The organism is Variovorax ginsengisoli (genome assembly GCF_030486595.1).
In the GTDB taxonomy this organism is placed as follows: domain Bacteria; phylum Pseudomonadota; class Gammaproteobacteria; order Burkholderiales; family Burkholderiaceae_C; genus Variovorax; species Variovorax ginsengisoli_B.
Genome location: NZ_JAUJZH010000046.1, coordinates 1 through 44,843, shown reverse-complemented (window position 1 = coordinate 44,843; position 44,843 = coordinate 1). Strand labels below are relative to the sequence as shown.

Here is a 44,843-nt window from a genome sequence, read left to right as displayed (position 1 = left end):
CTTGTGTTGCTGACGACGAAAGTCACAGCATGTAGCTCTACACGCCTCGGCGTGCAACCTACGATGTTGGAGACCGGCCGCCTACCCTGGGACGGCGACCATCATGTCTAGGGACGAGTGTGGTGCCTGCTCCAGCCGCAAGGCCTGGGCCCCGCTGGCGATCGAAGAAGCTCCTGCGCCAAGGCAGGATCTGGACCGATCCGAACAAGTCGCTTTTCCGAAGGGCGTGCAGCGTTCCAGGAAAAGCGAAAGCCTTGTTCGTCGGCAGTTGATCGACGACTGCCGACAGTCGGTGAGGTGGCGTGCGTCGCAGAACAAACCCGCAAGCCTGGGTGGCGACATCACCTGGACCGCGACCGACGAGGGCTGGCTGTCATTCTTCATACCCTCCTTCTCGTTGATGGCGCACTGCTAAAACGACCGCTGTAGTTCCATCAAACCGGTACTTCGCCACATAGCCACTGGCACCGAAGTCGATCAGCCATTCCCGGTACTCGGGCTCCATGTCCACGATGGGTCGCCCAATGCCCGGCTGCTGTTCCACGGCCTTCATGCCAGCGCGGATGGCTTTGACTGCGCGCCGGGCGGCATCTGGGCTTTTCTCGGAAAGAAAACGGTAAAGGCGCTGTATGTCGCGCAATGCCGGCGGCGACCAGATCAGTCGTGGCATTCAGGCGGCTCCACGTCCTGCCCGGCTTCGAGCTTGGCCATCCAAGCGTCTGCCTCCGCCGCAGTGACATGCAGGCCGGTGAGTCGGTATTCGTCCCATGCCTTGATCGCATCCTGACGGAATGCCTCGCGCTTTTCTTCGCGATCAACGAATTGAAGAATGGCTTCATGCATCACCCAATGCGGCGTGCGATGACGGGCCTTGGCCAGACGCTGCACGCGAAGTTTAATGGCGGGCTCGATCTTGACCGTGACGGGACGCAGGGCGGATGTACTCATAGGTAATACCTTATCACACTAAAGCTCGGCCCACGCATTTTGGCGAAAAATCTAGCGCGCCGGACTGATGCGTGGTCAACGACCGTCGAAGTGCTGCGGGCGCTGGTACGTGATCGCAGCGCCGACGCGCCCGTCTTGAGGCCGAACCGGCGAGGCGATGACGCGCTTCGGCGTGCACCGCATCGTCAAGGCAGCTGCGGCCGCGGCCGCCTTGACGGGCAACACCCCACACCCTCAGCGGATGAGCCCACACCCTACGGCACTCCACGGCCGTCCATCTATTACGTGCTGGGGTGATCGCATTTTCGGTGATCGGTGCGCTTTGTTCGAAATTGATACTCAATATCAAGGACTTGCGTGAGGCAGGTGGCGATGAGATTCGCTCGCATGCAAGTTGTTGATTTCTCTATGGATTTTTACCGCCACCGAATGAAAGGGGCTTCCCCCTCCGATTAAGCCGCTGCGTATTGCGGCTGCCGGCAACTGAGTGCCACGATGGGGTTGCGAAGCTCCATCAACTCACTCGCAAGGCTTCGCCGAAGGCGGCGAAGATCGCGTGCGCCAACAGGCTGTTGCCGACGCGCATCTCCGGGTGCCACTGCACCGCGAGCGTGAAGCCGGGGGCGTCGGCGACCGTGAAGGCCTCGACCAGGCCGTCCGGCGCCACTGCCTCGACGCGCAGGCCCGGTGCCAGCCGGTCGACGCCCTGGTGATGCAGCGAGTTCACCGTCGCGTGCGTCGCGCCGGCCAGCTTCGCCAGCAGGCCGCCGGACGTGAGCGCGACCTCGTGCGCATCGTCGTACCAGCGTTCGACCGGACGGGCGTGGTCGCCTTCGCGATGGTCCAGCCGGCCTGCTTGCGCATGCACCGCGCGCAGCGTGCCGCCGAACGCGACGTTGAATTCCTGGAAGCCGCGGCACACCGCAAGCACCGGCACGCCGGCGGCCACCAGCGCCGGCAAGAGCGGCAGCACGGTGTCGTCGCGGTCGGGGTCGGTCAGCGTGGTCGGCGGCAGCGGTTCGGCGCCGTAGCGCTGGGCCTGCACGTTGGTCGGCCCGCCGGTCAGCACCACGCCGTCGACTGCGCCGATCAGCGAGGCGGCGTCGATCGCCGCGCCGGCGGCCGGCAGCAGCAGCGGCAGGGCGCCGGCGGCCTGGTGCACCGCGCGCAGGTAGCTGTCGACCGCCTGGTGGATCGCGTGGCCGTGGAATTCACCCCGGTCGGAAGTGATCGCGACGACGGGGCGGACGGCGGTGGGTACGTGCAAGTTCATCGAGCGGCCTTGTTGGGGTCAGGCACCTCCGTCCCGATGCCGCCAATGTAGGGAGCGGGGTTAAATGCGTAAAGTGCATTTAAGTTGTCTATATCCTGCAGTTACTGCATGATTTCGGACCCTTCAACCTCAAGCCCACGCGATGAACACCCGCCAGTTGCGCCATCTGCTCGCAGTCATCGAGACGGGCTCGGTGAGCGCGGCCGCGGACCGGGTCCACCTGAGCCAGCCGGCGCTGTCGCGCAGCCTGCGGGCATTGGAGGACGAGTTGCGCGCGCCGCTGTTCGACCGCCTCGATCGCCGCCTGGTGCCTACGCCGTTCGCGCAGGCCTACCTCGCCCGCGCGCGCCGCATCGTGTTCGAGGAGGCCGAAGGCGCGCGCGAACTGTCACTGATGCACTCCGGCCGCGCCGGTTCGCTGGCGCTGGGCATGGGCTCGGCGCTTGCGCGGGGCCTGCTCGGGCGGCTGCTGGTCGAGCTGATGGCGGGTGCGCCGGGGCTGAGGCTGCGCACGCTGATCGAGACCACCGACCGCCTGCTCGACGCGCTGCGCAACGAGACGCTGGACTTCTTCGTCGGCGACGTGCGTGCCGCCGACACCGACAGCGACCTGCAGGTCGAGCCGCTGTACACCTGCCGCTTCGGCTGGTTCGCACGCCAGGGCCATCCGCTGGAGGGACGGCGCGCACTGACGATCGCCGACGTGCTGCGCCATTCGCTGATCGCACCCGGCTTTATCGGGCCGGAGGACGAGCGCCGCTTCCTGCGCCGCTACGGCCTGACCGGCTCGATGCTGGACCGATTCACGCTGCAATGCGCCGACGGCGGCACGGTGAGCCAGGTCATGTTGGCGACCGACGCCGTGATGCCGGCGATCGAGCTGACGATGCTGGAGGAACTGCGCGCCGGCAGCGTGATTGCACTGGATGTGCAGCCGGTGCTGGATGCCGAACTGGTGCTGGGCATCGTGCAGCGCGCCGGCCGCACGCTGGCTCCGGCGGCGGCGCGGGCCTTCGATTTCGTGCGGCAGTATCTGGTCGGGCTGGAGGCCGAGGCGGCGTCGGCTGGCGGGGCTGCCCGCTGAACAAGCGTGGCGCCGCGCGCGGTCCGAAGTTCATTCCGGCCTCTATTGGATAGCTGCCATTCGAATGTTCCGGCTCGCGCAAGAGGAGATCGCGATGTACAGTGTTTCGTTCGGTGCAGAGGCGCTCTTGTGCTCCCATGAGGCGGCCGCTCGGGAATACCTTCCTCTGGTCGAACCAAGTCCGCGGGGCCCGGCATGTCTACTGAGCGCATCGAAACTATCGTGATTGGCGGCGGTCAGGCGGGATTGGCCATGAGCTACCACCTGGGGCGCCTGGGCGGTGAGCACGTCGTGCTCGAGCGTGGAGAACTTGCAGAGCGTTGGCGCAGCGAGCGCTGGGATTCATTGCACTTCCAGTCTCCCAACTGGAACATGAATCTTCCGGGTTGGCCCCGGATGACAGCCGATCCACAAGCCGATCCTGATGCCTTTTCGCCTCTGTGCGAGGTAACAGGCTACATCGAACGCTATGCGGCCAACATTCGCGCGCCCGTGCGGACCCGGTGCGCGGCGCTCTCGCTCACACGCAGGCCAGAGTCGAGCGAGCTGCAAGTGCAGACCGACGGCACCCTCTATGTGGCGCGCAATGTCATCGTGGCTACGGGCCCCTATCAGGTGCCGCGTGCGACACCTCCGCTTGGCGGGGGCGTGTTCGAGCTTCATTCAACCCAGTACCGCAATCTTATGCAGCTGCCTGCCGGCGCTGTACTCGTGGTCGGCAGCGGGAATTCCGGCGTTCAGATTGCCGAGGAACTGTGCTGCGCCGGACGGCGTGTGTTCCTGTCCGTCAGCTCGCATGAGCGAATCCGGCGTCGCTATCGCGGGAAGGATTGCATATGGTGGCTGATCGCAACGGGCTCCGCCGATGCAACGCTCGGCGAGTGGAAGGGCGCTCGCCTGTCTCGTTTGATGACCGGTGTGAATGGCGGGTATGACATCGACCTGCGCCGGCTCGCGGCCGAAGGGATCGTGCTGATCGGCCGCGTACAGGCCGCCGAGAATGGCAGGATCGCCGTCGCCGACGATCTGGCCTCCAGCATGGCTCACGGCGACGAATCGCTGGCTGCATTTACGCGTCGATGCGACGACGCGGCTCGCGTGCAGCAACTGGATCTGCCTCCGCCGGATCCGTCCCCTGACCCGAAGCCGGAGCCACCGGAGCTTCAGAAGCCCATCCGTACCGTCGATCTCGTCCGCGAGGGCATCAGATCGGTGATCTGGGCCGTTGGCGCGCAGACGGAGTTCAGTTGGATCGACCTTCCCGTCTTCGGCCAGCCACCCGGATCGAAGAGGACACCTGTGCACGAGCGCGGAGTGACCCCCGAAGCCGGTCTGTACTTCCTGGGCCTGCCTTGGCTGCACAAATGGAAGTCGGCCTTCCTTTTCGGTGCGGACGAGGACGCGGCCTACCTGGCAGCGCATATCGTTTCACGAAGGAGGAACTGATCGAGTTGGCATGGAGGCCGACATGATCTTCCCGGTGGCCGAGATCGTTTCCTACCTGAGCCAGTTCATGACCCTGTTGCCGGGCGATGCCGTGATCACAGGAACGCCCGAAGGAGTCGGCCTCGGCATGAAGCCGAAACCGGTCTTCCTGCGCCGCGGCGACGTCATGACCTTGAGCGCGGGTCCGCCTAGGCACGCAGCGCCAGCAGGTTCGCCGAGACCGATCGGCTGCGGCGGGAACGCTGAGGCCTTCCGCGAGGCCGCGGCTAATCTGGGTCCTTCCGGGGTCGACTACCCCGAGTGCCGCTATGGTGTTTGGTCAGCAATCTTGCCCAGGCACTCCCCCAGCAGTGCCGTCGCTGCGCGCAACTGTTTGGCGGACAGTGCGGCGTACCCCAGGAGCAGGCCCTGCGGTGCGGGTTGACGCCGATAGTGTGGTGCGATCGGATGCAGCCCCAAACCGCGCTCCGCTGCGTGTGCGGCCAGCGCTTCGACCTGGCGCGAAGTCCAGCCCGGCAGCCAACCAACCACATGCATGCCGGCGCGTGAGTCGTTGACCACCAGATGCTTGCTGCAATGCTCGCGCAGACCGTCCAGCAACGTCGCGCGGCGGCGGCGCAGTTCCGCTGAAGCATGTCGCAAATGTCGATCGAAGGCGCCGCTTTGAATCAGCTCGGCCAGTGCTGCCTGCTCGATGCTGCCGCAACCCAAGTCGTCGTGCAGCTTGGCGGCGACGAGATCATCGCGCACGCCTCTTGGGCAGACCACATAGCCAAGGCGCAGCCCCGGGAAAAGCACCTTCGAAAAGCTGCCGACGTAGATCACCCGGTCGTGGGCATCGATCGATCGAAGTGCCGGGATGGCGACACCGTCATGGCGGAACTCGCTGTCGTAGTCGTCTTCGACTACCCAGCAGCCGCGTTGAGCAGCGTATTCGAGCAAGGCTGTTCGCCGTGCCAGTGACATCACGGCGCCGGATGGGAATTGGTGCGACGGCGTCACCAGGACCATGCGGACGCTGCTTCCCCGCGGCAGGACCTCAACCCGCAAACCTTCGGCGTCGACCTTTACCGGCAGCAGGCGCGCGCCATGAGCCTGCAACGCGCGCGATGCGAGTTCGTACCCGGGATCCTCGATCGCGACGACCGACCCTTCGTCGATCAACACCCGGGCGAGCAGAGAAACTGCCTGCTGCGTGCCGCTGACAATCACCACGTCGTCGGTGTCGCACACGACGCCGCGCCGCCGTGCGAGATACTCGCTGATGGCCTGACGCAGCACACGCAGGCCAATGCTTGGCGGGTAACCCCAATCCCTTGCGCCCACCGCCTGTGAAAGCTCGCGCCGCCATGCGCTGACCAGTGGCGGGTCGACCAAGGGCTCGCCGTAGTGCAGGTCGTAGCGCAGGCGATGAGCGACGCGGCGAATCGTCAGCGCCGGCAAGCCCCGCAAGCGGGCGGCGTAGCGTGTCTGGGGCGGAACCTGCGCCTTGATCGACGGCCTGTCACCCAAAACCGCCGGAGTCGCCACAAAGGTGCCGGAGCCGACCCTGGCCACCGTCAACTGCTCAGCACACAGCATCTCGTAGGCTGTGAGAACGGTATTGCGCGACAGCCCCAACTCCGCGGCCAGCACGCGCGTCGCCGGCAGTGCTGCACCAGCCTTCAGCTGGCCATGAAGGATTGCACGCTTGAGTGCCCGCGCCAGCTGCGCGTAGAGCACGCCATTGCCATCGAACTGCAAGAACATGGTTCCGAGACGCTTTTCGAACTGGTGCTGCCCAGCATACCGATGTGGCAGGCCAATGGGGCCACTTCAGCGTTAGTTGACCCGGGGCCTTTCGGCCCCATCAATTGGCACCGACGCGTCGGCGTGAATTGGTACTTTATTCATTGGCCTGAATGCGTAGTCTTGGTGCCACTCGAAGGGCCATGTCGGCCCATCCCGGGAGCACACCATGTCCACGACCCTGACCCCCTACTTGAGCTTTGGCGGCAACACCCGCGAGGTCTTCGCCTTCTACGAGAAGGCGCTCGGCGCCAAGATCGAAGCGATGATGAGCTACGACGACATGCCCGCATCACCCGCGGGCGCCGACGGCTGCGGCGACGGCCCGCGCCCCACCGGCACCAGCATCATGCATGCCTGCCTGGCGCTGCCCGGTGGCGCGAAGCTGTTCGCCGGAGACGTGCCGCCCGGCATGCCGTACGACGGCGTGAAGGGCGCAATGCTGGCCCTCCAGTACGACACCGTCGACCAGGCGCACGGTGCCTTCCACGCGCTGTCGCAGGGCGGTCAGGTGACGATGCCACTGGCGCCGGCGTTCTGGGCCAAGACCTTCGGCATGCTCACTGATCGCTTCGGCGTGTGCTGGGGTGTAAATGGGGAGTCCATTGCATTCGGATGAGCACAAGACGTTCGAGGCTTGCATCACCAACATTCGGGCCAAGACCGGCAAGGACCCGAAGGGCTTCTTCGATGAGGCCGTCCGCAGCGGCGTTTTGCATCCTGAGACGAAGAGATGCAGTTCGTCGCGCGAGAGGCGATCTCGGTCAGGCGCAGGCGGCCGTTTTCGGGAAGGCCAATGCCTCGACGCCGCGGAAGCCACAAAGACGCGCTTGCTGGTCGATATAGAATCCACCGCTTCCTGAAATGCCCAGGTGGCGGAATTGGTAGACGCACTAGTTTCAGGTACTAGCGAGTAACATCGTGGGGGTTCGAGTCCCTTCCTGGGCACCAGAGCACTGATGAAGCCGATCAACATCGCGTTGGCCGGCTTTGTTTTTTGCAGCTGGCAGATGAAGAGCGCATGGCTGAGAAGCGGGCGTACGTTCGGGTTCTAATGCGAGCCATGAGTACGACCTACCGCATGCCCGGGGCAGTTTTGACCGAGCGCGAGCACTCGGTTCCGTTGGTTCACGGCGACCCGCTGCGTGGCACGATCAGCGTTTTCACGCGCGAGCTTGCTGCCCCAGACGGTCTTGATCGCCCCTATCTCGTGTTCCTGCAGGGCGGTCCAGGCTTCGAGGCCGCCCGCCCGACGAGCCCGCCCTCCGGGTGGATGGCGCGTGTCCTTGCGGACTTCCGGGTCCTGCTGCTTGACCAGCGGGGCACAGGGCGCTCCACGCCCGTCGGGCCAGTCATTCCAGGGGCGGCGCCTGCCGATCAGGCCGAGTACCTCACGCATTTCCGCGCCGACTCGATCGTGCGCGACCTCGAACTGATCCGTGCTGAACTCAGCGTCGACTGCTGGAGTCTGCTCGGTCAGAGCTTCGGCGGATTCACCTCGCTCGCCTATCTGTCGCTGGCGCCCGAGGGCCTGCGGGAGGTATTGATCACCGGCGGCCTCGCGCCGATCACGAATCGGCCGGTCGACGAGGTCTACGCGGCGACGTGGGCGCGCGTGCGCGAAGCGAACCAGCGCTATCACATTCGGTCGGCCTGGTCGCGGGCCAGCAAGTGCTACGCTAGATGTTCAACGCGCCAGGCACGATCTGCGTGGAGGCGCGACGCACTCGAATGGCCTTGATCGGAAGTTCGCAGCGGCCGCCCGCACATGGGGAGAACATCCAACTCGGATTCTTCCCTCCCTTCGAGCCCGATGAGTTCCTCCAAGGTTGTCTCACTTGGTTACCCAAAAAAATCAACAGCTTGCGAGCGCCGTTTTCAAAGTTGCACCGGTGGGGTTTCAAAGTTCCGTCGGCGCAGGCGCAGGGAGCATCCACCGGCCGCATCCGGGCTCCATTGCCTTCCGCTGTAGGCCCGGTTTGGGCTCGTTGCAGCCAGTCGCCATTGTCAGACCAGTGACAAGTATGGAGGCAAGAGCGATCTTCCGAAGAGCATCCGTGAGCACTGCGGGCGCCGCCGGCCCCGAATATCTGACCCCCAAGTTCCACGATGTACGGTTCAGGGCCGTCGCGTCGTCAGCGCGCGCAGTTCTTCCAGGAGTTTGATCGAAGGACCAGGCAACATGCCGGCCCTTCGACGAAAAGCGGTCAGGGTTCTCTTGTCGCTCGCACCAGGTATCTCCAGGGCGTCGATGAGTCCGGCCTTGCACTCGGCGTCGTACATGGGCTCGGGCATCCAGCCAAGGAAGCCCGAGCGACCAATCAAGCTCTTGAGTGCGGTCACGGAGCGGGTTTCGACCACGACATTGGGCAACGCCAGGTTCTGTCGGGCAAACACCTTCTTCATGTGCTCGAAAGGTCCGGTCCCCTTCGGCAGGATGGCCCAACGCTCTTTCAGTGTGTCGGCGAGTGTGAGCTTTGGCTTCTTGCGCAGCGGATGGCGCCGGCCCGCAACAAGTCGTGACGACGCTCAACCGCGAAATCAACAAGGCACTCGCCACGCCAGCCGTCATCGAGAGGCTGGCTCTGCTCGGAGCGGATCCCCTGCCTGGCAGTCCAGAGCAGTTCAATAGCCTGTTGGTCTCGGAAACTTCGCGTTGGACGGCCGTGATCAAGAGGCTGGGGCTGAAGAGCGAGTGAGAGGGGTGCCAGCTTTCGGGAAGCGGGCATGTCCAAGGAGCGCCTCTCCCTCATTCGCCGGATCGTGCTCGTCTCGGCTTGCAGAGGGACCACACCATCCATGTTCGCGACCTTGGTGAATCCGCCGATGCGCGAATGGCACTTCGACCCGACGCACGGAACGGCAGATATCCGCGTGCGGATTCAACCGGTCGATGCTGGCGGGCGAGCGTGTCTCCAGACATGGCTAACTGTCGGTCGCCGGCTTGGCCAGCAATCCCTCCAACGTCTGCTCACGCACTTCTGAGGCAAAAAGGGGCAGCTCGCCGCAATCGAGCTGCCCCTCTCAGTTTTCGTCTACGTCAGCATGACCGAGCCTTTCGAAAAAAATAGGCGACGCTCCGCGATTTCGCAAGTCTTGTTCGTTTTCGGCGGCGCGTATCCATGCGCGGTCAGCGCATGGCTTCCAGCGCATGTGAATCGCTCAAGCGGCCTGTGCTGCTCCTCCCTCCACGTCATGCCTTGGCGGCGCCAACATCGCTACGATCGATAGGTGGGCGGAGTCTCGACCTCTTTGACGAGCATGCGGCCCTGCTCGATGTTTGCAGAAGAAATTGCCTTCAACTCTAAGTTTGTCAAAGAAATTGCCTTGACTGCTGGCAGGAAATCTCTTTGACTCCCGCGTCTGACTGCACCGACTTCTCTGGAGAGGTAATTCCTTGGACCGATGCCGAATGTCGAACGAATTACTAGAACTACATCCGACGGCCTGTCGTCGCCGGTGAATCCCATCCGTTGCTGGAGCACGCCCCCTGAAATCCGCTGAAAAAATGCCGCCGCCGAAGGTGTCCAAGGCCTTGATGCCGTTGCAACGCGACCACGCGCTGCTCGATCCCGGCCAGCTGTCAGGGATGGCCGAAGAAGCCGCGCACGACCTGATGGCCGAGGGCGAATCGGACAACACCCGGTTGGCCTACCGCGCCCGCCATGCGCTACTGGGCCGCCTGGTTCGGCGCGCGCTACGGGCGGCAGATGGCGCTGCCGGTTGCCGTCCCTGTGGTCGTTCAGTTCATCGTCGACCATGCGCAGCGCTCGACCAAGGCGGGCCTCAAAGGGGGTCTGACGCACCAGTTGCCGCCCGAGATCGACCAGGCGCTGGTGGAAGCCGGTTTCAAGGGAAAACTCGGGGCGCCAGCGCTGAACACCCTGATGCACCGGATCTCGGTGCTCTCGATGGCGCACCACGTGTCCAACCAGCTCAATCCATGCGTGGACCCCGCGGTCAAGGCGCTGCTGAGCAAGACAAGAAAAGCCTATTCGAAGCGCAACGCCCTGCCCCATAAGCAACGTGCGCTGACCAAGGAGCCGCTGGAAGCGGTTTTGGAAACCTGCGACGACTCGCTGAAGGGAAAGCCCCTCCTCCTCTTCGCCTGGGCCTCGGGCGGGCGCCGGCGCTCCGAGGTGTCCGAGGCCGTATTCGAGAACCTGCACCGCGGCGATGCAGGCGCCTATCTGTACACCCTGGCGAGCTCGAAGACGAACCACAACGGGAAGATCCGCCCGGAAGATGTGAAGCCGGTGGTGGGATCGGCCGCCGTGGCGCTCGAGGCCTGGCTCAAAGCCAGCGGCATCAACTCGGGCCCCCTCTTCCGACGCATCCTCAAGAACGGCAAGCTAGGCACGGACGGGCTCTCCGGGACGGGGCGGTGCGGGACATCGTGAAGGCGCGGTGTGCGCTCGCAGGGGTGGGAGACGATTTCTCGGCGCACTCGCTGCGGTCGGGGTTCGTGACCGAGGCGGGTCGGCAGAACATGCCGCAGGAGACGATGGCGATGACCGGTCATAGAAGCACGGACACCGTTGCGGGGTACTTCCGCACTGGAGCCGCCCAGGTCAGCGCGGTGGCGAGGATGATGGACTCGGGCAAGCAGAAGTCCGGCAAAGCTTGAGCGGCGCTATGTGCCCGGAGATGTCCGGTGTTCAACGCCGAAGCTGGCGGAGCCAAGCGTCGGCAGAGACGTTAGACCGATAATCGAATCAGTTCATTTGTGCGCGCCATCGGGCCTCGCAGCGTCTAGGCTGGGAAGCAAGAGCCGTTCGGCGCGAACGCCAACCGATGGTGACAAACATGAGCATTCCAGTCGAATTGCAAAACCTGGCGGAGGTCATGACGCGGTACCGCTTTGCCTACCTGTTGACGGCCAGCGCGCATGGCGCCCCGCATGCGGTCGCAGTGGTGCCGAGGCTGGAAGGTAGCGTATTGGTGATTGACGGCATCGGCCGCCGCACACGTGACAACCTGATCCAGCAGCCCGCCGTCGGGCTCATCTGGCCGCCGCGGGAAGAGTCCGATTACTCCCTGATCGTCGACGGGCAAGCAGCCCCGGATGGCGAACTCCTGCGGGTCACGCCGAGCCGAGCGGTGCTGCATCGACCCGCGCGCCGACCCGACCCGACCGAACAGGGGGCCTGCGGATCGGATTGCGTAGAACTGAAGGTGCCAACCGTTGCTACAAGCGTCGGCCTCCCCTGATTCCGTTGCCGCCGCAGCGCCGTTCGCCGCGGGCACGGTCCATCGATGCAACTCCAGCCGCGACGGCTCCAGCCTCGAACTCGGATAGCGGGCCTGCAAGAAGGGGTGCTCGTACTTTCAGTCCGGAATGACACGGTCTTCCCGGAAATCTTCTCTGAAATCAGTGACTTGCGAATCCGGTCTATGCGCGAAAACTAGTCAACGTGCAACTCCTTGTCGCACAACGACTTTTCGACTCGAAGCGCAGTGATTTGCAAGAAAAGTACGATCACCCCTACCCGGAGTGGCTGTTCGGCAACTTCAACCGTTCCGCTATCCGCGCGATCGTTCGCGGTTCGAGGCACGGCCTGGAGCGCACCGGTCCGGCCGGATTGGCAACACGCGGCGCACCTTGTTCCGACGAGGCTGGCGCGACAAACCGCGTTCCATCATCATCATCTCTTCGCCCTAATGCAGGTCGAGGTCGACACAAAGGCGATCAGAACCTTCGGTGAATTCACTCGACTTGCATCGTCGCGCGGCCTGAGCCGCACGATCATCAGTCCCACCGCTTCTGGGTCGCGATGATGCCCAGCGGATACCCGCGCCGATCCAGCGACTGGCGCAGGACGATCCGGCTGGCGAAGCGCTCGATGCCGATGTCGTCTTCCAGCATCTGTTCCATCAGCTCCTGAAAATAGCCCACGCCGGGCGCCACGATCTTCAGCAGGTAGTCGTAGCCGCCGCTGACGTTGTAGCACTCGACGATCTCCTCGTACTTCCCGGCAGCTGCCTCGAATTTGCGGAAATCATCTGGTCGGTGGCTGCTGATGGTGACCTCCGAGAACACGATGACGTACTCCCCCAGCTTTTCCAGCGCGATGTCGGCGCTGTAGCCCCGGATCAGTCCGGTCTCCTGCAGCCGCTTGGTGCGCAGAAGACACGGGCTGGGGCTGAGGCCTATCGACTCGGCCAGATCGACGTTCGAGCAGCGCCCCTCGCGCTGCAGATGCACCATGATCTTGAGGTCGAACCGGTCGAACGAAACTGCTGATCTCATGGGGCGATCGTTCTGTCAAGTCGATTCCGGCGACTAGCGCCGCGCCTGGGTGAGCGATTCGTCGAGGGCCTCGATCACCATGCCGGCCTGCCCCGCCGAGAGCACCAGCGGCGGACGGATCTTGAGCACGTTGTGTCCCTGGGCGCAGGCGCTGAGCAGCACGCCTTTGTCGCGCATCAGGTTGACCACCCGGCTGGTGAGGCCGCGGTCCGGCGCCCGCGTCGTCCGGTCCGACACGAGCTCGACGCCGACGAAGAGCCCTGCCCCCCGTACGTCGCCGATGGCCTCGTGCTTCGCGACGAGCCCGGCGATGCCGTCGAGCAGCACCTTGCCGATCTTGGCTGCATGTGGCACCAGTCGGTCCCGTTCAATGGTCTCCAGCACTGCCAGGGCCGCTGCGCACGAGACCGTGTTGCCGGCGAAGGTGTTGAAGTAGCGGGACTTCTTGCCGAATTCTGCCAGCGCGTCGGCTGTCGCGAGGAGGCCCGCGATCGGCTGGCCATTGCCCATCGGCTTGCCCAGGGTGACGATGTCGGGAACGAGGCCGTGGCGCTGAAAGCCCCACATGTGCTCGCCGGTCCGGCCGAAGCCGGGCTGCACCTCGTCGGCGATGAACAGGCCGCCAACGCGCTCGATCGCCTCGACCGCTCCCTTGAGGAAGCCCGCAGGCTCGGGCAGGATGCCGTCGCTGGTGAAAAGCGAATCGACGATCAAGGCTGCTGGCTTGATGCCGTGGCGCTGCAGGTCGGCGATGGCCGCCTCGACGTCGCGCGTGAAGCGCTCGCCGAGGTCCGCGCCTTCGGCGTGGTACTTGCACGGCGCCGGCACCAGGCGAACGTGCGGACCGAGGTCGACGCTCACGCCCAGCGACGGCGAGAACTGCGACACGGCGTCGGTGATGCCGTGGTAGGCCGTGTCGGTGACGATCACACCCGTACCGCCGGTGCGCACCTTGGCGATGCGATAGGCCAGGTCATTGGCCTCACTGCCGGTGCAAGTCAGCATCAGGTGGGCCAGGTCGGTGCCGGGCACGCTGGCGAGCAGGCGCTCGGCCAGTTCGAGGATGGTGTCGTGCAGGTAGCGCGTGTTGGTCGCGAGCGTGTTCACCTGGCGGCAGATCGCCTCGGTCACCGCAGGGTGGCAGTGACCGAGCGAGGTGACGTTGTTGTAGACGTCGAGGTAGCGGCGGCCTTGCGGGTCGATCAACCAAACGCCATCACCCCGAACGATGTGCAGCGGGTGTTCGTACATCAGCCGGTAGGCCGGGCCGAGTAGCGCATTGCGCCGCTCGATCATGGCCTCGGTGGCGGGCCCGACGTTGGCACGGCCTGGGATGTAGGCGTTGACCATGTTGAAGTCAGCGGTGGCTTTCATGAGAAGGTTCCGTTTCGTTTTGGGGTCAATAAGCGGTCGCGCGCGTCGTGGCGGGAGAGGTCTGCCATCTGCGACAGCGCCTCCCAGGCCGCGGGGTTGTGGCGCATGATGTAGGCGCGGTTTTCTGGGTAGCGTAGGGCGCGCCACTCCGAGATCAACGCCGTGATGAGGTGGCGCGTCGCCATGAGGTCGGCGACGACGTCCTGCTCCAGCTCGGTCAGCGGCAGGACGGCCTGGTAGGCGCCGACGAACTGCGCCGGTCCCTCGAACGGGTCGGCGCTGCCGGTCATGTGGAAGGCGGCAGCCGTCGCCACCTCGCCGACCAGTGGCGCATGCAGCATGTCGCCGAAGTCGATGATGCCGGTGATGCGCGCCTGGTCGTTCGGCGCGACCAGCACGTTGTAGAGGTGGTAGTCATTGTGGATCACCTGCGCCCTCAACGACGCGAGGCGGGGCAGCACATGGTCGGTGAAGCGTGTCATGAACGACTGGGCCAGCGCGCGGCGTGGTTCTTCGACCAGGCTGTCGAACTGCACGGTCAGACGGTGCGCGGCCGACACGTTCCACAGCAGGTCGTGCGTGGCCGCAGGGTGAGTGAAGCCTTGCAGGGCGAGGTCCAGTTCGGCGAGCCCCTTGCCCATCGCCGCGCGCTGAGCGGCGGTGCGCGGTGTCTCCCGGATCTGGATGCCTTCCAGGTAGCTCAGCATGCGCACGGTGGTGCGGGTGCCGTCGGCGAGCTCCACGGTGTCACGCAGGCGGCCGTCCAGCGTCCGCACGACGCGGGGGACCGGCTGGCTGGGCGACGTGCGGGCGATGTGCTCAAGGGCGGCGAGCTGGAAATCCACCAGCGACAACGGCTCGGAGGGGTTGCTGATCTTGAACACGTAGCGCGTACCGTCAGCGGACTCCACGGCGCAATTCTGGTCGCGCTCGCCAGCCAGCGACTTCACACTGCCGTCGATCCCATAGAGGCACGCCACGAGCGCCTGCACCTCGGCTGGCGCCAGGTCGGGCGCTGCCGTGCTCAGCGCAGCGGCCTCGCTTGGGTGGACCTCAGGCGTCGCGCCCTGAGGTCCCAGGTGGGGGTCAAGCATGAGCATCAGAGTCCGAGCAGTGCAGGAAGCTGACGAATGTCAGTCAAGCGGCTCACGCCGTATTCGGTCGACGTAGGCTCGTGACCCCGGTCGATGAAGGCTTTGGCCATGAAGCCCAGGTCGGACGCCGTCATCAGGTCATATCGGAAGCTCGACGAGACATGCATCATCTGGACGGGCCCGCAGCCGAGCTGGTCGAACATGTATTCGAAGGCTTGCATGCGTGGCTTGTACGCGCGTGCTTCCTCGGCCGTGTAGACCGCGTGGAAAGGGGCCTTCAGGTGTGCGACGCTGTGAGGGATGAGGTCGACCATCGAGTTCGACAGGATCACCAGCGGCACGTGCGGTGCGATCGCCTCCAGCACCTCGACCACGTTCGGGTGCGGCTGCCAGGTCGGCACCGCGTCGTATAGAGAGCGCGTATCCGATGCCAGGCATTCGATGCCGTGCGCCTTGCAGGCACGTTGGATCGAGTTCCCCACTACGTCGTAAAAGGGCTTCCAGTCGCCCAGTACCTCGTCGAGGCGATAGGCCTTGAAACTGTTCAGGAAGGCCGACATCCGGTCGGCCGACACGCGGTCCCTGAACAGGACTTTTGCCGTTGGGCCCATCTCGAAGTTGATGAGCGTTCCATAGCAATCGAAGCTGATGAATTTTGGTTTGAATATCATGGGATGACCCGCTGCGTTGAGATGGAATAAGTCTAGGGTCGCTCCCCTTTCAGGAGATGCCATATCGCAGTGAAACCCGAGCAGTTTCTTTGTCAATCTGCAGGGGGCTTGGCATTTTTGAGTGGTGCTATTCGCGAATGCCAGATGAGCGTGGCCGGATCGAAATGAATAGAGCACTCCGACACCTTCGGCGGATGCCTTCCAAGCCGCCGCACATGGTTTAGCGCTTGGCGAACATTGGCGCGGTGAAGGGACACCCAGCGCTGGAAGCACGAATCGGCATCCGGCTGATCGACCGTCCCAGCCGAAGGATGGTCCTCCCCGATGAAGGCGATCTGGTCGCATCGCACGGGGCGATCGTGCCCGGCGGCAGGAACCTCCCAGCTTTGCAAGCACCGCTTGAGCCGTCGGCTGCCAGATCGGAAGCGACGAGCGCGTACGCGCGCCTTGAGCTCCAAGCTGATGGGCTTGGCCATGCAGTCGTCGGCGCCATTGTCCAGGCTCCTGACGCCCTCCTCCGCGCTATCTGCCTCGGTGAGCACAAGCACCGGAAAGTGCGACCGCGGGCACGCAGGCGCTTGAGGATCTCGAGGCCGTGCGGAGCCAATGGCGCGGCGGCTCGAGCTCGATCCGCCTTGGCCGGGACATGGCGCGCAGCATGATCGCAACGCCTCAATGAAGCTTCACGTGCGGTTCGGTGCGCCGCGTGATGAGCCGGGCGAGCGTGTCGAGCGAGACCTTGACCACGCCGTGCAGCGCGAGCTCGTGCATCTTGTAGAGCGACATGTACATCAGCCGCGCGAAGGCGCCTTCGATCATCAGACTGCCGCCGATCAGGCCGCCCATCATGTTGCCGACCGTGCTGTACTCGCCGAGCGAGACCAGCGAGCCGAAGTCGCGGTAGCGGTAGGGCTTGAGCGCCTTGCCCGCCAGGCGCCGGCGGATCTGCGCCGCGACGTGCGAGGCCTGCTGGTGCGCTGCCTGCGCGCGCGGCGGCACCAAACCGCCCTTGCCGCCGTTGGCCTCGGGCCAATCGCAGGCCGCGCAGTCGCCGATGGCGAAGATGTCGGCGTCCCGCGTGGTCTGCAGGGTCGGCAGCACTGCGAGCTGGTTGCTGCGGTTGGTTTCGAGTCCCGCAATGTCCTTCATGAAATCCGCCGCCTTCACGCCCGCGGCCCACACCACCAGCTCGGCCGGCAGCGTGCGGCCATCGGCCAGGCGCACGCCCTCGGGCAGCACCTCGGCCACCTTGGCCGAGGTGTGTACGTCCACGCCCAGCTTGCGCAGCAGCGCCTCGGTGGCCGCCGACATGCGCGGCGGCAGCGCGGGCAGGACGCGATCGGCGGCATCGATCACGCTGACCTGGATATCCTTCTCGGCGTCCACGCGATCGAGCCCGTAGGCCACGACCTCGCGCGTGGTGCGATGCAGCTCGGCGGCCAGCTCCACGCCGGTGGCGCCCGCGCCGATGATCGCCACGTGCAGCTGCTCGGGTCTGAGCGGCGTGGTCTGCGCATGCGCGCGGATGCAGGCGTTGACCATCCGCTGGTGAAAGCGCTGCGCATCCGCCTTCGACTCGAGCCGCAGCGCATGCTCGCGCACGCCGGGTGTGCCGAAGTCGTTGCTGAGGCTGCCGATGGCGACCACCAGCGTGTCGTAGCCGAAGGCGCGCGCAGGCGTGACCAGGCGGCCCTCGTCGTCCAGGTAAGCCGCGACATGCACCTCGCGCCTTTCGCGGTCGATGCCGGTGAGCTCACCGAGCTGAAATCGGAAGCGGTGCCAGTGCGCCTGCGCGAGGTAGTCAACCTCGTGTGCGCCCATGTCCATGCTGCCCGACGCGATCTCGTGCAGCTTGGGCTTCCACACATGGGTACGGTGCATGTCGACGAGCGTGATGTTCGCCACGCCGCGCAAGACCCGCATATCGCGGAGGCGCGTGGCCAGTTCCAGCCCGCCGGCGCCGCCGCCCACGATGACGACTCGGTGCTTGGACAAAGGGCTGTTCATGGTTGACTGCTCGTACACGCGCGGGGGCGCTTCAGTGCGGCTGGGCCGCGACGAGCGATGAGTCCGCCAGGCACGGCCACTTCGTGGAGGCGCACCAGCACTCCAGGCCGTGACCGAGCGCTCCTACAGCTGCCCCTGGCACAGGTACTTGATGTGCAGATAGTCATCGAGACCGTGCACCGAGCCCTCGCGACCGTAGCCAGAGGCCTTGACGCCGCCGAAGGGGGCAGCCTCCGCCGCGAGCGCGCCTTCGTTGATACCGACGATGCCTGTCTCCAGCGCCCCGGCCACGCGCCAGATGCGGCGCACGTCCTGCGAGTAGAAGTACGCCGCCAGGCCAAAGGGCGTGTCGTTGGCCGCCGCGATCACCTCGGCCTCGCTGTCGAAGCGCGTGATCGGCACCACCGGCCCGAAGGTCTCCTCGCAGCTGCACGCCATGCTGGAGTCGGCGTTCACCAGCACCGTGGGCGCGTAATAGTTCGGGCCCAGATCGACAAGACGCCTTCCGCCGGCGAGCACTTTGGCGCCCTTGGCGACCGCGTCCTGTACGTGGCGCTCGATCTTCTCGACCGCGCGGGCATTGATCATCGGACCGATCTGCGAGGCTGTGTCGCTAGCCGGGCCTACCTGGAGCGCGCCGACGCGCCCGGCCAGCTTGTCGGCGAAGGCGTCATGCAGACGTTCGTGCACGAACACGCGGTTGGGGGAGACGCAGGTCTGCCCGCCGTTGCGGAACTTGGCCGCCATCAGGCCTTCGACGGCCGCATCGATGTCGGCGTCCTCGAAGACGATGAAAGGCGCATTGCCGCCGAGCTCGAGCGAGAGCTTCTTCAGTGTGTCAGCCGACCGGCGCGCCAGGTGCTGGCCTACCGGCGTGGAGCCGGTGAAGGTGATCTTGCGCACGCGCGGGTCGTCCAGCCACACATCCACCACTTCGGGCGTGCGCTCGCGCGAGGCGGTGACGATGTTGATGACGCCCGGGGGCACGCCGGCCTCCTGAGCGAGCTTGACGAGCGCAAGCGAAGTGAGCGGCGTGTCCTCGGCCGGCTTGAACACCACGGTGCAGCCGGCGGCGAGGGCCGGCGCGATCTTTCGCGCAATCATGGCAGCCGGGAAGTTCCACGGCGTGATGGCGGCGACCACGCCGACCGGCTCCTTCAGCGCGAACATGCGCCGGCCCGGCACCGGAGCGGGAATGATGTCGCCGTTGGCGCGCGTCGCCTCCTCGGCGAACCACTCGATGTAGCTGGCGGCATAGGCCACCTCGCCGCGGCCCTCGGCCAACGGCTTGCCCTGTTCGCGCGAGATCAGCCGGCCCAGATCCTCCTGGTGCGCCAACACCAGGTCGTTCCAGCGTTTGATGATCTGGGCGCGCTGCTTGGCCGGCACGGCGCGCCACGCCGGAAAGGCGGCATGCGCGGCGTCGACGGCCGCGTGCGCATCGGCCGCGCTACCGTCGGGCACGCTCGCGAAGACGGCGTCGGTGGCAGGGTCGCTCACATCAAGGCGGCGCGCATCGCTCGCGTCACGCCATTCGGCGCCGATCAACTGGCGTCCGGGCATCAGGTCCTGGCGTTCGAGGGTCAGTGTCATGGTGTTTGTCATTCAGGGGTTGTCAGTTTGCGGCCACGCGCTCGGCGATGGCCATGCCGAGCTCGGTGGTGGATGCCGTGCCGCCGAGGTCGCGCGTGTGTGGGCCCTCGCGCAACACCGCCTCGATGGCGCCGAGGATCGCGTCGTGCGCGGCGCGGCCCGCGCCCTGGCCTTGGGTGAGAAAGTCCAGCATCAGCGCGCCCGACCAAATCATGGCGATGGGATTGGCAATGTTCTGGCCGTAGATGTCCGGTGCCGAGCCGTGCACAGGCTCGAACAGCGACGGGAACTTGCGCTCGGGGTTGAGGTTGGCCGACGGCGCCAGTCCGATGGTGCCGGTGGTCGCGGGCCCCAGGTCGGACAGGATGTCGCCGAACAGGTTGCTCGCCACCACCACGTCGAAGCGCGTCGGCTGCAGCACGAAACGCGCCGACAGGATGTCGATGTGCTGCTTGTCGACCTTCACGTCGGGGTAGTCCTGGCCGATCGCGTCGGCGCGCCCGTCCCACCAAGGCATGCTGATCGCGATGCCGTTGCTCTTTGTGGCCACCGTCAGGTGTTTTCTCTTGCGCGCCTGCGCGAGTTCGTAGGCGTACTTCAGCACGCGGTCGGTGCCGTGGCGCGAGAAGACCGATTCCTGGATCACGATCTCGCGCTCGGTGCCTTCGTACATCACGCCGCCGAGCGAGGTGTATTCGCCCTCGGTGTTCTCGCGCACCACGAGGTAGTCGATGTCACCGGGCTGGCGGCCGGCCAGCGGGCACGGCACGCCTTCGAACAGGCGCACCGGGCGCAGGTTGATGTACTGGTCGAACTCGCGGCGGAACTTGAGCAGCGAGCCCCACAGCGACACGTGGTCGGGCACGGTTGCGGGCCAGCCGACGGCGCCGAAGTACAGCGCGTCGACGCCCTTCAGCTCCGCCTTCCAGTCGTCCGGCATCATCTGGCCGTGCTCGGCGTGGTAATCGCAGCTGGCCCAGTCGATGACGCGGCAGTCGAGCTCGAAGCCAAAGCGCGCCGCTGCGGCTTGCACCACGCGCAGGCCCTCGGGCATCACTTCCTTGCCGATGCCGTCGCCGGCGATCAGCGCGATGCGGAAGGTGGGGGTCATTTCGGTTTTCCTCATGTTGCTCCCGCCGCCGTGCGGTCCATGTCGTCGAGCCAGCCCTGGCGCAGTTCGGGAACCGATCGGGCCAGCAGTTCGTAGTAGGGGTGGTGCGGCCCGCGCTCGTAGTCGCGGCGTGCCACCTGCGCCAGCTTGCGGCCATGCTGCATCACCACGATCTCGTCGCACACCGCGCGCACCGTGTGCAGGTCGTGGCTGATGAACAAGTAGGACACGCCGAGCTCGCGCCGCAGCTCGGCCAGCAGTTCGAGCACCGCCGCGGCGACCACGGTGTCGAGCGCGGAGGTCACCTCGTCGCAGAGGATCAGGTCGGGGTCGGCCGCGAGCGCGCGCGCGAGGTTCACGCGCTGCTTCTGCCCGCCCGAGAGGCCGCCCGGCAGGCGCCCGGCGACCGTCTGCGGCAACTTCACGAGATCCAGCAATTCGCGGATGCGGCGCTTGAGCGGCTCGCCGCGCAGGCCCTTGTAGAACTGGAGCGGCCGCGCCAGGATGCGCTCGATGGTCTGCGACGGGTTCAGCGCCGTGTCGGCCATCTGGAACACGATCTGGATGCGGCGCAGCTCGTCCCGGTCGCGCTGCTGCAGCGTCGGCTTGAGTTCGTGGCCGCGGAACAGCACGCTGCCGTGGCTGGGCTTGATCAGGCCGGCCACGGCCCGCGCCAGCGTGGTCTTGCCGGAGCCGGACTCGCCGATCACGCCGATCGCCTGGCCGCGGTGGAGCTTGAGGTCGATGTCCTGCAGGATCGGCGTCGCTGGACGTCCCTGCGCATCCACGGGACCGTAGCCAGCCGAGAGCTGCTGCACATGGAGCAACAACTCGGGATCGTCGTTGGCTGCCTTGGCCGACGCGCGCGGCACCGGCCGCGCCGCGGCCAGCAGGCACTTCGTGTAATCGTCCTCCGGTGCCGAGAGAATCTGCCCGGTCGCGTTCAGCTCGCGCATCTTTCCGTCGCGCAGCACCAGGATATGGTCCGCCATCTGCGCCACCACGGCCAGGTCGTGGCTCACATACACCGCGGTGGCGCGGCGATCGCGCACCACGCGGCGGAAGGCGCGCAGCACCTCGATCTGCGTCGTCACGTCGAGCGCGGTGGTCGGCTCGTCGAGGATCACGAGCTCGGGGTCGCCGATCAGTGCCATGGCGGCCATCAGCCGCTGCAACTGGCCGCCGGAGACCTGGTGCGGATAGCGATCGCCGATGGTCTCCGGATCGGGCAGTGCCAGCTCGCGAAACAGCTGCACGGCCCTCGCCTCGGCCTCGGCCCGCTTGCACAGGCCGTGAATGACGGTCGGCTCGATCACTTGGTCCATGATCGTGCGCGAGGGATTGAAGGAGGCGGCCGCGCTCTGCGCGATGTAGGAAACCGTGCGGCCGCGCAGCGCGCGCTGCCGAGGCGCATCGAGCACCAGCACGTCGGTGTCGCCGATCTGCACGCGGCCCGCCGAGATGCGGCAGCCGTGGCGCGCATAGCCCATCAGTGCCAGCGCGGTGGTGGTCTTGCCGGAACCCGACTCGCCGATCAGCGCCAGCACCTCGCCGGGCTGCACGGAGAAGCTCAGGTTGTCGACCAGCGTGTTCGCGCCGGCCGAGATGCTGAGGCCCTGGACAATGAGTGGTGCGCCCATCAGCGTGCTCCTCGTTCCCGGGCGGTGCGGCCCGGCAGGTTGTCGATGACGAGGTTGACCGCGATGGTCAGGCTCGCGATGGCCAGCGCCGGCACGATCACCGAGGCCCCGCCCATGGCCAGGGCGCCAATGTTCTCGCGCACCAGCGAGCCCCAGTCGGCTGCAGGCGGCTGAATGCCCAGGCCGAGGAAGCTCAGGCTGGCCAGCAGCAGCACGACGTAGACGAAGCGCAGGCCGAGGTCGGCCAGCATCGGCCCCAGGATGTTGGGCAGGATCTCGCGCAGCATGATGTACAGCGTGCCTTCGCCGCGGGTGCGCGCCACGGTCACGTAGTCGAGCGCATTGATGTTGACGGCCAGCGAGCGCGCCATGCGGTAGGCGCCCGGCACGTAGATGATGCCCGCCGTGACCACCAGCATCGGCACCGAGGAGCCGAAGCCCGCCACCATGATGAGCGCGAACATCTTGCTCGGGATCGCGGTCAGCGTGTCCAGGCCGCGACTCAGCACCGCATCGATCCAGCGGCCGCTGGCCGCGGCCAGCAGCGCCAGCGTGATGCCGGTACCGCTGGCCAGCACGGTGGCCAGCAGCGCGACGCCGATCGTGTAGCGCGCCCCCTCGATGATGAGCGCCAGCATGTCGCGGCCGAGGTAGTCGGTCCCCAGCCAGTGCGCCGCGCTGATCGGCGCGAAGACGTTCGAGGTGCCCGTGGCCGCCGTGCCGTGCGAGAGTAGCCAGGGGCCGAGCAGCGCCGCGAGCAGCCAGAACAGCAGCACCGCGAGGCCCAGGAGCCCGGATGGCCCGAAGCCGGCGAGCCAGCGCAGAGGGCCGCTCCGGCGATCTGGCAACGCTGCCGCCAGGGAAGCCGTGGCGCTCACGACTGTTGCAGGGGTGGTCGTTTCCATGGTGCGTTCCTCAACGGTGCCGCAGCCGCGGGTTGGCGACGATGCCGCAGATGTCGGCCGTCGTCACCAGGATCAGGTAAGCGCAGCAGAAGATCATGGCGCAGGTCTGCACCAGCGGCATGTCGCGCTGCGAGACCCCGTCGACCATCAGCTTGGCAATGCCGGGGTAGTTGAAGATGGTCTCGACGATGATCACGCCGCCCAGCAGGTACGACAGGCTCAGCGCCACGGCGTTGGCGATCGGTCCCACCGCATTGGGCAGCGCATGCGCCAGCACCATGCGTATCGGCGAGGCGCCTTTGAGCCGCACCATCTCGATGTAAGGCGCCTCGAGCTGGTCGATGACAGCCGCGCGGGTCATGCGCATCATCTGTGCGACGATCACGCAGCACAGCACCATCACCGGCATGGCAAAGGCGCGCAGCATCTGCCCGATCGACTCGATGTCGTTCACGAAGGACAGCGCCGGCAGCCACCGCAGCTTGACGGCGAACACCAGCACCGCCAGCGTCGCGACCAGGAATTCCGGTACCGACACCACGCCAACGGCCGTCGTCGAGACCGCCCGGTCGAACCAGGAGCCGCGCCAGACCGCCGAGGCGATGCCGAGTGCCAGTGCGATCGGCACGGAGAACAGCGCGGTCACCGCAGCCAGCAACAGAGAGTTGGGCAGGCGGCTGGCGACCAGCTCGGCCACCGGCATCTGCGTGGTGGCCGAGAGGCCGGGATCGCCCTTCACCATGCCGAGCAGCCACTTCGCGTAGCGCTGGGGCGCCGGCACGTCCAGACCCATCTGGGCTCGCAGCGCCGCAACTGCCTCCGGCGTGGCGTCCTGGCCTAGTTGCTCCTGCGCCGCATCGCCCGGCAGTACCGCCGTGATCGAGAAGACGATGACCGACACTGCGAGCAGCGAAAGCAACGCCAACGCGATGCGCTGGCCGAGGAGCTTCAGAATCACGTGGTTCATGGGGAATCCTCCGGCGCTTGCAGATCAGGCCTCGAGCCAGACGTTCTCGGCAAAGTTGTAGCCCATGAGGCCGCCCAGGGGGATCGGCGCCAGACCCTTGAGCTTGGAAGTGTGGCCGTCGATGCTGGCGAGAAACAGCGGGATGCCGATGCCGGCATCCTGGTGAATCATGGTCTGCATGTCGGCGTACATCTGCTTGCGCTTGGCCAGGTCCGTCTCGGCGCGCGACGCCAGCAGCAACTGATCGAACTTCTCGCTCTTCCAGCGCGACTCGTTCCACGCCGCTCCCGACTGGAAGAACTGCGTCAGCAGCACGTCGGCGCTCGGGCGCGGGTTCACATTGCCGAAGCCGACTTGGCTGTTGAGCCAGTGGTTCGACCAGTAGCCGTCGGCCGGCATGCGCTTGATGTCGATTTCCAGCCCGGCGCGCTGGGCCGTCTGCTGCAGCAACAGCGCCATCTCCACCGAGTACAGCGCCGCGGGCGATGCCACCATCGGCACCTTGCCCGTAACGCCGGACTTCTGCAGGTGGAACTTTGCCTTGTCAAGGTCGAAGGGCCGCTGCGGCAGGCCGGCAAAATGAAAGCGGTTGGTCGGATCGATCGGCTGGTCGTTGCCGACCACGGCGTAGTCGAGCGCGATGGTTTTCTTCATTTGCTCGCGGTCGAAGAGGTACTTCATCCCAAGCACGAAATCCGGGTTGGCGCCGGGACCTACGTCCTTGCGCATCACGAGGTCTGAGTACTGACCGGACTGGGTAACGAAGATCCCAAAGCCGGGCGTACCCTTCACGCGCTCGACCGAGCGCGGATTGACCGACCCCACCAGGTCCATTCCGCCTGACAGCAGCGCGTTGACGCGTGCGGTTTCGTCGCCAATGCCGACGAATTCGATCTCGTCGAGGTAGGGCTTGCCGGGCTTCCAGTAGGCGTCGTTGCGCACCATCAGCGAGCGCACGCCGGGCTTGAACTCCTTGAGCTTGTAGGGGCCGGTGCCGATGCCGGCGTTGAAGTCGGTGGTGCCTTCCTTGACGATTTGGAAGTGGGAGGTGCCGAGGATGACCGGCAGGTCGGCGTTCGGGGCGCTGAGCACGAAGGTCACTTCGTTGGGGCCGGTGGCCTTGGCGCTGTCGATCTGGTCGGCGAGCACCTTGGCCTTGGAAGCGGTGGCCGGGTCCCTGTGGCGCATCACCGAGAACACGACGTCGGCCGGCGACAGCGCCTTGCCGTCGTGGAAGGTGACGCCCTTGCGGAGCGTGAAAACCCAGGTCTTGGCATCCTTGGTGGTGAACGATTCGGCGAGCGCGGGCTGCGGCGTCAGGCTGCCGTCCAGCGATGTCAACCCGTTGTAGATCATGTTGCAGCGCGAGTAGTCGGTCTGATTCGACTGCTTGGCCGGGTCGAGCGTGTCGGTGGCGGCGGCAGTGGCGCCTGCGACGCGGATGCGGCCGCCCTTCTTCGGCGTCTGCGCATGGGCGCTCATCGCCGCGCCTGCGATGCCACCGGCCAGCGTGGCCTGCATGCCGCCCGCCATCAGCATCGCGAGGATGTCGCGCCGCGTGGCGCCGCGCTTGAGCGACTCCATCACGCGAAGGCTCTCGGCGGGACCGACGAGCTTCTCGAAGCTCGTGTTGCTGGTGCTGTTCATGGGGTTGCTCCTCTTGGTGGATCGATGAAGAAAGGTGGTAGCTAGGGCGCTCAGGCCAGCCTGTCCTTGAGCGTGTAGTAAAGGCCGATCGCCGGCAGGAACCACGGCGGGCCGAAGTGGCCAGGGATGGCAGGCCAGTCGCGGCCTTGCCAGGGGTTGGCAAGCGCATCGCCGCCCATCACGGCCGCCATCCGCTGGCCCATGTGGACCGACATCTGTGTGCCATGGCCGCTGTAGCCCATCGCGTAGTAGAGGCCCTCGCGCTCGCCGGCGTGGGGCAGACGGTCCTGCGTCATGTCGACCAGGCCGCCCCAGCAGTAGTCCAGCCGCACGGCGCCGAGCTGCGGGAAAATCTGGGCCAGCCCGGCGCGCAGGATCTCGCCGCTGGCGGCATCCGACTGCGGGCTGGAGATCGCGAAGCGCGCACGCCCGCCGAACACCAGCCGGTGGTCCGGGGTGAGCCGGAAGTAGTGGTGGATGTTGGCCACCGTGGTGTAAGTACGCCGTGCGGCCAGCAGGGCCTGCGCGCGCTCGGCGCCCAGTGGCTCGGTGACCACGATGAAGCTTCCGATCGGCACGATACGCCGGCGCAGCCAGCCGAAGCTGCCGTAGCCGCCGTGGCGCGTCGCCCCGGTGGCCAGCAGCACCTGCTGTGCGGCGACGGTGCCGCGGCCGGTGTGCAGCTTGTGCGCGTGGCCCTGGCCCAGGCGTTCGATGCGCTGCACGTTCGTGCCGGTGTGGATTTGCGCACCGCTGCGCTCGGCCGCCGCTGCCAACCCTTGGGCGAAGCGGCCCATGTGCATCTGCCCGCTGCGCTTGTAGAGCAGGCCACCGTGGAACTGGTCGCTCTGCACTTCGGCGCGTACGGTAGCCGCGTCGAGCACCTGGACATCGGTGTCAACGCCGTCACCGATCAGGCGCTCGGCGCTACGCTCCAGTGCGTCCATCTGGCTCGGCCGCGTGGCGAGCTTGAGCTTTCCGTGGCGCAGGAAGTCGCAGGCGATAGCCTCCTCGCGCACAATCCGCTCAACCGTGTCCACGGCTTCGTCGTAGGCGTGGTACCAGCCTCGGGCGCGCTCGACGCCGACCTTGGCGGCCACTTCAGCGTAGTCCTGGGCGAGCCCATTGTTGACATGCCCGCCGTTGCGCCCCGAGGCTTCGGCCGCTACGCGCTCGCCGGCCTCCAGCACCGCCACCTTGGCGCCGCGCCTCGTCAGCGCCAGCGCCGCCGAGAGGCCGGTGAAGCCGCCGCCCACGATGGCGACATCCACCTGCGCCGGCAGCTCGCACGAGCGCGAGACGAAGGCGGGCGCCGAATCGGTCCAATAGGATTCAAGCTTCATGGCGTGCGGTGCTTGCAACGGATCAGAGACCGACCACGCCGGGGAGGCCGCCAATGTCCTTGATCTCGACGTAGCGGTAGGCCGGGTTGCCCGGGCCGTGGCCGCGATTGACGAAGACCTTGTTGACGATGCCCAGGTCGTCCGCTGACATCAAGTCGTAGCGCAGGCTGGAGGACACGTGCAGCACGTCCTCGGGGTTGCAGCCCAGCGAATCGAGCATGTATTCGAAGGCCTGCAGGCGCGGCTTGTACGCCTGGGCCTGCTGCGCGGTGTAGACGCGATGGAAGGGCGCGCCGAGCATGGCGACGTTCTTCTGGATCTGGCTGTCCGAGGCGTTCGACATGATCACCAGCGGGATCTCCCTGGCGACCTTTGCAAGGCCGGCAGGGACGTCGTCATGTGGGCCCCAGGTCGGCACCGCGTCATAGTACTTCTGCGCCTCATGGTCGAGGTACTGGATCTTCCACTTCTTGCACAGGCGGCGCACCGCGTTCTTCAGCACCACGTCGTAGGGCTGCCAGTCGCCCAGCACCTCGTCGAAGCGGTAGGCGCTGAAGTCGGCGACGAACTGCTCCATGCGTTCGGCCGGGATGCGGTCGGCGAACATGTCGCGCGCCAAGTCGCCCATGCGAAAGCGCGTGAGGGTGCCATAGCAGTCGAAGGTGATGTACTTGGGACGGAAGGTCATGGTCTCTATTCCTTAAATGACAGATGTAAATGAGGCGAACTGATGACGACGTGATTGCAGCACGCACAAGCGCTGAGGCCGTAGGGAAATTGGGCGTCTGGCACACGAAAACTGCGGTTTGGAGGGGGTGCCGCGGCATCCCGTGCGGTCTGCCCCTTGCGCGTGCAGCGACGCACCTCGGTGCGTCGCTGCGAAGGCGATGCGCACGTTTTTGAAGCGGCAGGCTGGGTCATGCTCAGGCCATGATCCACACTTTGCGCACGGTCTCGAGGGTGCGCCAGGTGCCGGTGTAGCCGGGCTTCATGATGAAGCAGTCCCCGGCCTTGTATGTGACCGGGCGCTGTCCGTCCTCGGTGAGCTCGACCACGCCGGACAGGATCAGGCAGAACTCCCAGGTCTCGCCCTTGATGGAGCGGTTGACGCCGGGCGTCGACTCCCACACGCCAGCGCGCACCTTGTCGTCCTTGGCGCTGTCGACATCCCAGTTGCGGCACACGATGTCGCCTTCTATGGCGCGTTCAGCGGGCGGCCGGTACTCACGCGGTTCGCCGAGTTGATCGAAGTTGAAGTCGATGAGCAGATTCTTTGACATGAAAAGTGGACTCTCAGGAGGGTGGAACACGACCCTGATGCTAAGTTTGGGCGTTCTCGCGTGGGTGCCGAAGCAGATGCCGAAAACGGTGGCAAATGCCGATTGGCTGCGCGGCGAAGCGCAATCTGCTCCGCGCGGGCAATGCGTGAGACTCGGCGATCAATTCGAGAAGTCGTTGCCTGCCGCCAACGCCGGGCCAATGTCGGTGACCCTCGCCATCGACCGGCACACCCCGATGAAATGTCGCTTCTGAACGGAGATCTTGTTGCGATCAGAATCAGGCATCTTCAAGTTCGGGTCGAGGCTTTGGATGCCGATCGACGCCAGGGGGCTCAGCATTTGTATGCGTAAGCGGGCCCGCTGCCGCAGCGAATTGCAAAACACGCACGCTTTGCAGGCGAAGCTTGCGAGTTGCTTGAGAGTGCGAATTCGGTCTGGTGCAGGCCGTCAAATTCGTCCAAGATGAAGGCGTTTCTCCTTTGCAGAAAGAGCCTCTCCGATGCCTGATCGCACCCTGGATGCACCCACCACAGACGAAATGGTGCTGAGACCGATGACGACCGGCGACTTGCCAGTTGCGCACGCGCTGTCGGCGCAGCTGCGCTGGCCGCACCGTCTGACGGACTGGGCGCAGGCGTTCGCGCATGCCGAAGGCTTCGTCGTCGAGCGCGACGGCGCCATCGTTGCCACCGCGCAGCGCTGGCGCTGGGGCGCGCACCACGCCACCATCGGCCTCGTGATCGTGGCGCCGGCCTGCCAGGGACGACGCATCGGGCAACGGTTGATGAGCGCGCTGCTCGAGGGCCTCGACGAACACACCGTGCTGCTGCACGCCACCCCGGAAGGCCGCGGACTGTACGAGCGGCTGGGCTTCGTGCGCACCGGCGAACTGCGGCAGCACCAAGGCATCGCGGAGTCGGCACCGATGATCGCGCTCAAGCCCGGCTGGCGGCTGCGGCCTGCCGGACTCCATGAGGCTGCAGGTCTGCAGGCGCTCGACGCGGCGGCGCGCGGCATGCCGCGCGATGCGTTGATCGCTGACCTGCTCGCCGGCGCGGATGCCTGCGTGGTGCTCGATCACGACAACGAGCCGCTGGGCTTCGCGATGCTGCGGCGCTTCGGACGCGGGCACGCGATCGGTCCGGTCGTCGCGCCCGACGCCGAAGGCGCCAAGGCGCTGATCGCGCATCTCGCCGGACTCAACGCCGGCAACTTCACGCGTATCGACATCGACTTCGCAAGCGGGCTGACTGAATGGCTCGAAAGCATCGGCCTGCCGTGCGTGGACGCCCCGACGACGATGGTGCGCGGTGCCCCGCTTGCCGAGCCGCCGGGCGGGCCGAAGATGTTCGCGATCGTGACCCAAGCTATCGGTTGATGGCAATGGGCACGACCACCTTCCTCTACAAATCAGATCCGGTGCGCGGCCGCCAGTGGGCCGAGGTGTTCCGGCGCCGCGCGCCCGAGATCGACTTCCGCATCTGGCCCGACGTCGGCGATGCGGCGCAGGTGCGCTTTCTTGCGGCCTGGGAACCGCCACAGGACCTGGCCGAGCGCTTCCCGAACCTCGAGGTGCTGTTCTCCTCCGGCGCCGGCGTTGACCAGTTCGACTTTGCGACATTGCCCCCCGCACTGCCGGTGGTGCGCATGGTGGAGCCCGGCATCGTGCGCGGCATGGTCGAGTACGTGACGCACGCGGTGCTCGGCCTGCATCGCGACATGCCGCGCTACCGGCGTCAGCAGCAGGAGGCCCAGTGGAGCCCGCTGCCGGTGCGGTCCGCCGACGAGCGGCGCGTCGGCGTGCTCGGGCTCGGCTCGCTGGGCCAGGCGGTGCTGGCGCAGCTTGTCGGCCTGGGCTTTGATTGCGCAGGGTGGAGCCGTTCTCGGCATGCAGTCAACGGCGTGCAATGCCATGCGGGTGCCGACGAGCTGCCGTCCTTCCTCGCGCGTACCGAGATCCTCGTGTGCCTGCTGCCGCTCACCGATTCGACGCGCGGTTTTCTCGATGCGCGGCTGTTCTCGATGCTGCCGGAAGGCGCGGGCCTCGTGCATGTCGGCCGCGGGCCGCAGTTGATCGATACCGATCTGCTGGCTGCATTGGCCAGCGGCCAGATCGGCGATGCCGTGCTCGACGTGACCGAGCCTGAGCCGCTGCCGCCGGCGCATGCGTTCTGGCGCCACCCGAACGTCCAGCTCACGCCGCACATCGCGAGCATGACGCAGCCCTTGAGCGCGGCCGAGGTCGTGCTGGACAACCTGCGCCGTTTCGAGGCCAGCGAACCGATGATCGGCCTCGTCGATCGCGCGCGGGGGTACTGAGAAGATGCAGGAACCTCAACGGGACAACGAGCGAGCAGCGCTGGGAGCAGGTGCGCGAGCGCTATCCGGCGCAGGAACCCCTGCTCAACCTGAACAACGCGGTCGTCAGCCCGCCGACCCGAGTGGTGGAGCAGGCCGCGATCGAGGACTTTCGCCTGGTCAGCCGCAATCCGAACGTCAACATGTGGACCTTGCCATCACGACGGACAGAGCAGGCGCGGATGCCGGGTCGGCAACGGGTGCCAGCTCGCGCTCGGCCACTTCGCAGAACCAGCGCACGCCCAGCGGCAACGCATCGTCGTTGAAGTCATAGCAAGGGTGATGCAGCGCGCGTTCGCCATCCGGCCCCGGATCGGCGCGGCCCTGGCCCAGCCATAGGTAGGCGCCGGGCCGGTGTTTCAACATGAAGGCGAAGTCCTCCGAGGTGAAGGCGGCGCGCGGCGCCATGTCGGCCTGCAGGCCGATGGATTTGGCCGCGGCCAGCGCGAGCGCAGCCTCGGTGGCCGTGTTGACGGTGGCCGGGTAGTACCGCACATAGCGCACCTCCGCCTGCGTGCCGCTGGCCAGCGCCACGCCGTCCACAGTGGCGCGCAGCGCCGCCTCGATGCGGTCCTGCGATGCGGCATCTAAGCTGCGCACGGTGCCGGTGATCGACACCTGGGCCGGCAGCACGTTGTGGCTGTGGCCGCCTTCGATGCGCGTGACCGACAGCACCGCCGATTCGCCCGGGTCGATGCGGCGCGAAACGATGGTGTGCAGCTGCGCAACGAGCTGACTGGCAGCGAGGATCGCGTCCGGTGTGTGATGCGGCTGCGCCGCATGGCCGCCGCGACCGCGCAGCACGATGTCGAAGCGGTCGGCCGCGGCCATGATCGGGCCGGCCCGCGTCTGTACATGGCCGATGGGCAGGTCGGGCCAGTTGTGGAGCGCATAGACGCTGTCGCAGGGGAAGCGCTCGAACAGACCGTCCTCGATCATCGCTCGCGCGCCGCCCTTGCCTTCTTCGGCCGGCTGGAAGATGAAGTGCACCGTGCCGTCGAAGCGCCGCGTGCGCGCCAGCTGGCGCGCGGCGCCGATCAGCATGCTGGTGTGGCCGTCGTGGCCGCATCCATGGTGCACGCCCTGCGTGCGGCTGGCATGGGCGGCGCGCCCCAGTTCGACCATCGGCAGCGCATCCATGTCGGCACGCAGGCCGACGCTGCGCGTCCCGCTGCCGGAGCTGAGCGTGCCGACCACGCCGGTGCCGCCCAGGCCTTCATGGACCTCGAGGCCGAGCAGCCGCAGCGCCTGCGCCACGAGCGCCGCCGTGCGCCTTTCCTCGAACGCGAGCTCGGGATGTGCGTGCAGGTCGCGACGCAGCGCGACCAGTTCGGGCAACAGGTCGGCGACCGGCGCGGCGATCGCGTGCAGCGTCAACGCCCCGCCTCGACGGCGTCGGCCAGCTCGGCCAGCGTGTGGAAGTGGTAGTCGGGCTGGGTGTGTTCGGATTCGAGCGTGCCGCCGGAACCCTTCTGTCCATGGCGGCGCTCGATCCAGCAGGTGGTGATGCCCAACTGCTTGGAAATGCCGATGTCGTGGTACTGGCTTTGCGCGACGTGCAGGTTGTCCGCCTGCTTGTAGCCCCAGGCGCCCTCGATGCGGCCGCGGGCGTAGGCGAAGTAGCGCGCATCGGGCTTCTCGCACAGCGCGTCGTCGCAGGCGAGCAGCATGTCGAAGGGAGAGCCCAGCGTCTTGTCGAAATGGGCCAGCGCCCATTGCTGCGCATTGGTCATGGTCACCAGCTTGAAGCGCCTGGCCAGGCGCTTCAGTGCGTCCACCGAATCGGGAAACGCCGGCCACTGCGCCACCGAATCGCGCAGGCCCTGCGCGAGTGCGTCGGTGTCGGGCAGGCCCAGCTTCGGTGCGATGGCATGCCAGCAGCGCGCGAGATCGTCGGGGTACCAGCCGGCCGTGCCGTCGGCGCGCGCGTGGCGGTAGGCGGCGAGGAAATCCTCGTCCGTCACCCGGGACTCGGGCACCGCGGAGCGCAGGTAGGCGAGCATGCCGCCCTCGAAATCGATCAGCGTGCCGACGACGTCGAAGGTGAGCACCTTGAAATCTTGCAGGGACATGGTGAAGAGCTCCAGTGATGACGGCAATGCCGTTGCTATGAGCATAGGGGCCGACTTCTGCGCCGCTGAACCAAAGTGGGTGCGCGCTGCGGCACAGGATTTCGTTGTCGGCGCGCTGCCGGCATCTTCTTCTGTCGCCTCCCCCGAACGTCGGATGGCAGACGGTGCCTCGAGCTCTAACGTGACGCCGCATGCTCTGATTGGACTTTGTGGAAAGCGTCTTCAAGGCAATTACTGGCAAGTCGCACCGTGCCACCTTCGGGCTTTTACTGGCCTTTGTGTCGGGCGCGGCTGCCGCCGGTCGAGTGCGCCCGTCGTAGAGCCCCCCGGCATGGACGCGACGGCAGTATCTGCTGTGGCGACTCGCACAACCGCAGCCTGCTCTGCGCAACGACCCCAATCTAGCACCAGCGCGAGAGGCGCGCGGCCTAAGCTTCCGGACATCCTTAAACCCGACCACCGCCCCTCCATGACGCACTCCGCCGCACTCCCCAACCTGGCCGCGCTCGATGTCATCGACCGCGCCCATCTCATCCATCCCGTCTCGCCCTGGCGCGTACACGAGCAGCGCGGGCCCACCGTGCTCGCCTCGGGCCGCGGCGCGTGGCTCACCGATGCCAGTGGCCACGAACTGCTCGACGCCTTCGCCGGCCTTTGGTGCGTCAACGTGGGCTACGGGCAGGAGAGCGTGGTGCAGGCCGCGGCCGAGCAGATGCGCCGCCTTCCGTATGCGACCGGCTACTTCCATTTCAGCAGCGAGCCTGCCATTCGCCTGGCCGAGAAGCTGGTGCAGATCACGCCGGCTTCGCTGACCCGCGTGTACCTGACGCTCGGCGGCTCCGAGGCGATCGACGCCGCGGTGCGATTCATCGTGCAGTACCACAACGCGACCGGCAAGCCGTCGAAGAAGCAGTTCATCGCGCTGGAGCGCGGCTACCACGGCTCCTCCTCTACCGGCGCCGGCCTGACCGCATTGCCGGCCTTCCATCGCGGCTTCGACCTGCCGCTGCCCACGCAGCACTACATCCCGTCGCCCTACGCCTACCGCCATGCGGACGGCGCCGACCCGCAGGCGCTGATCGCAGCCTCGGTCGCGGCGCTGCGCGCCAAGGTGGCCGAGCTGGGCGCGGACAACGTGGCGGCCTTCTTCTGCGAGCCGATTCAGGGCTCGGGCGGCGTCATCGTTCCGCCCAAAGGCTGGCTGAAGGCCATGCGCGAGGCCACGCGCGAGCTCGGCATCCTCTTTGTCGTCGACGAGGTCATCACCGGCTTCGGCCGCACCGGCCCCATGTTCGCGTGCGAGGCGGAGGGCGTGGAGCCCGACCTGATGACCATGGCCAAGGGCCTGACCGCCGGCTACGCGCCGATGGGCGCAACGATGATGTCGGAGCAGGTCTATGCCGGCATCGCCGACGGTGCGCCGGCGGGCGCGTCGATCGGACATGGCGCGACCTATTCGGCACACCCGGTCAGCGCCGCGGTCGCGCTGGAGGTGCTGCGCCTGTACGAGGAGGGCGGCGTGCTCGCCAACGGCCAGCGCGGCGCGGCCCACTTCGCGGCCGGGCTCGATGGGCTGCGTGCGCATCCGCTGGTAGGCGATGCGCGCTATCGCGGACTGCTCGGCGCGCTCGAGCTGGTGAGCGACAAGGCGAGCAAGCGCGGCTTCGATGCCGCACTCGGCCTGGCCGACCGCATCTTCGCCGCCGGCTACCGAAACGGCTTGGTGTTCCGTTCCTTCGGCGACCACATTCTCGGCTTTGCGCCGGCGCTCACCTTCACCGAAGACGAGTTCGCGCAGATGTTCTCGCGCCTGAAGAAGACGCTCGACGAGGTGCTCGAAGCGCCGGACGTTCGCGCTGCATTGGCTGCCTGAGCGAAAACCCGCATACCGACCCCCCAACACAACGAGACAGACGCAGAATCGGGCTATCTTCGTTTTTCGGCACCGCCATGTCAGAAGCCTTCAAAATCGACCGACTCGACCTGCGCATCCTGGCGCAACTCCAGAAGAACGGGCGCATGACCAACGTGGACCTGGCGGATGAGGTGGGCCTGTCGCCCAGCCCCTGCCTGATCCGCGTGAAGCGGCTCGAGCAGGCCGGCTATATCGCCGGCTACGGTGCCCACCTGCGGCTGGAGAAGCTCGGCGACACGCTCACCGTATTCACCGAGGTCACGCTGCAGGACCACCACCGTGAGGATTTCGTGCGCTTTGAGGCCGCCATCCGCGAGGTCGACGAGGTGCTCGAATGCCACCTGGTGAGCGGCGGCTACGACTACTTGCTGCGCTTCCTGACGCGGGGTGTGAACCACTACCAGGAAGTGATCGAGGAACTGCTCGAACGCAACATCGGAATCGCGAAGTACTTCAGCTACATCGTCATCAAGTCGCCGTTCATCAAGACGCACAGTCCGATCGAGCGGCTGTTTCCGCATCCGCGCTGAGGCGCTTTCGTTCCGTCCATTCCCGGCTGCACGTGGCCGACGGCAGGATCTGCTTGTAGCGACTCGCACAACCGCAGGCTCCTTCGTGCAAGACCCTCATTGCAGCACCGGCGCGAGGGGCACGCAGCCTAAACTTTTTGCCATGAACTCCCCGATCATCGAACACCTCAGGAGTGCTTGCCGCCTGGACCGCATGTACGTTGGCGGCGAGTGGGTCGTGCCCGAAGCGCAGGCTCGCAGCGCCGTCGTCGACCCATCGACGGACGAGCCCGTCGCGGAGATCGCGCTGGGAAGTTCAAGAGACGTTGCTGCCGCGGTGGCTGCAGCGCAGCGCGCCTTCGTGACAGGGTCCGTGAGCTCCCCGCACAGCAGGGCCTTGCTTCTCGATCGCGTGCACAGTCTGATCCTCGAGCGCGCGGAGTTGTTTGCCCAGGCCATCTCACTGGAGATGGGCGCGGCAATCGGCATGGCGCGTAGCACTCAGGTGCCTGTTGCGGCGGAGCACATCCGCGTGGCCCGGGACATTGCGGGCAGCTATCCCTTCCTCACCCATCGGGGTGACACGGCCATCGTGCGCGAGGCGATCGGCGTGTGCGGCCTGATCACCCCCTGGAACTGGCCGCTCTACCAGATCACCGCCAAGGTCGGTCCCGCCTTGGCGGCGGGATGCACCGTCGTCCTGAAGCCCAGCGAGCTGTCGCCGCTAAGCGCGTTGTTGTTCGCGGAAGTGATGCACGACGCCGGCGCTCCGGCGGGTGTGTTCAACCTGGTCAACGGCCAAGGGCCAGAGGTAGGCGCCGCTCTGGCTGCGCACCCGGACGTCGACATGATCTCCATCACCGGCTCCACCCGGGCTGGCGTGCTGGTGGCCCAGGCCGCCGCGCCGACGGTCAAGCGCGTGGCGCAGGAACTGGGCGGCAAGTCGCCCAACGTCATCCTGCCCGATGCCGATTTCGCGCGCGCCATACCGGCTGCGGTGGCGGCCGGTATGCGCAACGTCGGCCAGTCCTGCAGTGCGCCCACCCGCATCCTCGTGCCGCGCGAACGCCTCGCGGAGGTCGAGCGGCTCGCATGCGAGACAGCCTCTGCATTTGTCGTGGGCGATCCGCGGTCGCCGCAGACCACGCACGGCCCAGTGGCCAATCGCGCGCAGTTCAATCGCGTGCAGGAGATGATCGGTGTCGGCATGGCCGAAGGCGCCCGCCTCGTCTGCGGCGGCCCCGGTCGGCCGCAGGGGCTGGAGCGTGGCTGCTACGTGCGCCCGACACTTTTCTCCGACGTGCAGCCGCAGATGCGGATCGCGCAGGAAGAGATCTTCGGCCCGGTGCTGGTGATCATCGCCTACGACAGCGTGGACGAGGCGGTGGCCATCGCCAACGGCACCGAATACGGCCTGGGCGCGCACGTGCAGGGCCGCGACCTGGCGGCTGCGCACGCGGTGGCCTTGCGCATCCGCGCCGGGCAGGTCCACCTCAACAACCCGCCCTGGAGCCCCGATGCGCCCTTCGGCGGCTACAAGCGCTCGGGCAATGGCCGCGAGTACGGCGTCGAAGGCCTGGAGGAATACCTCGAGACCAAGGCCATCCTCGGCTACCTGGAAGGCCCGGCGCCCACTGCCGCATGAGGGCGCGAACGCAGACAAATACCCGCAACTCAAAGGAACAACGACCATGACCGTGGCCCTGCTGCTGCACCGCGCCGATGGCGCATCGCCATCGACCTCTTTCCGCAAGGCCGCCTTCGGCCCGGCCGATCCCTTCGCTCGCGATCGCGAAATCGCCTGGGAAGGACCAGGCGCGATGAGCGCTGGCCGCGTCAGCTTCTCCGGTGGCCTCGATGTCGCGCGCTTTCCCCACATCGAGACCCTTGTGGTGGTGGAGGGCGAGCTGACCCTGACGGTGGCCGGAGAGGCGCCGCTGGTGCTCGGCGCGCAAGCGGGCGCGGTCATCGGATGCGGCACCGCACTTCACATCCAGGCTGCAGCGCGCACGCGGTTCGTCTTTTGCGCGGCCGCTTGCGAGAAGCCGACCCAGCGCGGCGTCACTGCACTGCGCGCCGAAGCCAACTTCAAGCCGTCCAATCCGCCACCGGCCGAGACGCTGCTGGGTCCCACGCCGCAATGCCGCAGCGACAACGTGTTCACCGACGACGGCGCGCAGTACCTCGCGGGCACCTGGGAGTCGACCCCTTACCACCGGATCGTCCGGGCCCATCGCCTCAACGAGTTCATGTTCCTGCTGGCCGGCGGCGTGCGGTTTGCTGCCCCTGACGGCAGCGTGCTGTCTGCCGTCACCGGCGATGCGCTGTTCGTGCCGCAGGGCGCACCGATCGGCTGGGAGAGCAGCGATCACGTGGCGAAGCTCTACGTGTGCCAGAGCGTTGCAGCCTGAGGCGACGATCGAGCCCCAGCCATGTCCCAGCCACTGCGTCTCGTTGAGACCTCGCCCAACCTGCCAGCCCGTGCCGACGTCGTCGTGATCGGCGGCGGGATCATCGGTGTCTTCACCGCCTACTACCTGGCCCAGCGCGGGCTGTCGGTCGCCGTGGTCGAAAAGGGCCGCATCGGCGCCGAACAATCGAGCCGCAACTGGGGCTGGTGCCGCCAGCAGAACCGCGACGCGCGCGAACTGCCCATGTCCACCCGGAGCCTGGAGTTGTGGGATCAGTTTGCCGCAGACAGCGGCGAAGACACGGGCTTCAAGCGCTGCGGCTTGCTGTACCTCAGCAACGACGAGGCCCAGATTGCCGGCTGGGCCAAATGGCGCGAGTTTGCGACGACGGTTGGCGTGACCACGCACATGCTCAGCGGCCGCGAGGCCTCGGAGCGTGGCCAGGCGACCGGCCGCGCGTGGAAAGGCGGCGTCTTCTCACCCAGCGACGGCACGGCCGATCCGGCCAAGGCGGCGCCGGCCGTCGCCGCCGCGCTCATGAAACTCGGCGGCACCGTCCACCAGAACTGCGCCGCGCGTGGCATCGAGATGGAGGGTGGCCGGCTCAGCGGCGTGGTGACCGAAGCGGGGACGATCAAGACCCGTACCGCCGTGCTCGCAGGCGGCGCGTGGGCGTCCTCGTTCTGCAACCAGCTCGGCGTGCAGTTTCCGGTCGCCACGATCCGCCAATCGATCGTGCGCCTGGCGCCGGTGGAGCAGCAACTGCCGGCCGCGCTGACCAGCCCACGCGTTGCCATCACCCGGCGCCCTGACGGCCACTACGTCCTGGCGATCAGCGGCCGAGGGCGCGCCGACCCCACGGCACAGCTGGTGCGCTTCGCACCGCAGTTCTTGCCGATGTTCGCCAAGCGCTGGCGCAACGTGTTTCCCGGCGGCCTGGAAGGCATCCGATGGGGCCACGAAACCCGCGCTCGATGGAAGCTGGACGCTCCCACACCGATGGAACGGGCGCGCATCCTCGACCCGACGCCCGACCCCGCGGGTGTCCGCGAAATCCACCGCCGTGCCGTCGATCTGTTGCCTGTGCTGCGCGAAGCCCGCATCGTCAACACCTGGGCGGGCTACATCGACAGCACGCCCGACGGCGTGCCGGGTATCGGAGAACTGCCGCAGGTGCCAGGCTTCATCCTGGCCGCGGGCTTCTCCGGCCACGGCTTCGGCATCGGCCCCGGCGCAGGCCACCTGATCGCCGACCTGGTGTCCGGGGCCAAGCCGATCTTCGATCCCGCGCCTTTCAGCCCGGCACGGTTCAGAGGTTCGGCGTGGGGCAAGGTTGCTGACTTCTAGGTTTGCCGGCACGCCGATGGTCCTGCTGGCCGACCGCGCGCGGCGCTACCGAAAGCAGTTGCCCGAGCCCTTGATTCATGGAGAGATCACCCCGATGAAGACACTGTTGCTGAACAAAGAGGATGTAGGAAGCCTGATTTCCATGAAGGAAGTCATCGGAACGGTGGAGGAGGCGTACAAGGCCTTCAACAGTGGCCAGGTGAATCAACCGCCGTATACATGCATCCACCTCCCGCCACCCCGGGGCGAAATCGACTTCAAGCTGGGTTATTGCGAGGCCAACGAGATCATCTCGATGAAGGCCTCGTCCGGGGGATTCCCGAACAACCCCACCGAGCACGGCGTGCCCAGCGGCATGGGAACCATCCTCCTGTTCGACGCCAGAACCTGCGCGCTCATCTGCGTGATGGATGGCAGCCTGATCACCGGCCTGAGAACCGGCGCCGCCGGAGCCGTCTCGGTGAAGGCGCTGGCCCGCAAGAACGCGAGGACCATCACCTCCATCGGGACTGGCAATCAGGCCCGGATGCAGATCCGGGCGATCCGGGAGGTGATGACGATCGAAGCCATCCATGCCTGGAGCCACCACCCCCAGACCCTCGCCCAGTACAAGGCCGACATCGAGCGCGAGTTCGGCATCCCGGTGGTGATGGCCCGCTCCAAACAAGACGCGGTGGAACAGGCGGACATTCTCGTCACCACCACCCGCGGCAAAGGCTCGCTGGTGGAAGCCGCCTGGGTCCGACCTGGCACGCATATCGTCGCCATCGGCACGGACACGCAAGGCAAGCAGGAACTGGAGCCGGAGATCTTCAGGAACGCCAAGATCGTCAACGATTCGATCGCGCAATGCGTCGAGAAAGGCGAAACCTGGCACCCGCTGCACAACAACATCATCAGCAAGCACGACATCCACGCCGAGATCGGCGAGATCCTGCTGGGCGAGAAGCCGGGGCGCGAGTCCGACGACGAGATCACGATCTTCGACTCGACGGGCATGGCCATTCAGGACAACACGACGTCGAACCTGATCTATCGCAACGCCATCGCCAGCAACACCGGCATGGCCTTTGAGTTCATTCAATCATGATTCCCCTGCTTGAACACCCCACCCTTCGCGACATCCACCAAGCACGGGAGCGGCTGAAACCGTACATCCGTCACACGCCCTTGCTGCGCGCCGAGAAGATGGAGACCACCCTCGGGTGCGAGGTGTACCTCAAACCCGAGACGCTGCAGATCACCGGGGCCTTCAAGATCCGGGGCGCGCTGAACAAGGCCTTGTCGCTGCCTCGCGAGGCCGTTGCCAACGGCATCATCGCCACGTCTTCAGGCAACCATGCCCAGGGGCTGGCCTACGCAGCGCGGATGCTGGGTGTCAAGGCGCTTCTGGTGGTGCCCGTTACCACCCCGAAAATCAAGGTGGAAAACACCCGGGCGCTCGGCGCGGAGGTGATTCTGTTTGACGGCGACACCGCGGCGCGATGGAAACGCGTTTACGAGATCGCGGCAGAAAACCACTACGCCGTAGTGCACGCATTCGAGGACCCCATGGTCATGGCGGGCCAGGGAACCATCGGATGCGAAATCCTGGAAGACCTGGCCGACGTGGACACCGTCATCATCCCCATGGGCGGCGGGGGTCTCATCTCCGGCATTGCCACCGCCATCAAGGAAACCAGACCCTCCGTACGTGTGGTGGGCTCGGAGCCGGCGCTGACTCCCAAGTACTTCCATAGCCGCATCAACAAGGAGCGCACTTCGCTGCCGCTGAAGAGCACGATCGCCGACGGATTGCGCATCAGTGTGCCGGGCCAGAACCCCTATCCCATCATCGAAAAGTACGTCGACGAGATCGTGCTGGTGGGGGACGAACACATCATCGAGGGCATGCGCATGCTGGCCAAGGACGCCAAGCTGATCGCAGAGCCGGCTGCCTCGATCGGCATTGGCGCGCTGCTGGCGAAAGGACTCAAGGTGACGCCGAAGGAAAAGGTCTGTGTGGTGTTGACAGGCGGCAACTGGGATCTGTGCGATCTTGCCGAAGTCTTTCAACGCGGCAATTGATCGCTCTCGAGTTGGGGTGCCCGCGATAGGAAGGCAACGCCGCCACAGCATCATTTGCCGAGACCACCTCATAACCACATAAGCGCGGCTCGTGGTGATCGTCCTTTTCGTGCATGTATGGACCCAGCGCCTATTGGAAGCTCTTTTCGGTGACTTGACGTAAACGGTTTGCATGCATGTATACGGCTTGTCGGTGGGCGCGTCGAAACATGCCCGCAGCCTCGATGAGATCCGCACACCCCAGTCCTAAGCAAAAAGACGGCTTGATCCCGAAGGGCAGCCGGAACTAAAAACAGGCTTCAGGGTGTCGGTCCAACCAATTTGTTATCACTTCAAAAGCTTCGCAAACCTATGCTGGGTGTCATTCCTCCCTTGATCAAAAATGTGGAGCTGACCGATTGAGGAATTCGTTCAGCGCGCCGCGGCGCTCGACCGGTAAGGCGTATCGCTGCTCAGCAGGGCCTGGATGACCCGCGCATTCTTGTTGGCCAGCGCCACCGCCGCTCGGTTGTAGCCCCGCCGCGCGATTAGGTCCTGGCGCCAGCGACTTTGTGCATCGGCCTTGCCCGCGACGTAGCGCACACCGTTCTCGCCCCGTGGATCAGCAACGTACGAAGGTAGGTGTCGCCCCTCTTGCTGATGCCCTTGAGCTGCGACTTTCCTCCCGACGAGTATTGGCGCGGCACCAGGCCGATCCAGGCCGACAGATGCCGCCCATTCCTGAACTCCTTGGCATCTCCGACGGAGGCCACCCTGGCCGTCGCCGTGATCGTCCCGACGCCGCCAACGACCACGATCTTCTTGCACAGCGGCGAGGGCTTCATGAACATCTGAGCCACGTCTCGGCACGTTGGATATGCTCTTCAAGGGCTTGGATCTGCTGCATGATTTCCAGCACCATCGACTGACAGATGCTGGTGACCTCGTCTTCGCAAGCGCTGAGAATCCGCGGCACCGCGCGCTTGAATGCCTCGGGCGACTTTGCCATCGTCACTCCGCGCTCGCCCAGCAGGCCTCGGGCCTGATTAATCAATGCCGTCCGCTGGTGGACCAGCAGTTGGTGCACCCTGTGCACTGCCTGTATGTCCTGCTGTTCCACCGATTTCACGGCCACGAAGTTCATTCTTGGCCGGCTGGCGGCTTCGACGATGGCTTGCGCATCGTTGCGATCGTTCTTGTTGGTCTTCACAAACGGGGTGACGTACTGAGGGCTGATCACGCACCTCGATGCCCATCTCCCGAAAGCACCTTGCCCAGTGATGGGCCGAGCTGCACGCCTCCATCGCAACGACACGCGGGTGCAGCGAGCGGACAGCCTCGAGGAAGCCGTCACGCATCACCGTGGAGCGGTGCAAGGCGTGACCGCTGCGATCTGCACCGTGAAGTTGAAAGATGCGCTTGGCCAAGTCAATGCCCAGAATGTCGATGTCCATGACAAACCTCCAATGCAAGAGCGGTTGACGGACCGCCCAGTTTGCTATCGGGGTGGCGCCGGGTCCATCACAGTAGAAAGATACGGTTTGATCGAGAGCCTTTGCTGGCGCGGGTTTCAAGTCGGCCCATTCTCCCTGGTCGTGTGCAGTCGCACGGCGACGCCGCCCTTGCCCTGTCCAGCCGACGAAGTGGACGCCGGCATTTGTGCTGCGGAGCGCCGCAAGGTGCTCAAAAACGCTTACGAAGACTTCATGGCTGCCCAAACGTGAAGTTCGCGATTCCCAAGGCGGGCGAGAAGCCCAGAAGAAGGCACGGCCGCCGGGCGGCGAATGAGCGCCGGCGCCTCGCTGATGCCGATCGGGAGCGAGGCAGCCGTCGAGGAGTCTCCGTTCAATTTTTTGGTAGTTGAACTGGACCGAGCTCGCGGTCCGCGCATTCGCGTAGTCGGTTGTGGGGCACCGCTGAATCGGTTGGCCGCCAACGGGACTAACATCGATGCATCCCGGATGTCCTTGCGGCAGGCTCCGGGGCTGTTGCCGCCACCGGAGATGAAAATGGACCCAGCACCGCGGATGGCTTTCTCGCACATGGGCCTCTATGTCTCAGACATGTCTGCGATGGTCGAGTTCTACGAGGACGTGCTTGGCTTCTCGGTGACTGACCGCGCCAACATCCGGGGCGCCGATGTTGTCTTCCTCTCTCGGAATCCTGACGAGCATCATCAGATCGTCCTTGTTCCAGGTCGTGTGCCCGACAGGCCGTCCACGGTCAATCAAATCTCCTTCCGCGTCATCTCGATCGCGGAACTTCGCCGTCTTCATTCTGAGGTCAAGGCGCTGGGTGTCGCCGGCCTCAATCCGACCAACCATGGAGGATCTTGGTCGATCTATTTTCTTGACCCCGAAGGCAATCGAATCGAACTGTTTGCACCCACTCCCTGGTATGTACCGCCAATCTCGATTCCGCTCGACATGGCCCTATCCGACGACGAAATCTACAAGCTGACCGAGGACACGGTGAATGCGACGCCAGGGCACATGAGACGAACGGAGTGGCGCGAGCAATTGCGGAATCGACTTGTCGAAGCAGGGACACTAGAACAGCATGCTTCGACGGTTCCACAAAAGCATCTCGACCTTGATAGCTAGGGCCGCAGCGGACCGTCTACCACTAGTGGGCCGTAACGATTGAATCGGGAGTAATTCGCCGTGTTGGGTCGAAGTACTTCCACTTCACGGACTGGGGTTGCTCGTTGTATTTGCGGATGTAGCGCATGAGCTTTCTCTTGAGATCGGGCACCGAGGTGAACACGCCGCGCGCAATCACGTCACGCTCGATCTTGGCGAACCACAGTTCAACCTGGTTGAGCCACGACGAGTAGGCCGGCGTGAAGTGCATATGGAGGTTCGGGTGCTCACTGAGGAATGCGTCGACCTGCTTGGTCTTGTGCGCCGAGAGGTTGTCGGCGATGACATGAATCTCCTTACCGCGGGGCTGATTGGCCACGATGTCGGTCAGGAAGGCCACGAACTCGGCCGAAGTGTGGCGCGTGGCAGTCTTGCCCAGCACTTCGCCGGTCTTGGTATTGAAGGCCGCGTAAAGCGAGAGCGTTCCATGTCTGAAGTACTCAAAGCCATGGCGCTCGGCGCGCCCCGGCGTCAGAGGCAGCACCGGGTCTTTGCGGTCGAGCGCCTGGATCGCCATCTTCTCGTCGACGCTGAAGACGGCCGCATGCTGCGGTGGGTTCAGATACAACCCTATCACGTCGGCGGCCTTGGCTTCAAAGTCCGGATCGTTGGAGGCGAGATAGCCTTCCAGGCGATGCGGCTTGATGCCGTGATTGGCCCAGATGCGCGCCACCGTCATGTGCGAGATGTCGCCACCAAGTTCGGCCGCGAGCTTGCGCGTGGACCAGTGCGTGGAGCCGTCCGCGGGCGTGTGCTTGGTCGTGCGTGCCAGCACACGCGCCTCGATGCGATCGGTCACCTTGTAGCGTTCGCGCCCGGCATGACGAGCAAACAAACCTGCCAAACGATCTGCTGCAAAGCGCTTGCTCCAGTCAGGCGCGCTCGACGCGCCGAGTCCGCTCGCTCGGTCCTCCCACTGGCTCGCCGCTGCAGTTCCACGATCTCGGCTTCGGTCAAGTTCATTGCGCCCTCCGAGGGCCTAATGATACTTCCAATTTAAACGTTACAGTCCACTCATATGGTCGCCATAGTCAATAGCGTTAACGAATGGGTTGTGGTGTGAGATGGGATCGCTCCGGTGATGCGACACGAACGTTGCAGCGACGATGAATCAGACTCATA

Annotated in this window: 40 protein-coding genes, 1 tRNA gene and 5 pseudogenes; 22 read left to right on the top strand and 24 right to left on the bottom strand. The window is 65.7% G+C overall.

The window, feature by feature from the left end; all coding sequences use genetic code 11:
* Positions 1-373: 373 nt before the first annotated feature.
* From QZH52_RS36285 to QZH52_RS36275, 3 genes are all read right to left on the bottom strand, one after another.
* The gene (locus QZH52_RS36285) at positions 374-670 is read right to left on the bottom strand and encodes a type II toxin-antitoxin system RelE/ParE family toxin (RefSeq protein ID WP_301816145.1); all 297 of its coding nucleotides are present in this window, start codon (positions 668-670) and stop codon (positions 374-376) included.
* Positions 658-948: a CopG family ribbon-helix-helix protein gene (locus QZH52_RS36280; protein ID WP_301816144.1), complete on the bottom strand. Its 291-nt coding sequence runs from the start codon at positions 946-948 to the stop codon at positions 658-660. Before QZH52_RS36280 ends, QZH52_RS36285 begins: the two co-directional genes overlap by 13 nt.
* Before the next feature lie 514 nt (positions 949-1,462).
* Positions 1,463-2,221 carry a gamma-glutamyl-gamma-aminobutyrate hydrolase family protein gene (locus tag QZH52_RS36275; RefSeq protein ID WP_301816143.1) on the bottom strand — a complete coding sequence of 253 codons (759 nt, stop codon included), beginning with the start codon at positions 2,219-2,221 and terminating at the stop codon, positions 1,463-1,465.
* 142 nt (positions 2,222-2,363) lie between these two features.
* Between QZH52_RS36275 and QZH52_RS36270 the strand changes: the two genes are divergently transcribed.
* The 3 genes and pseudogenes from QZH52_RS36270 to QZH52_RS36260 form a co-directional block, all read left to right on the top strand.
* Complete coding sequence (locus tag QZH52_RS36270; protein WP_301816142.1) at positions 2,364-3,305, top strand: LysR family transcriptional regulator; 942 nt, start codon at positions 2,364-2,366, stop codon at positions 3,303-3,305.
* 195 nt (positions 3,306-3,500) lie between these two features.
* Positions 3,501-4,751: an NAD(P)-binding domain-containing protein gene (locus QZH52_RS36265; protein WP_301816141.1), complete on the top strand. Its 1,251-nt coding sequence runs from the start codon at positions 3,501-3,503 to the stop codon at positions 4,749-4,751.
* A gap of 16 nt (positions 4,752-4,767) precedes the next feature.
* Positions 4,768-4,963: pseudogene (locus tag QZH52_RS36260) on the top strand (fumarylacetoacetate hydrolase family protein); the annotation flags it as partial.
* A 94-nt stretch (positions 4,964-5,057) separates the two neighbouring features.
* Here QZH52_RS36260 and pdxR read toward each other — a convergent pair.
* The gene (gene pdxR / locus QZH52_RS36255; protein WP_301816140.1) at positions 5,058-6,500 is read right to left on the bottom strand and encodes a MocR-like pyridoxine biosynthesis transcription factor PdxR; all 1,443 of its coding nucleotides are present in this window, start codon (positions 6,498-6,500) and stop codon (positions 5,058-5,060) included.
* Between the two features lie 208 nt (positions 6,501-6,708).
* On the opposite strand from pdxR, the gene QZH52_RS36250 reads away from it, so the two are divergent.
* The 3 genes from QZH52_RS36250 (at position 6,709) to QZH52_RS36240 (ending at position 8,280) form a co-directional block, all read left to right on the top strand.
* Entirely contained in the window at positions 6,709-7,158 is a 450-nt protein-coding gene (locus tag QZH52_RS36250) for a VOC family protein (RefSeq protein WP_301816139.1), read from the top strand.
* A 247-nt stretch (positions 7,159-7,405) separates the two neighbouring features.
* A tRNA-Leu gene (locus QZH52_RS36245) sits at positions 7,406-7,490 on the top strand.
* A 112-nt stretch (positions 7,491-7,602) separates the two neighbouring features.
* The gene (locus QZH52_RS36240; protein ID WP_301816138.1) at positions 7,603-8,280 is read left to right on the top strand and encodes an alpha/beta fold hydrolase; all 678 of its coding nucleotides are present in this window, start codon (positions 7,603-7,605) and stop codon (positions 8,278-8,280) included.
* Positions 8,281-8,657: 377 nt separating this feature from the next.
* On the opposite strand, the pseudogene QZH52_RS36235 reads toward QZH52_RS36240, so the two are convergent.
* A pseudogene (locus QZH52_RS36235) lies at positions 8,658-9,044 on the bottom strand (LysR substrate-binding domain-containing protein); the annotation flags it as partial.
* Between the two features lie 14 nt (positions 9,045-9,058).
* On the opposite strand from QZH52_RS36235, the gene QZH52_RS36230 reads away from it, so the two are divergent.
* The 4 genes from QZH52_RS36230 to QZH52_RS36215 all read left to right on the top strand — a co-directional run bounded on the left by QZH52_RS36230 (position 9,059) and on the right by QZH52_RS36215 (position 11,750).
* On the top strand, positions 9,059-9,238 hold the full coding sequence (locus QZH52_RS36230) for a tripartite tricarboxylate transporter substrate-binding protein (protein ID WP_301816137.1): 180 nt from the start codon (positions 9,059-9,061) through the stop codon (positions 9,236-9,238).
* A 28-nt stretch (positions 9,239-9,266) separates the two neighbouring features.
* Positions 9,267-9,524 carry a hypothetical protein gene (locus QZH52_RS36225; RefSeq protein ID WP_301816136.1) on the top strand — a complete coding sequence of 86 codons (258 nt, stop codon included), beginning with the start codon at positions 9,267-9,269 and terminating at the stop codon, positions 9,522-9,524.
* A 680-nt stretch (positions 9,525-10,204) separates the two neighbouring features.
* Positions 10,205-10,939 carry a site-specific integrase gene (locus QZH52_RS36220; RefSeq protein WP_366919366.1) on the top strand — a complete coding sequence of 245 codons (735 nt, stop codon included), beginning with the start codon at positions 10,205-10,207 and terminating at the stop codon, positions 10,937-10,939.
* Positions 10,940-11,345: 406 nt separating this feature from the next.
* The gene (locus tag QZH52_RS36215) at positions 11,346-11,750 is read left to right on the top strand and encodes a hypothetical protein (protein WP_301816135.1); all 405 of its coding nucleotides are present in this window, start codon (positions 11,346-11,348) and stop codon (positions 11,748-11,750) included.
* Between the two features lie 538 nt (positions 11,751-12,288).
* Here the strand turns inward: QZH52_RS36215 and QZH52_RS36210 are convergent.
* From QZH52_RS36210 to QZH52_RS36140, 15 genes and pseudogenes are all read right to left on the bottom strand, one after another.
* Positions 12,289-12,789, bottom strand: coding sequence for an Lrp/AsnC family transcriptional regulator (locus QZH52_RS36210; protein ID WP_301816134.1), 501 nt, complete (start codon positions 12,787-12,789; stop codon positions 12,289-12,291).
* Between the two features lie 33 nt (positions 12,790-12,822).
* Positions 12,823-14,163: an aspartate aminotransferase family protein gene (locus QZH52_RS36205; RefSeq protein WP_301816133.1), complete on the bottom strand. Its 1,341-nt coding sequence runs from the start codon at positions 14,161-14,163 to the stop codon at positions 12,823-12,825.
* The gene (locus QZH52_RS36200) at positions 14,160-15,257 is read right to left on the bottom strand and encodes a phosphotransferase (RefSeq protein WP_301816132.1); all 1,098 of its coding nucleotides are present in this window, start codon (positions 15,255-15,257) and stop codon (positions 14,160-14,162) included. Before QZH52_RS36200 ends, QZH52_RS36205 begins: the two co-directional genes overlap by 4 nt.
* Before the next feature lie 5 nt (positions 15,258-15,262).
* Positions 15,263-15,928, bottom strand: coding sequence for a haloacid dehalogenase type II (locus QZH52_RS36195; protein ID WP_301816146.1), 666 nt, complete (start codon positions 15,926-15,928; stop codon positions 15,263-15,265).
* 431 nt (positions 15,929-16,359) lie between these two features.
* Positions 16,360-16,526: pseudogene (locus QZH52_RS36190) on the bottom strand (response regulator); the annotation flags it as partial.
* A 74-nt stretch (positions 16,527-16,600) separates the two neighbouring features.
* Positions 16,601-17,935 (bottom strand): NAD(P)/FAD-dependent oxidoreductase, encoded by a 1,335-nt coding sequence (locus QZH52_RS36185; RefSeq protein WP_301816131.1) that lies wholly within the window; start codon positions 17,933-17,935, stop codon positions 16,601-16,603.
* 123 nt (positions 17,936-18,058) lie between these two features.
* Complete coding sequence (locus QZH52_RS36180) at positions 18,059-19,528, bottom strand: NAD-dependent succinate-semialdehyde dehydrogenase (protein ID WP_301816130.1); 1,470 nt, start codon at positions 19,526-19,528, stop codon at positions 18,059-18,061.
* Between the two features lie 22 nt (positions 19,529-19,550).
* Positions 19,551-20,639: a tartrate dehydrogenase gene (locus QZH52_RS36175; RefSeq protein ID WP_286538549.1), complete on the bottom strand. Its 1,089-nt coding sequence runs from the start codon at positions 20,637-20,639 to the stop codon at positions 19,551-19,553.
* Positions 20,640-20,650: 11 nt separating this feature from the next.
* Positions 20,651-22,279 (bottom strand): ABC transporter ATP-binding protein, encoded by a 1,629-nt coding sequence (locus tag QZH52_RS36170; RefSeq protein WP_301816129.1) that lies wholly within the window; start codon positions 22,277-22,279, stop codon positions 20,651-20,653.
* A complete protein-coding gene (locus QZH52_RS36165; RefSeq protein WP_301816128.1) occupies positions 22,279-23,184 on the bottom strand; it encodes an ABC transporter permease in 906 nt (301 codons plus the stop codon). Before QZH52_RS36165 ends, QZH52_RS36170 begins: the two co-directional genes overlap by 1 nt.
* A 10-nt stretch (positions 23,185-23,194) precedes the next feature.
* On the bottom strand, positions 23,195-24,151 hold the full coding sequence (locus tag QZH52_RS36160) for an ABC transporter permease (RefSeq protein WP_301816127.1): 957 nt from the start codon (positions 24,149-24,151) through the stop codon (positions 23,195-23,197).
* 24 nt (positions 24,152-24,175) lie between these two features.
* Positions 24,176-25,798: an ABC transporter substrate-binding protein gene (locus QZH52_RS36155; RefSeq protein WP_301816126.1), complete on the bottom strand. Its 1,623-nt coding sequence runs from the start codon at positions 25,796-25,798 to the stop codon at positions 24,176-24,178.
* Between the two features lie 50 nt (positions 25,799-25,848).
* Positions 25,849-27,141 (bottom strand): NAD(P)/FAD-dependent oxidoreductase, encoded by a 1,293-nt coding sequence (locus tag QZH52_RS36150; RefSeq protein ID WP_301816125.1) that lies wholly within the window; start codon positions 27,139-27,141, stop codon positions 25,849-25,851.
* A 22-nt stretch (positions 27,142-27,163) separates the two neighbouring features.
* Positions 27,164-27,829, bottom strand: a complete 666-nt coding sequence (locus QZH52_RS36145) for a haloacid dehalogenase type II (protein WP_286538540.1) — start codon at positions 27,827-27,829, stop codon at positions 27,164-27,166.
* A gap of 235 nt (positions 27,830-28,064) precedes the next feature.
* Positions 28,065-28,421, bottom strand: coding sequence for a cupin domain-containing protein (locus QZH52_RS36140; protein WP_301816124.1), 357 nt, complete (start codon positions 28,419-28,421; stop codon positions 28,065-28,067).
* On the opposite strand from QZH52_RS36140, the gene QZH52_RS36135 reads away from it, so the two are divergent.
* The 3 genes from QZH52_RS36135 (at position 28,420) to QZH52_RS36125 (ending at position 30,740) form a co-directional block, all read left to right on the top strand.
* On the top strand, positions 28,420-28,674 hold the full coding sequence (locus QZH52_RS36135; RefSeq protein ID WP_301816123.1) for a hypothetical protein: 255 nt from the start codon (positions 28,420-28,422) through the stop codon (positions 28,672-28,674). The genes QZH52_RS36140 and QZH52_RS36135 overlap by 2 nt on opposite strands.
* A 246-nt stretch (positions 28,675-28,920) precedes the next feature.
* Positions 28,921-29,799: a GNAT family N-acetyltransferase gene (locus tag QZH52_RS36130; RefSeq protein ID WP_301816122.1), complete on the top strand. Its 879-nt coding sequence runs from the start codon at positions 28,921-28,923 to the stop codon at positions 29,797-29,799.
* Between the two features lie 5 nt (positions 29,800-29,804).
* Entirely contained in the window at positions 29,805-30,740 is a 936-nt protein-coding gene (locus QZH52_RS36125; protein ID WP_301816121.1) for a 2-hydroxyacid dehydrogenase, read from the top strand.
* A gap of 177 nt (positions 30,741-30,917) precedes the next feature.
* Here QZH52_RS36125 and QZH52_RS36120 read toward each other — a convergent pair whose 3' ends face one another.
* Positions 30,918-32,156 carry a M20 aminoacylase family protein gene (locus QZH52_RS36120; RefSeq protein WP_301816120.1) on the bottom strand — a complete coding sequence of 413 codons (1,239 nt, stop codon included), beginning with the start codon at positions 32,154-32,156 and terminating at the stop codon, positions 30,918-30,920.
* Complete coding sequence (locus QZH52_RS36115; protein WP_301816119.1) at positions 32,153-32,851, bottom strand: HAD-IA family hydrolase; 699 nt, start codon at positions 32,849-32,851, stop codon at positions 32,153-32,155. Before QZH52_RS36115 ends, QZH52_RS36120 begins: the two co-directional genes overlap by 4 nt.
* Before the next feature lie 469 nt (positions 32,852-33,320).
* Here QZH52_RS36115 and QZH52_RS36110 point away from each other — a divergent pair, with 469 nt between their 5' ends.
* The 7 genes from QZH52_RS36110 to QZH52_RS36080 all read left to right on the top strand — a co-directional run bounded on the left by QZH52_RS36110 (position 33,321) and on the right by QZH52_RS36080 (position 41,100).
* Positions 33,321-34,724, top strand: a complete 1,404-nt coding sequence (locus QZH52_RS36110) for an aspartate aminotransferase family protein (protein WP_301816118.1) — start codon at positions 33,321-33,323, stop codon at positions 34,722-34,724.
* Positions 34,725-34,801: 77 nt separating this feature from the next.
* On the top strand, positions 34,802-35,296 hold the full coding sequence (locus QZH52_RS36105; RefSeq protein WP_286538528.1) for an Lrp/AsnC family transcriptional regulator: 495 nt from the start codon (positions 34,802-34,804) through the stop codon (positions 35,294-35,296).
* 142 nt (positions 35,297-35,438) lie between these two features.
* Positions 35,439-36,920 carry an aldehyde dehydrogenase family protein gene (locus QZH52_RS36100; protein WP_301816117.1) on the top strand — a complete coding sequence of 494 codons (1,482 nt, stop codon included), beginning with the start codon at positions 35,439-35,441 and terminating at the stop codon, positions 36,918-36,920.
* 46 nt (positions 36,921-36,966) lie between these two features.
* Complete coding sequence (locus tag QZH52_RS36095; RefSeq protein WP_301816116.1) at positions 36,967-37,686, top strand: cupin domain-containing protein; 720 nt, start codon at positions 36,967-36,969, stop codon at positions 37,684-37,686.
* A gap of 21 nt (positions 37,687-37,707) precedes the next feature.
* On the top strand, positions 37,708-39,033 hold the full coding sequence (locus QZH52_RS36090; RefSeq protein ID WP_301816115.1) for an NAD(P)/FAD-dependent oxidoreductase: 1,326 nt from the start codon (positions 37,708-37,710) through the stop codon (positions 39,031-39,033).
* A gap of 16 nt (positions 39,034-39,049) precedes the next feature.
* On the top strand, positions 39,050-40,123 hold the full coding sequence (locus QZH52_RS36085; protein ID WP_301816114.1) for an ornithine cyclodeaminase family protein: 1,074 nt from the start codon (positions 39,050-39,052) through the stop codon (positions 40,121-40,123).
* Entirely contained in the window at positions 40,120-41,100 is a 981-nt protein-coding gene (locus tag QZH52_RS36080) for a threonine ammonia-lyase (RefSeq protein WP_301816113.1), read from the top strand. Before QZH52_RS36085 ends, QZH52_RS36080 begins: the two co-directional genes overlap by 4 nt.
* A gap of 411 nt (positions 41,101-41,511) precedes the next feature.
* On the opposite strand, the pseudogene QZH52_RS36075 reads toward QZH52_RS36080, so the two are convergent.
* Positions 41,512-42,506: pseudogene (locus tag QZH52_RS36075) on the bottom strand (IS110 family RNA-guided transposase).
* Here QZH52_RS36075 and QZH52_RS36070 point away from each other — a divergent pair.
* Both QZH52_RS36070 and QZH52_RS36065 read left to right on the top strand, forming a co-directional pair.
* Positions 42,399-42,803 carry a hypothetical protein gene (locus QZH52_RS36070; RefSeq protein ID WP_301816147.1) on the top strand — a complete coding sequence of 135 codons (405 nt, stop codon included), beginning with the start codon at positions 42,399-42,401 and terminating at the stop codon, positions 42,801-42,803. The pseudogene QZH52_RS36075 and the gene QZH52_RS36070 sit on opposite strands and share 108 nt — an antisense overlap.
* A gap of 60 nt (positions 42,804-42,863) precedes the next feature.
* On the top strand, positions 42,864-43,682 hold the full coding sequence (locus QZH52_RS36065) for a VOC family protein (protein WP_301816112.1): 819 nt from the start codon (positions 42,864-42,866) through the stop codon (positions 43,680-43,682).
* Positions 43,683-43,704: 22 nt separating this feature from the next.
* Here the strand turns inward: QZH52_RS36065 and QZH52_RS36060 are convergent.
* Positions 43,705-44,684, bottom strand: a pseudogene (locus QZH52_RS36060) (IS630 family transposase).
* Positions 44,685-44,843 lie beyond the last annotated feature (159 nt).

Bases quoted from the DNA above. Each gene is read 5' to 3' on its own strand.
- QZH52_RS36285 (WP_301816145.1), bottom strand. From the start codon at position 670: ATGCCACGACTGATCTGGTCGCCGCCGGCATTGCGCGACATACAGCGC.
- QZH52_RS36280 (WP_301816144.1), bottom strand. From the start codon at position 948: ATGAGTACATCCGCCCTGCGTCCCGTCACGGTCAAGATCGAGCCCGCC.
- QZH52_RS36275 (WP_301816143.1), bottom strand. From the start codon at position 2,221: ATGAACTTGCACGTACCCACCGCCGTCCGCCCCGTCGTCGCGATCACT.
- QZH52_RS36270 (WP_301816142.1), top strand. From the start codon at position 2,364: ATGAACACCCGCCAGTTGCGCCATCTGCTCGCAGTCATCGAGACGGGC.
- QZH52_RS36265 (WP_301816141.1), top strand. From the start codon at position 3,501: ATGTCTACTGAGCGCATCGAAACTATCGTGATTGGCGGCGGTCAGGCG.
- pdxR (WP_301816140.1), bottom strand. From the start codon at position 6,500: ATGTTCTTGCAGTTCGATGGCAATGGCGTGCTCTACGCGCAGCTGGCG.
- QZH52_RS36250 (WP_301816139.1), top strand. From the start codon at position 6,709: ATGTCCACGACCCTGACCCCCTACTTGAGCTTTGGCGGCAACACCCGC.
- QZH52_RS36240 (WP_301816138.1), top strand. From the start codon at position 7,603: ATGAGTACGACCTACCGCATGCCCGGGGCAGTTTTGACCGAGCGCGAG.
- QZH52_RS36225 (WP_301816136.1), top strand. From the start codon at position 9,267: ATGTCCAAGGAGCGCCTCTCCCTCATTCGCCGGATCGTGCTCGTCTCG.
- QZH52_RS36220 (WP_366919366.1), top strand. From the start codon at position 10,205: ATGCGCTACTGGGCCGCCTGGTTCGGCGCGCGCTACGGGCGGCAGATG.
- QZH52_RS36215 (WP_301816135.1), top strand. From the start codon at position 11,346: ATGAGCATTCCAGTCGAATTGCAAAACCTGGCGGAGGTCATGACGCGG.
- QZH52_RS36210 (WP_301816134.1), bottom strand. From the start codon at position 12,789: ATGAGATCAGCAGTTTCGTTCGACCGGTTCGACCTCAAGATCATGGTG.
- QZH52_RS36205 (WP_301816133.1), bottom strand. From the start codon at position 14,163: ATGAAAGCCACCGCTGACTTCAACATGGTCAACGCCTACATCCCAGGC.
- QZH52_RS36200 (WP_301816132.1), bottom strand. From the start codon at position 15,257: ATGCTTGACCCCCACCTGGGACCTCAGGGCGCGACGCCTGAGGTCCAC.
- QZH52_RS36195 (WP_301816146.1), bottom strand. From the start codon at position 15,928: ATGATATTCAAACCAAAATTCATCAGCTTCGATTGCTATGGAACGCTC.
- QZH52_RS36185 (WP_301816131.1), bottom strand. From the start codon at position 17,935: ATGAACAGCCCTTTGTCCAAGCACCGAGTCGTCATCGTGGGCGGCGGC.
- QZH52_RS36180 (WP_301816130.1), bottom strand. From the start codon at position 19,528: ATGACACTGACCCTCGAACGCCAGGACCTGATGCCCGGACGCCAGTTG.
- QZH52_RS36175 (WP_286538549.1), bottom strand. From the start codon at position 20,639: ATGACCCCCACCTTCCGCATCGCGCTGATCGCCGGCGACGGCATCGGC.
- QZH52_RS36170 (WP_301816129.1), bottom strand. From the start codon at position 22,279: ATGGGCGCACCACTCATTGTCCAGGGCCTCAGCATCTCGGCCGGCGCG.
- QZH52_RS36165 (WP_301816128.1), bottom strand. From the start codon at position 23,184: ATGGAAACGACCACCCCTGCAACAGTCGTGAGCGCCACGGCTTCCCTG.
- QZH52_RS36160 (WP_301816127.1), bottom strand. From the start codon at position 24,151: ATGAACCACGTGATTCTGAAGCTCCTCGGCCAGCGCATCGCGTTGGCG.
- QZH52_RS36155 (WP_301816126.1), bottom strand. From the start codon at position 25,798: ATGAACAGCACCAGCAACACGAGCTTCGAGAAGCTCGTCGGTCCCGCC.
- QZH52_RS36150 (WP_301816125.1), bottom strand. From the start codon at position 27,141: ATGAAGCTTGAATCCTATTGGACCGATTCGGCGCCCGCCTTCGTCTCG.
- QZH52_RS36145 (WP_286538540.1), bottom strand. From the start codon at position 27,829: ATGACCTTCCGTCCCAAGTACATCACCTTCGACTGCTATGGCACCCTC.
- QZH52_RS36135 (WP_301816123.1), top strand. From the start codon at position 28,420: ATGAAAAGTGGACTCTCAGGAGGGTGGAACACGACCCTGATGCTAAGT.
- QZH52_RS36140 (WP_301816124.1), bottom strand. From the start codon at position 28,421: ATGTCAAAGAATCTGCTCATCGACTTCAACTTCGATCAACTCGGCGAA.
- QZH52_RS36130 (WP_301816122.1), top strand. From the start codon at position 28,921: ATGCCTGATCGCACCCTGGATGCACCCACCACAGACGAAATGGTGCTG.
- QZH52_RS36125 (WP_301816121.1), top strand. From the start codon at position 29,805: ATGGGCACGACCACCTTCCTCTACAAATCAGATCCGGTGCGCGGCCGC.
- QZH52_RS36115 (WP_301816119.1), bottom strand. From the start codon at position 32,851: ATGTCCCTGCAAGATTTCAAGGTGCTCACCTTCGACGTCGTCGGCACG.
- QZH52_RS36110 (WP_301816118.1), top strand. From the start codon at position 33,321: ATGACGCACTCCGCCGCACTCCCCAACCTGGCCGCGCTCGATGTCATC.
- QZH52_RS36105 (WP_286538528.1), top strand. From the start codon at position 34,802: ATGTCAGAAGCCTTCAAAATCGACCGACTCGACCTGCGCATCCTGGCG.
- QZH52_RS36100 (WP_301816117.1), top strand. From the start codon at position 35,439: ATGAACTCCCCGATCATCGAACACCTCAGGAGTGCTTGCCGCCTGGAC.
- QZH52_RS36095 (WP_301816116.1), top strand. From the start codon at position 36,967: ATGACCGTGGCCCTGCTGCTGCACCGCGCCGATGGCGCATCGCCATCG.
- QZH52_RS36090 (WP_301816115.1), top strand. From the start codon at position 37,708: ATGTCCCAGCCACTGCGTCTCGTTGAGACCTCGCCCAACCTGCCAGCC.
- QZH52_RS36085 (WP_301816114.1), top strand. From the start codon at position 39,050: ATGGTCCTGCTGGCCGACCGCGCGCGGCGCTACCGAAAGCAGTTGCCC.
- QZH52_RS36080 (WP_301816113.1), top strand. From the start codon at position 40,120: ATGATTCCCCTGCTTGAACACCCCACCCTTCGCGACATCCACCAAGCA.
- QZH52_RS36065 (WP_301816112.1), top strand. From the start codon at position 42,864: ATGAGCGCCGGCGCCTCGCTGATGCCGATCGGGAGCGAGGCAGCCGTC.